The organism is Streptomyces sp. NPDC016845 (assembly GCF_044332585.1).
Taxonomy (GTDB): Bacteria; Actinomycetota; Actinomycetes; order Streptomycetales; family Streptomycetaceae; genus Streptomyces.
The window spans coordinates 339458-395291 of sequence record NZ_JBIRPI010000005.1 but is presented as its reverse complement, the minus strand read 5'-3'; the positions used below and the strand labels follow the sequence as shown (position 1 = coordinate 395291).

Below are 55834 nucleotides of genomic sequence, written 5' to 3'. Positions count from 1 at the left end.
TGGGGAGGCTGATGAGGCGGCCGGTGAGGGGATGGCGCGCCCGAGGGAGGACGGCGGTCGCCGTCGGTGCGGTGCTGTGCGCGGGGTCGTCCGGGGCGTTCGCGCTGCCCGCCACGGCCGCGGCGGCGGGTGAGGCGGATCCGTACGTCTACGCCAAGGATGCTGAGAAAGTTCCTGGCGGGTCGAACAGTACGGACGCGCCGCGGTTGAAGACGGGCGGGACGTACCGCAGCTTGCTCGGCACCGGCACCGGCACCGGCACCAGCGGTACCGCGTACTACCGCGTCGAACTCGACAGAGCCGCCAACGCGTACGTGTCGGTGGTCGCTGTGCCGCCCCTGGGGTCCGACGTGAAGGTGACGTACTCGGACGGCATCGCCGTGGCGCTCCAGGATCGCGACGGCAACCGTTGTGACTCCGAGAGTGCGACCTTCCGCTCCGGTGGCTACCCGCGGCCCGTCGCGGCCACCGCCGAGCGGCTCGTAAGGCCCGGGGCGCTGCGCTGTCAGGCGGCGGGGACGTACTACGTGGTGGTGGAGCGGAAGACGGACGCCGGGTCGACGCAGGAGTCCTGGGGGCTCGAACTGAAGGTCGACACCGAACCCGGCCTGGTGTCCACCGTCCCCACGCAGGGACCGCAGACCTGGCCGTCGGCCTCGGTGCAGCCGCCGACGCAGAAGGCTGTACGTCGGTCGGGCGGGACCGGGTTCAACGATGCGGTGGCCCTGACGGGCGGCGTGTGGAAGGACGGCGTCCGTCCTGGCCAGAGCCATTACTACCGGGTGCCTGTGGACTGGGGACAGCAGCTCTTCGTCGATGCGGAGTTGGGCAGTTCGGCGGGGGACGGGACGCGTCGGGCGATCGTGACCGGGGCGCTCGACATGGAGTTGTACAACCCGGCACGGGCGCCGATCGCGGCGAAGCAGGCGTCGTACGCGGGGGATCCGGCGTCGGCCACATTCGAACCGATACCGCCGGTGGCTTACGAGAACCGGTACCTGATGCGCGACGACCAGGCGGCAATGCGGCTGGCCGGCTGGTACTACCTCAAGGTCACGCTGAATCCGGCGATGGCGTCGAAGTTCGGGGACAAGGCTTCGGGGCTGACGTTGCGGGTCAGCGTGGAGGGGGAGGAGCGGCAGCCGCCGGACTATGTGCGCGATCCGGGAGAGTTTCAGGTGACGGATGAGGACCGGGAGGCCGCTGAGAAAGGGGAGGGCGGCGCGGTCTGGGAGAACTCGGAGGTGAGTGAGGACGGTGGCGCTAGGGGCGACGGGCAGGGCGGTGGTGAACCGTCCGGGGGGACGGGGCCTGGGGGTTCCGCCGACGCGGGGGCGTCTGCCTCCGGGGAGTCAGGGGCGGCTGGTTCGGATGGTGCGTCCGGGTCGGCCGGTTCGTCGTCCGCGTCGGCGTCGGCGGGAAGCGGTGGGATGTTGCTTGTGGGAGTGGCGGGGGTTGGTGTGGGGTGCGCGTTGGTGATGTGGCTGGGGGTGTGGCGGGTGGTGGCGGTGCGGCGGGTGAAGGGGTGAGTTGAGGAGGGTTTGGGTGGTGACGTGGCCAAGGGGCCAAGCGGTGCAGCGGCCAAGCGGCCAAGCGGTGAAGCGGTGCAGCGGCCAAGCGGTGAAGCGGTGAAGCGGTGAAGCGGCAATTGGGTGCAGCGGATTGCGGAGTTTGAGGCTGACTTACGCCTGCGTCAGGGCCCAGATGCCGATGGTGAAGCAGATCAAGGCGATGAACAGGACCGGGATCGCGATTCTCGGGGGCGGTCCTGGTCGGTGCTCGGCGGGTTGCTGCCTGCGGCGTGACGCTTCGCGGCCGCGGTGGGACATCTCTGCGTCACCGTCTGGAACCTCTTGGGCATGAGCGGTGTACAGAGAGTGACGGCCTTCGTCGTGCGTGACCACGGTGGTCACCGGGTGGGCCGGGTGTGTGGAGGGGGAGTCGGTATGCGGAGCGTGGGTGGAGGCGTGCGGTGCGGGGTCAGCGGACGGGCTTGGGGCGGGGATGGCCTGCGGGGTGCGGCTGTCCTGCGAGGAGATGTGTCGGGGGTAGGGCTGTGGAGTGGGCGTCTGTGTCGGGGGTGGGGTCGGCGTGGGTTCCGGAGCCGGCTGGGTGACGGATGGCCGGTGCCGGGGCGGGTCGGGCAGCGGGGCCTCGGTGGTTGGTTGGCCCGCCGGCATCGGGGGGACCGACGGTGGGGGCGGAAGCCTGTCGCCGAGGGAGGGGCCGGTGGGGGCCGGGGGCGGGAGGTGGAAGCTCCCCGTCTCCGACATCGAGGGGAGGGATGGATCCGACGTCGGCTCAGGGCGCGGTGGCGTGGCGGGGTCCGCGGTGGGGGCCGAGATCGACCCGGCCTCGGGCCTGGGCCTGGGCTTGGACCCGGACCCGGACCCGGACCACGATTCCGGTCCCGTTTGATACTGAGAGCTCGGTCCGTGCTCGGGCGTCGGCCCAGGTTCCGGTTGCGGTGTGGGCTCCGACTGCCATCCGAACTCGGATTGCGACCCGGACCTGGACCCGGAATCGGACCCGGACCGCTCCCGCTCAGCCCCGCCAGCACCCTCAATCCCGTGCTCAAGCCCGCGCTCAAGCCCCTGCCCCCGTTCCCACCCCGGCGCAGGCATCACCGGGGTAGGCGATGTGGCGCCGAGGGGGCGGGCTCTGCGGCCTCGGGCTGCGGGGCCGTTCGGGCCGAAGCCGAATGGCAAGGGGCCGAGTTGGTCGAAGACCTCGATCAGCTCGTCGTCGGGGCCCGGCTCCGGCAGGAGCTCCGCGGCGTCGAGAAGCGCCTTGCGCGCCCCCGTGGCGGTACGGAAGCGGGCGTCGGGATCCGGCTGCAGGAGACCGGCCAGGACGCTCCACAGTGGGCCGGGGATGCCCGCAGGAGCGCCGGGCGTGCCGTGGTCGGCGAAGTGCTCGATCAAGGCTCTGGCGTCGGGTTTGGCGCCCTCCAGGAGGTAGAGCGCCACGAGGCCGGCCGCGAAGAGGTCTGCGGGGAAGTCCGGTTCGGCGCCCATCGCTTGTTCGGGCGCGAAATAACCGGGCGTTCCCACCACGTAGTTGGTCTCGGTGAGGCGGGGCTCGCCCTTGCGCATGGCGATGCCGAAGTCGGAGACGCGCAGATGCGGCAGGCCCGTACCGGTGTGCTCCAGGAGGATGTTGGCCGGTTTGATGTCGCGGTGCACCACCCCTTCGGCATGCACCGCGGAGAGACCCGAGAGGAGTTGGTCGAGGAGGATGCAGACGAAATGGGGTGCCAGTGGTCCGTAGTCGGCGACCAGGTGGACGAGGGAGCCGCCGGCGACCAGGTCCATGGTGAAGAGGACCTTGTCGTCGTCCGCGGCCCAGCTCGCCGGGGCCAGCACGTGGGGATGATCGATGCGCAGCGCCTGTTCACGCACGAAGCGCAGCAGCGTATGGGCATCGCTCTGCTGGAGAACCTTGGCCGCGACGTAGCGGCGGCGCCGGTGGTCCCAGGCCCGCCACACCGCGCCCACTCCCCCGCGACCGATCGGGTCGGCCAGTTCGTACCGGCCGGCGAAGACCTCACCCATGGTCGTGCGTCGCTCCCCTCCCGGGCTTGCGGCGTGGAAGACACCCACGGCTTCCAGGGCTCCCACAGCTCCTGCCGTTTCGACTGCTCCCGCCGCTTCGACTGCTCTTGCCGCGTCCACGGCTCCCGCCGTTTCGACGGCTCTTGCCGCTCCCACGACTCCTGCCGCGTCCACCGCATCTGCGGCTTCCCCGGCTCGCAGGGTTTCTACGGCCATCATGTCCGCCGCGGCCGCTGTGGACATCGGGGCCCCCACGAAACGCGCGGACCCCACCCATCGTGCCGCCCCCCCACCACAGAGCAGCTCGACGACCCCGCGAGGCCCCGCCCTTCGGCCCTGCGGAGCAGTTCCTCGGCTCCAGAGCAGCCCACCGGCTACGGCGAACGCCGATCCGGACCGTCAGACCCGCCTTGCACCTATCACTGTCATCGCCAGAGCCAGAGCCAGAGCCAGAGCCAGAGCCACCGCCACCGGCACGGCCACCGGAACCGCCACCGGCACTGTCACCGTAGTCCCAGCCGCCACCGCCATGCCTCCTGCTCTGCCGCTACGGCTACGTCACCGTCCACAGCTTCAGCCACAGCCACAGCCACGGCCGAGCCACTGTCACGGCCGAGCCACTGTCACAGACGCCGACAACGGCGGTGGCCGCCGAGCCGATCGGTGGCCACCGGCCGGTGCTGTGGCCGGGCGGGGGTCAGTTCTGGTGGGCCTGGTAGTGGGCGACCGCGTCGGAGGTGCGGCCCGCGCCGTAGACCCGGAGGAACTCGGCCAGTTCGGGATGGGTGGAGGCGAGGGAGTCCGCCGCCTCGATGATGTCGCCCGCCGCCGAGACGGAGCGCAGCAGCGACTGGATCTCTCGCACCACGCGCTTGACGGTCGGCGCTCCCGAACCGGACGCGGTCTGACCGGTGTTGGTGAGGACGGAGCCGCCCTGCGACTTGCGGACCTCGTCCATGCGCTCGGTGGCCTCGGCCGCGCTGACACTCCCGTCGGCCACCTGGCTCGCGAGATCCTGAAGGAGCTGGACGCGCTGCACGACCGCGGGGTTGCCGATCTTCGCGCGCTGACCGCTCATCAGCTGCGACAGCATGGGTGCGGACAGGCCGAGGACGCCGGCCAGGCGGGCCTGGTTGAGACCGAGGTCCTCGATCAGCCGACGGAAGAGCGCCCCCAGCGGCTCTCCGTACCAGCTCCGCTGGAGCTCCCGGGCTCTTGCGGTAGCTTCCTGCTGTGCGGCGTCCATTGCGTCTCCCCATCGCTTTCCCCAATACGGCGCTTCGCTGCCGCGAAGCACGTGGGGCATCTTACGGAGAGTGGTCGTCCGCCGGGACCCCCAATCCTTTTGCTAGATCCGGGGGGTGACCCGGTACTCTGGTCTGCGGTGCTCGCCCGAGGCGTGGTTCTTGGGTGGGACGCACCGTTTTGCGGGGCCTTAGCTCAGTTGGTAGAGCGCTGTCTTTGCATGGCAGATGTCAGGGGTTCGACTCCCCTAGGCTCCACAGAAGCTGGAGAAGATTCCACGCCGAAGCCCCTCTGGCTGCCAGGTTCGCCTGGCAGCCAGAGGGGCTTCGGCATACGTAGGGCTCAGCGGGGGTCTTCCGGGCTTGCCTCCGCCTCGGCCTGCTTGGCCTGGACCTCCGGGTCGAGGACGTCCTGGGCACTGGTGCCGTCGACCGAGGTCAGCGGGGTGCCGTCGGGGACCTCGGTGGCGGCGGGGGGCTCGACCAGCCAGTCCGGGTTGGCCTGCTTGTCCCACCACTTCCACGCGACGTAGGCACCGCCCGCCACGACGGTCAGCACCAAGAGCCCCTTGGCGAAGCGGCCCGCCCGGGCACGGCGCTCGTGCTTGCGGACGAGCTTCTGGACCTCCTTGGGGGAGACCTGTCCGCGCAGCGCGGCGAGGGCGGCGACGCTGCGGGCCGTCGCCTCCTCGGCCACCGGCTGGGCAGACGCCATGGCTTGCTCGATGCGGGGCTTCGAGTACTCGGCGGCCTGCCTGGCGGCCTGGAGCGTGCGGGTGGCCGCCTCATGTGCGGCATGGTCGACCTTCGGCGGGACATGGGTGCGTGCCTGCTCAAGGCGCGGAGCCAGGTGGGCGCCGTATTGGGCGCGCGCCTGCTGGGCGGCCTGCGAGACCTTGGGGCCGAGAACGACGCGCGCTTCGTGCGCGTACTGCGTCGCACGGTCCTTGGCCGTCCCGGCGTAAGGCGCCACCACGTCCGCGGCGTGCAGCACGCTGTCCTTCGCCGAGCCGGTCGCGGCGCGCACGCTGTCGATGCGGGTCACGGGTTCCTCCTCCTCGGTGGCGTACAGGTATTTCACCTTTCCACCCTTTTGCGGATCATGCCTGCCAGAAGCTCATTGCGGTGGTAAGGCTTGTAAAGGAGCGGTAGGGGCCTGGCGACGACAATGCCACGGATCGTGGCGGGGCGCGCCTCTGCGGTTACGAGTAGACCGGTTTTGGGTGGCTGAAACCTCTGGCTCCCGCCTGCGCCATGGGAGGATCGGCAGGGCACCGAAGACAACGGAAGGCAGACCGTGGCCGAGCAGCTGTACGCCACCCTCAGGACCAACCAGGGCGACATCGAGGTCAGACTCCTGCCGAACCACGCGCCGAAGACGGTCAGGAACTTCGTGGAGCTCGCCAAGGGCGAGCGGGAGTGGACCAATCCGGAGACCGGGGAGAAGTCCACGACGCCGCTCTACGACGGCACCGTGTTCCACCGTGTCCTCAGTGGCTTCATGATCCAGGCGGGCGATCCGCTGGGGAACGGGACGGGCGGCCCCGGCTACCAGTTCGAGGACGAGTTCCACCCGGACCTGGCCTTCACCAAGCCGTACCTGCTCGCCATGGCCAACGCGGGGCCGGGGACGAACGGGTCGCAGTTCTTCATCACCGTCGCCCCGACCGCCTGGCTGACCCGTAAGCACACGATCTTCGGTGAGGTCGTCGACGAGGCGGGCCGGAAGGTCGTGGACAGCATCGCCGCCACCCAGACGAATCCGCGCACCGCCCGTCCGGTGCGGGACGTGGTCATCGAGTCGGTGGTCGTGGAGACCCGCTGACTCCTGCCCTCCTGCCTAGCAGGCCCCTAGGAGGCCGGTCATGGACCAGGCGCCCGACAGCCCGCAGAACCCGCAGGATCCGCAGAACCCGAAGGGTCCGCAGGATTCGCAGGATCCGCGGGACGCCCATGCCGCCCATGACCTGCCCGGTTGTTATCGCCATCCGGACCAGCGGACCGGCATCCGCTGTGTCCGGTGCGAGCGGCCCATCTGTCCCCAGTGCATGATCAGCGCCTCGGTCGGGTTCCAGTGCCCGGAGTGCGTGCGTGGTGGTTCCGGCACCGGGCATGCGCCGGGCGCGAGCCGGCCGCGGACCGTGGCCGGGGGAAGCGTCGCCGCGGACCCGCGGCTGGTGACCAAGATCCTCGTCGTGATCAACCTGGCCGTGTTCATCGCGGTCCACGTGGACGACGCTCTGCTCGACCGGTTCGTCCTGGTCGGCGCCTGGCCGCCCGCGCCTTTCACGCCCGACCGGGGTGTCGCGGCCGGGGAGTGGTACCGCCTGGTCACCTCGATGTTCACGCACAACGAGGTGTGGCACATCGCGTTCAACATGCTCGGCCTGTGGTGGCTCGGCGGCCCCCTGGAGGCGCAGCTGGGCAGAGTCCGCTACCTGGCCCTCTACTTCCTGTCCGGCCTTGCGGGCAGCGCCACCGCGTACGCCTTCGCCGCGCCGGGCGCGGCCACTCTCGGAGCCTCCGGCGCGATCTTCGGACTGCTCGGCGCGACCGCCGTCCTGATGCGGCGGCTCGACTACGACCTGCGCCCCGTCGTCGCCCTGCTCGCGCTGAACCTGCTCTTCACGTTCACGTGGCGGGACATCTCGTGGCAGGCCCACATCGGCGGCCTGGTCGGTGGGCTCGTCATCGGGTACGCCATGGTCCACGCCCCGCACGAGCGCCGCGCGCTGATCCAGTACGGGGTCTGCGCACTGGTCCTCGTGGCCGTGCTCGGCATCGTTCTCGTCAGGACCGCGCAGCTCACCTGAGCCCGCTTCTCCACCGATGGTGACCGCTTGGGAGCGGACGTTGTCCACAGCGCGTGCCGGATCTTGTGCATGCTGTGCGGAACGAGCGCGCCCCTCGCCTCTGAGCTGGGTTTTCCCAGGAGAGGCAAGGGGCGAACAGGTGAACTAGCGTGACCTGACCGGTCACACCGGCGTCAATCTCCCGAGAGTTATCCACAGATCGTCTGACCTTTTCAACACTGTGGAAAAGCCCTGTGGATAACCCCGTGGACAAGCTCGTGAACATGCCCGCGGACGACTCGGGCAAGCGCGGACCGTCGCGCTACTTCCACTGGGTGGAGACGCCGAACCCGGCCGCGATGAAGCCGAAGCCCACGACGATGTTCCAGTTGCCGAGGGCATCGATCGGCAGAGACCCGTCGGTCACGTAGAAGACCACGATCCAGGCGAGTCCGATGAGGAACATCGCGAGCATCACCGGGGCCACCCACCCGCGGTTGGTCAGCTTGATGTTGGCTGCCTGCTTCGACGCCGGCGGCGGCGTGTAGTCGGCCTTCTTGCGGATACGTGACTTCGGCACGAGGGTCTCTCCTGTCGATGCGCTGCGTGGCCGCGCAGGGGACGTGGGCTGGCTCCGGAGCAGCGTACAAGGGGAAGTTCAAAGGAATCCGAGCGCTCCCCCGGGCGTCCGTTAGCGTAGTGCTTCCGCGGCGTCGAAGGAGATAAGGGTACGTTGAGCAATTCTGCCGACCCTGACAAAGGGCCTGTCAACGCCCCTGGCGACCCCGTCGTTCCCGGCAGTGGTTCCGGGCGCGGGCGTTTCCGTCCCGTGCGGCTGCTCACAGTGGGCGTTTTCGCCCTCGCCGGGCTCATCTTCTTCACCAGTTTCAATACGGCCAAGGGCACCAATATCCGCACGGACGCGTCCCTTCTGAAGCTTTCCGACCTCATTCAGGACCGCAGCCGGAAGAACAAGGAGCTGGAGGAGGGCAACAGCGGCGTGCGGGACGACGTCGAATCGCTCGCCGAGCGCGACGACGGCTCGACCAAGGCGGAGGACGAGAAGCTGGACCGTCTGGAGACGGCGTCCGGCACGAAGAAGCTCAAGGGCGAGGCGGTCTCCGTCACGCTCGACGACGCCCCGCCGAACGCGACGGCCAAGCTCCCCGGCTACCCCGAGCCGCAACCGAACGACCTCGTCATCCACCAGCAGGACCTCCAGGCCGTGGTGAACGCGCTCTGGCACGGGGGCGCCGAGGGCATCAAGGTGATGGACCAGCGTCTCATCTCCACCTCCGCCGTCCGCTGCGTGGGCAACACCCTGATCCTCCAGGGGCGGGTCTACTCACCGCCGTACAAGATCACCGCGGTGGGTGACCCCGAAAAGATGAAGCACGCGGTCGCGGCCTCCCCCGAGATCCAGAACTACATGCTCTACGTCAACGCGTACGGGCTCGGCTGGAAAGTCGAGGACGACGGGGCGGTGACTCTTCCCGCGTACTCGGGCACAGTGGATCTCCACTACGCGAAGCCGGTGCAGTAGCAGGCAGTACCTGGGCAGGGCGGGAGGCCGTCGGTGTCGGTGCGGGTCGTCGTCAGGTCGGTGAGCGAACTCTGCATCACCGTCGGCGCCGTGATCGTGCTGTTCGTGGTGTACGTGCTGTTCTGGACCGGTGTGAAGGCCCACGGTGCGATGAACCACCAGATCGACGTCCTGCACGAGCAGTGGGCCAAGCGGCCGGTCGCCACCGCCCCGCCCGCGGGTTCCTCCACGCAGGAGACGCCGCCGAATCCGGCCGCGTACGAGGGCGGCAAACCGTTCGCCGTGATGTACATCCCGCGCCTTGGTTTCACGTGGAACAAGCCCGTGCTCGAGGACACGAGGGTCGGGACCCTGAAGAAGGGGCTCGGTCACTACGCGGGCACCGCGCAGCTCGGGCAGAAGGGGAACTTCGCGGTCGCCGGGCACCGGCGCACGTATGGCGATCCGTTCAAGGATTTCCCCAGGCTGCGGGCGGGGGACGCGGTGGTCCTGACCGACGGGACGACCTGGTTCACGTACCGGATCGACAAGGGTCCGTACCGGACGCTGCCCACCGATGTCGCCGTCATCGATCCGGTGCCGCGCAGGTCCGGGTATCCGGCACCGGGCCGCTATCTGACGCTCACCACCTGTGATCCGGAGTGGGGCCACAGTCACCGGTTGATCGTCTGGGCCCACTTGGATGCCATTCAGCCTGTGGAGGCCGGGAAACCGGAGGCGTTGCGCCGTTAGTCTGGTGGCGTACGGCGACGGCTGAAGCCGTGCGGCGATGGTGTTGAGGGACTGTCGAAGGGGAGCGACCGGCATGTACGGCTGGATCTGGCGGCATCTGCCGGGCAACGCGTGGCTGAGGGCGGCGATCTCGCTGGTGCTCGTCCTCGCCGTGGTCTACGTCCTCTTCCAGTACGTGTTCCCGTGGGCCGAGCCGCTGCTGCCCTTCAACGATGTGACGGTGGACGGCCAGTGAGTACGCGAAAGACCCGCATTCTCGTCGTCGACAACTACGACAGCTTCGTCTTCAACCTCGTCCAGTACCTGTATCAGCTGGGCGCCGAGTGCGAGGTGCTGCGCAACGACGAGGTGAGCACGGCGCACGCGCAGGACGGTTTCGACGGCGTCCTGCTCAGCCCGGGCCCCGGCGCGCCCGAGCAGGCCGGTGTCTGCATCGACATGGTGCGCCACTGCGCGGCGACCGGCGTCCCCGTCTTCGGCGTCTGCCTCGGCATGCAGTCGATGCAGGTGGCGTACGGGGGTGTGGTCGGCCGGGCGCCCGAGCTGCTGCACGGCAAGACCTCGCTCGTGCGCCACGACGGCACGGGCGTCTTCGCGGGGCTGCCCGACCCGTTCACCGCGACCCGGTACCACTCGCTGGCCGCCGAGCCCGGCACCGTACCGGCGGAGTTCGAGGTGACCGCGCGGACCGAGGACGGCATCGTGATGGGGCTGCGCCACCGTGAACTGCGGGTCGAGGGCGTCCAGTTCCACCCGGAGTCCGTCCTGACCGAGCACGGGCACCTGATGCTGGCGAACTGGCTCGCCGAATGCGGTGACAAGGAGGCGGTGGGCCGCTCGGCCGGGCTCGCGCCGGTCGTGGGCAGGGCCTCGGCGTGACCGCGCTGCGCCCCGAGCAGGGCGGCGCCGGTGGGTTCGAGGACGCCGTCAGGGGCCTCGACGACCCCCTGAACGATCCGCTGCCGGGGCAGCATCCGTCGCCCTGGTTCCGGGCGGAGGGCGGACAGCCGGACCCCGCGGAACCGGAGCCCGGCCTGTCGGAGCCCGGCCTGTCGGAGCTCGGCCTGTCGCAGCCCCCGGAACGGCAGGCGGAGCGGCCCGATCCTGAGCCCGAGTGGTACGACCCCGAGGGATACGCCCAGGACTGGTACAGCGGGGCTCAGGCCGCGCCGCAGGCGCCCGTACGGGACGACGAGACCGTGGCGCTGCGTACGGCCGACACACGGCGAATACTGGACCCTCGGCCCGACCCCGATTCCGGGCCGGATGAGCCGGATGAGCGGGAAGAGCCGGGGCCGGGGACCAGGGCTGAGAGTCCTGTCGTCACCGGCGGCCGCGCCGCCCGCAGAAAGGCCGCCAAGAAGGGCGGTGGCGGCAGACGGCGGGCCGGCGGCGAGGCGCAGGAGACGGCGGCGCCCGCCCAGGACGGCGACGGGAAGCCGTTGTCGCGGGTCGAGGCGCGGCGGGCCGCGCGGGCGGCCAAACCCACGGCGGGCGTCCTCGTGAGCCGCGCGCTCGGTGAGGTCTTCATCAGCATCGGCGTCCTGATGCTGCTGTTCGTCACCTACCAGCTGTGGTGGTCGAACATCCGGGCCCACAACCTCGCGGGCAACGCCCGGCACAGCCTCGAGGACGACTGGGCGAACGGCAAGGGCAAGCCGGACTCGTTCCAACCCGGGCAGGGCTTCGCCATCCTCTACATCCCGAAGCTGGACGTCGTGGTGCCGATCGCGGAGGGCATCAGCAAGACGAAGGTGCTCGACAAGGGCATGGTCGGGCACTACGACAAGGACAGCATTCCCACCGCGATGCCCGAGGCGAAGACCGGGAACTTCGCGCTCGCGGGCCACCGCAACACCCACGGCGAGCCGTTCCGGTACGTCAACCGGCTCAAGCCGGGCGATCCCATCGTGGTCGAGACGCAGGACAAGTACTACGTCTACAAGATGTCGAGCCTGCTGCCCTCGACGTCGCCGTCCAACACGGCGGTGATCAATCCGGTCCCCGCGGGGTCCGGGTTCACCGCGCCGGGCCGCTACATCACTCTGACGACGTGCACTCCGGAATTCACCAGTACGTATCGAATGATCGTCTGGGGCAAGATGGTCGAGGAGCGGCCGCGCAGCGAGGGCAAGCCGGACGCGCTCGTCGGCTAGCCGGCGGTGAACAGGGGCATTTCGGCACAGGGACGGGGCACAGGCAGTGGCAGCGACGACCGACCACGAGGAAGAGGCCGAGACGAAAGCCCCCGTGCCGCCGCCCCGTCGTGGACGGATCGCGATGGCCGTGAGCCTCTTCGGTGAGCTGCTCATCACCGGCGGTCTGCTGCTCGGCCTGTTCGTCGTCTACTCGCTGTGGTGGACGAACGTGGTGGCCGACCGTGCCGCGCACAAGCAGGGCGACAAGGTCCGCGACCACTGGTCGCAGGCGACCGGCCCCGGCGCCCTGGACACCAAGGACGGCATCGGGTTCCTGCACGTCCCGGCGATGGGCAAGGGCGAGGTGCTCGTCGAGAAGGGCACGACGTCCAAGATCCTCAACGACGGCGTCGCCGGGTACTACACGGACCCCGTGAAGGCCGTGCTGCCCACCAGCGGCAAGAACGGCAACTTCTCCCTGGCGGCCCACCGGGACGGGCACGGCGCCAAGTTCCACAACATCGACAAGATCAAGAAGGGCGACTCGATCGTCTACGAGTCCCGCGACAAGTGGTACGTCTACAAGGTCTACGACATCCTCCCCGAGACCTCGAAGTACAACGTGGACGTCATCGGCCAGATCCCGAAGGAGTCCGGGAAGAAGAAGGCTGGCCACTACATCACCCTGACGACGTGCACGCCCGTCTACACCTCGCGCTACCGCTACGTGGTCTGGGGCGAGCTGGAGCGGGTCGAGAAGGTCGACAGCGACCGGACGCCGCCGAAGGAACTGCGCTAGCGCCGACGAACGGAGCCCCGCCCCCTCGGAAGGGGGCGGGGCTCCGTCGTGTGCTGCTGCGGTGGAGGGTCAGTCGTCGTCGCCGCGGCCGAAGTTGCCGCCGATGAAGCCGCCGCCGTTGTCGCCGCCGCCGTTGTCGCCGCCGGCCGGCGGCGTCGTGAGCAGGGTGACGGTGTCGCCCTTCTTCACGGTGCTGTTGGGGGCCGGCTGGCTCGTGACGACCGTGGCGTTCTCGTCGGAGGAGCCCGAGACCTGGACCTGGAGGCCCATGCCGGACAGCTGCTGCTGCACGTCCTTGAGCTTCTTGCCCGCGAGGTCTCCGGGTACCTGCAGCTGCTGGGGCGCCTTGGCGAACTTCAGCTGGACCGTGGAGCCCGGGTCGGCCGTGGTGCCCGCGCCGAGGTTCTGGGAGAAGACCTTGCCCTCCTCGACCGTGGCGTTCTCCTCCTCGGTGCAGCTCGCCTTGAGGTTGCTCGCCTGGAGCTGGGCGGTCGCCTGGTCGCAGGTGAGGTTGCCGCCGGAGACGTTGGGGACCGTGGTGGTCGCCTTCTCCGTGGCGACGGTCAGGGTGATCTCGACGCCCTTCTCGACCTTGGCGTCGCCCTTGGGGTCCTGGTCGATGACCTTGCCCGGGGTCCGCTCGGACTCCTCGGTCTCCTTCTTGATGTTGGTGAAGCCCTTGGCGTTGAGCATCTTCTCGGCCTCGTCGAAGGACAGGCCCTGCACGTCAGGGACCACGACCTTCGGCGCGCCCGTCGACATCCGAACGGTGATCGTGTCGCCCTTGGCGACCGAACCGCCGTCCTTCGGGTCCTGCTCGCAGACGCGCTTCGCGGGCTGGTCCTCGCACGGCATGCTGTCACCGCGGACGACCTTCAGGTCGATGTTCTCGGCCTTCTGCTGGGCGCCCTCGAAGGTCTCACCGACCAGGGACGGCACGGTGACGTCGCCGTCGCCGCTGTCGCCGCTCATCACGTACTTGCCGATGAGGATCGCGCCGACCAGGACGAGGACGCCCGCGACGACGAGGAGGATCGTCGAGGTGCGGTTCTTGCCCTGCTTGCGGCGGTCGGGGCGGTCGTCGTAGCCGTAACCGCCGTCGTCGGGGTTGACGGGCGGGAGCATCGAGGTGGGCGCCGCGCCGTTCTGCGGGCGCAGCATCGCCGTCTGCTGGTCGTTCCCGTAGCCGTCGCCCGCGCCGTAGCCGACCGCGCCCATGGCGGCGGTGGCGGCGACGGGCTGGCCGTCGAGGCAGGCCTCGATGTCGGCGCGCATCTCGTCGGCCGACTGGTAGCGGTAGTCCGGGTCCTTGGTGAGCGCCTTGAGGACGATCGCGTCCATCTCGGGCGTGATCTCGCCGTCGAAGACGCTGGGCGGCTGCGGCTCCTCGCGTACGTGCTGGTAGGCGACGGCCACCGGGGAGTCGCCGACGAACGGCGGCCGGACGGTGAGCAGCTCGTAGAGCAGGCAGCCCGTCGAGTACAGGTCGGAGCGGGCGTCGACCTGCTCGCCCTTGGCCTGCTCGGGGGAGAGGTACTGGGCGGTGCCGATGACCGCGGCGGTCTGCGTCATCGTCATGCCGGAGTCGCCCATGGCGCGGGCGATGCCGAAGTCCATGACCTTGACCTGGCCGTTGCGGGTCAGCATCACGTTGGCGGGCTTGATGTCGCGGTGGACGATGCCCGCCCGGTGCGAGTACTCCAGGGCCTGGAGGATGCCGATCGTCATCTCCATGGACCGCTCCGGCAGCAGCTTGCGGCCGCTGTGCAGGAGCTCGCGGAGCGTGGAGCCGTCGACGTACTCCATCACGATGTACGGGATGGAGACCTGGTCGACGTAGTCCTCACCCGTGTCGTACACCGCCACGATCGCGGGATGGTTGAGCGAGGCGGCCGACTGGGCCTCCCGGCGGAACCGGGCCTGGAACGACGGGTCGCGCGCGAGGTCCGCCCGCAGCGTCTTCACCGCCACCGTCCGCCCCAGCCGGGAGTCATGCGCGAGGTAGACCTCGGCCATGCCACCACGGCCGAGCACGTGGCCCAGCTCGTACCGGCCGCCGAGGCGACGCGGCTCTTCCATGGTTACCTACCAGCCCTCTCCGTCGGTCCCGACCGTCCCGTGCGGGGTCGGGCGGTGTGCTGTCCGGGCATACCGTACCCGGCCTGCCCGACGTGACCTGGCCACCAGGGTGACCCGTGACAGGACCGGTACCGCCACGTGCGTCTCTGTGAAATGCGGGTGACCGGGGTCACAGGGAGGCCGTGGCCCCCCGGTGGCCCCTGTCGCTCGGGTCACCCCTTCTTGCCGATGACCGCTTCCATCACGCTCTTCGCGATCGGGGCGGCGAGACCGCCACCGGAGATGTCCTGACGGCTGGCCGCGCTGTCCTCGACCACCACGGCCACGGCGACCGGCGAGCCGGAGCTCGTCTTCGCGTAGGAGACGAACCAGGCGTACGGCTTCTCGCTGTTGTCGACGCCGTGCTGGGCGGTACCGGTCTTGCCGCCGACCGTGACACCGGGGATCTTGGCGTTGGTGCCGGTGCCGTCGTTGACGACCGTCTCCATCATCGACTGGAGCTTCTGCGCGTTCTCCTCGGAGAGCGGCCTGCTCATCTCCTTGGGCTCCGTCTTCTCGATGGTGTCGAGGTTCGGGGCCTTCAGCTCGTCGACCATGTACGGCTGCATGAGCTTGCCGTCGTTGGCGATCGCGGAGGCGACCATGGCCATCTGGAGCGGGGTCGCGGCGGTGTTGTACTGACCGATGGAGGACAGGGCCGTCTGCGACTGGTTCATGTCGTCGTCGAAGTTCGACGCGTTGGAGCGGACCGGGACGAACTGCTGCTTGTTGAAGCCGAACTTCTCGGCTTCCTCGACCATCTTGTCGTTGCCGAGGTCGGAGCCGATCTTGCCGAAGACGGTGTTGCAGGAGACCTTGAGGGCGACTCGCAGCGTCGCGTTCTCGCAGGGGATGTTGCCTTCGTTCGGCAGCGGCGTCGTAGTGCCCGGCATCGTCCACGGCAGCGGCGTCTCGGTCGCCTTGTCCGGGTCGTAGTTGCCGCTCTCCAGCGCGGCCGCGGCCGTGACCAGCTTGAACGTCGAACCCGGCGGGTACGTCTCGCGCAGCGCTCGGTTCAGGAGCGGCTTGTCCTTGTCCTTGTCGAGCTTGCCGAAGGTCTCGCTGTCCTTGGTCGAGTTGCCCGCGAAGACCGAGGGGTCGTACGAGGGCGTGGAGGCCAGCGCGAGGATCTTGCCGGTGGACGGTTCGATGGCGGCGACGGCGCCCTTGCCGCGCGTCTTCAGGCCGTCGTAGGCGGCCTTCTGCGCCTTGGCGTTGAGGGTGGTCGTGACATTGCCGCCCTCCTTCTTCTTGCCGGTGATCATGTCGAGCGTCTGGCGGAAGAAGAGCCGGTCGTCGTTGCCGGTGAGGATGCCGTCCTCGATGGACTCGAGCTGGGTGGCGCCGACGATCTGCGAGGCGTAGCCGGTGACGGGCGACCACATGGGCCCGTTCTTCCAGGTCCGCTTGTACTTCAGGTCGGTGCCGGAGGTCGCCTTGGATCCGGTGACGGGCTCGCCGTCGACGATGATGTTGCCGCGCGGCTGGGCGTAGCGCTCGATCGTGACGCGGCGGTTCTTCTCGTTGGTCTGCAACGAGTCGGCCTGGACGTACTGGATCCAGTTGTCGCGGATCAGGAGCGCGAGAACGAGCAGACCACAGAAGATCGCGATGCGGCGCAGGGGCTTGTTCACGGTCGGACCACCTGGGTCATCTCGGCGTCGGGGTTGGCGGCGGGCGCGGGGGCCGGGCGGCGGGCGGTGTCGCTGATGCGGATCAGGATGCCGACGAGCGCCCAGTTCGCGATGACGGACGAACCACCGTAGGCCAGGAACGGCATGGTCATACCGGTCAGCGGGATGAGACCCATGACGCCGCCCGCGACGACGAACACCTGGATCGCGAAGGCGCCGGACAGGCCGACCGCGAGCAGCTTGCCGAACGGGTCGCGCGCGGCGAGCGCGGTGCGCACGCCCCGCTCCACGATCAGCCCGTAGATGAGCAGGACGGCCATGACGCCGGCCAGGCCCATCTCCTCGCCGTACGTGGCGAGGATGAAGTCGGAGTTGGCGGCGAACCCGATCAGGTCGGAGTTGCCCTGGCCGAGCCCGGTACCGAGAACACCGCCGGAGCCGAACGCCATCAGGGACTGGGCGATCTGGTCGGACCCCGTGGAGGCGATGACCGAGTCGGAGAACGGGTTCAGCCAGGCGTCGACGCGCTCCTGCACGTGCGGTTCGAAGCTGGCGACGCTGACGGCGCCGATGCCGGACATCAGCAGACCGAAGACGATCCAGCTGGTGCGCTCGGTGGCGACGTACAGCATGACGACGAACATGCCGAAGAACAGCAGCGACGTACCGAGGTCGGTCTCGAAGACGAGGATGAGGATCGACATCGCCCAGACGACGATGATCGGACCGAGGTCGCGCCCGCGCGGCAGGTACATCCCCATGAAGCGGCGCGAGGCGAGCGCCAGCGCGTCCCGCTTCACCATCAGGTAGCCGGCGAAGAAGATCGCGATGACGATCTTCGCGAACTCACCGGGCTGGATGGAGAAGCCGCCGATGTGGATCCAGATCTTCGCGCCGAAGATGTTCTGGCCGAGCCCCGGCACCAGCGGCAGCAGCAGCAGGATGATCGCGCCGACCATCGAGATGTAGGTGTAGCGCTGCAGGATGCGGTGGTCCTTGAGCAGCAGCAGTACGGCGACGAACAGCGCGATGCCGATGGCGGAGTACAGCAGCTGCTTGGGCGCGGACGGGCTGAACGCGCCGTAGGCCAGCTTGCCCAGGCGCTGCAGCCGCTCCGACTGGTCCAGACGCCAGATGACGACAAGGCCGAGCCCGTTGAGCAGCGTCGCCAGCGGCAGCAGCAGCGGGTCCGCGTACGCCGCGAACTTGCGTACGACGATGTGGGCGACGCCCGCGAGCAGGCCGAGGCCGAGCCCGTACCCGAGCAGACCGGCGGGGAGCTCCCCGTCGATGGCCAGGCCGACATTGGCGTACGCGAAGACGGGGATGACCACGGCGAACGCGAGGAGCGCCAGCTCGGTGTTGCGCCGGCTGGGCGCGCCGATCGCGCCGATGGTCGACGTATGGGTCGTGGAACTACTACTCATGGCGTGCTGTGGCCCCCAAGGCTTCTACTGCTGCGCGCACGCCTTGGCCAGCTGCTGCTCTTCCTCGGAAAGAGTGGGGCCAGGAGTGGGCGTGGGTGACGGTGACTTCGCCTTGCCGGACGGCGAACGGGACGGGTCGGGCGAGCCAGACGGGTTGGGCGGGTTCGGCGCGGTCGTCTCCTTGTGGAAGGACGCCTTGGAGACGGCATCGGTGCCACCCACGGTCCCGCCGGCTTCGCCCTCGCCGGTCTTCGCGTTGCTCTGGTTCTGAACGGCCTGCTCGCGCTCGGCCTGCTTCTTGCACGCGCCGGCCTGCGCGGACAGCTCGTCGATCTTGTCCTGCGCGGCCGCCAGATCACCTTCGGCGATCGTCGCCTCGACCTGCTTCTTCTGGTACGGCGGCAGGTACTTGAGCTCGACCTCCGGATGGTCCTTCTCCACCTTGGACAGGCTCACCCAGGCGAGATCCTGGTTGATGCCGCGGTAGAGCGCCACGTGGTCGTCGTTCGAGCCGACGAAGTACTGCGTCTGGGTCCAGCGGTAACCGCCGTACAGACCGCCGCCGATGACGGCGAGCGCGAGCACGGTGTAGAGGGATCTCTTGATCCACCTGCGGCCGCGGCGCGGCTTGACGAAGTCCTCGTCCGCGTACGCGCCGAAGTTCCCCTCGGGCGCGTAGCCGTCGCTGTCGCCGCTGCCGGGCGGGCCGAACTCGCCGCCGCCTTGGTGGCCGTGGGCCGGGCGCCCGAGGCTGGAGGCGCGCCCCGCGGGGGTCTCCATGGCACCGCCGTCCTGCAGCTGGTGCTGGTTCTCGGCGACCGCGCCGACGACCACGGGGGCGTCGGACATCTGGCCCGCGAGGGTGTCGCCGCTGTCGATGTCGAGGACGTCGGCGACGATCACCGTCACGTTGTCCGGGCCACCGCCGCGCAGAGCCAGCTGGATCAGGTCCTGGACGGTCTCCTGCGGGCCCTGGTAGCTGGCGAGGGTCTCCTCCATCGTCTGGTGGGAGACGACGCCGGACAGGCCGTCGGAGCAGATCAGATAGCGGTCGCCGGCCCGCACCTCACGGATCGAGAGGTCCGGTTCGACGTGGTCGCCACTGCCGAGCGCGCGCATCAGCAGCGAACGCTGCGGGTGCGTGGTGGCTTCCTCCTCGGTGATGCGGCCCTCGTCGACGAGGCGCTGCACCCACGTGTGGTCCTGCGTGATCTGCGTGAGCACGCCGTCGCGCAGCAGGTACGCGCGCGAGTCGCCGACGTGTACGAGGCCGAGGCGCTGGCCGGTCCACAGCAGGGCGGTGAGGGTGGTCCCCATGCCCTCGAGCTGGGGGTCCTCCTCGACCATCATGCGGAGCTGGTCGTTGGCACGCTGTACGGCGGTGCCGAGCGACGTCAGGATGTCCGAGCCCGGCACGTCGTCGTCGAGCGCGACGATGGTCGAGATCACCTCGGACGAGGCCACCTCACCGGCGGCCTGGCCCCCCATGCCGTCGGCGATCGCGAGCAGCCGGGGACCGGCGTAGCCCGAGTCCTCGTTGCCCTCGCGGATCATGCCCTTGTGCGATCCGGCGGCGAAGCGCAGTGACAGACTCATGCGCACCTGCCCCGCTGGTTCCGACTCCGGGTACATCCGCACGGTGCCCACCCTCCGGTCGGGAGCGGGCCGCTGTCCTGTTCGGGGACCGCCGCGCCGGCTCGCTCGCTCCGCTCGCGCTCATTCATGATGCAGCACTACTTCCGCAGCTCGATGACGGTCTTGCCGATGCGGATCGGTGCGCCCAGCGGGACCGGTGTGGGGGTCGTGAGACGGGTCCGGTCCAGGTACGTGCCGTTGGTGGACCCGAGGTCCTCGACGATCCACTGGCCGTCCCGGTCCGGATAGATCCTGGCGTGCCTGCTGGACGCGTAGTCGTCGTCAAGCACGATCGTGCTGTCGTGTGCGCGGCCGAGCGTGATCGTCTGCCCCTGCAGCGCCACCGTCGTACCCGTGAGGGTTCCTTCGGAGACGACCAGCTTGGTGGGCGCGCCACGGCGCTGCCGGCCGCCGCCCTGCTGCTGGCGCTGGGGCGCCGGCGGCGCGGCGGCCTGCCGGGCGGTCTGCTGGGGTCGCGTGTTGTCACGGCGCGCGCCGCGCTGCGTGACACGCGTCCCGAACAGATCGCTGCGGATGACCTGGACGGCCACGATCACGAACAGCCACAGAACGGCCAGGAAACCCAGCCGCATGACCGTCAGGGTCAGCTCTGACATTGCCCCCGCTTCACCCTTCGGCTTGCCGATAAACGATGGTGGTTTGACCCACGACGATCCGCGAGCCGTCGCGGAGCGTAGCGCGGGTGGTGTGCTGCCCGTCCACCACGATGCCGTTGGTGGACCCGAGATCCTGGATCGTCGAGGGCGTTCCGGTCCGGATCTCGCAGTGCCGGCGCGAGACGCCGGGGTCGTCAATCCGTACGTCTGCTTCGGTGGACCGGCCGAGAACGAGCGTCGGCCGGGAGATCTGGTGGCGGCTGCCGTTGATCTCGATCCAGTGCCGTACGCGCGTGCCGGGCATCGCGCCCGCGCCGGGGCGCTGCGGCGAGGCGGCGGGCGCGTGCGCCGCTGCCGCGGCCGGACGCCCCGGCGGCGGCGCGGCGGGCATGGGCGGTGCGGCGGCCGCGGTCGCCGGCGGGTAGTTGTAGCCGCCGGGCGCCTGGTTCGGCCTCGGCGCGGTGGGGCGGTCGGGCCGGTCGGGCCGGTCCTGACTGGTGGACGAGGCGAGCGTGCGGCTGCGTACCCGGTACAGACCCGTGTCCAGGTCCTCCGCCTTCTCCAGGTGCACCTTGATGGGGCCCATGAAGGAGTAGCGCTGCTGCTTCGCGTAGTCGCGCACCATGCCGGACAGTTCGTCGCCGAGCTGTCCCGAGTAGGGGCTGAGGCGCTCGTAGTCCGGCGCGCTCAGCTCCACGATGAAGTCATTGGGGACGACCGTCCGCTCGCGGTTCCAGATCGTCGCGTTGTTGTCGCACTCGCGTTGGAGGGCGCCCGCGATCTCGACGGGCTGCACCTCGGACTTGAAGACTTTGGCGAAGGTGCCGTTGACCAGACCCTCGAGCCGCTGCTCGAACTTCTTCAGGACTCCCATGGGGCACCTCCTCCTTCGTAGCGCTGCCTTCTCGTGTACTGCCTTGGTACTGCTTACTGATCGTATCCACGCGCCGGGAAAACGGCTGGTTCCCCCTGCCAGCCCGGCCGATGAGTGTCGACGCTCACAACCTGTTTCGACAGCCCTTCTACGGAGGATCGTAGAGGGGGCCTCGGGACAGTGTCCCGTACGCGGCTGTGGAGACGGCGGGGTACGGGCGAGCCGGGCCCGGGAGTGCGGGGGCGGTGCCGTGTGCGGTGCGGGTCCGTGCGGGGTTCCGGTGCGGGGCCGGTGGGCTGTTTCGGTGTGGGTCCGTGCCGGTCCGGTGGGTCGTTTCGGTGTGGGTCCGTGCCGCCCCGGTGGGTGGTTCCGGTGTGGTCCGTGCCGGGTTCCGTGCTGTGTTTCGGGGCGATTCCGTGCCAGGTTCGGTACGAGGTCGGTGCGGTGGCCGGGCCGGGTCCGGGGCGGAGTCCGCTCGAGGTTCCGGCGCGGTACGCACTGTCAGGTGCCCGCCAGGGGGGCGGGGAAACGGATGTGAATCCACCCTCTGCAGCGTGCTAATCTTCTGGATGTCGGAAGGCGCTCACCCCGCAAGGCAGAGACCGGAAGACACACCCAATGCGCGGGTGGCGGAATAGGCAGACGCGCTGGATTCAGGTTCCAGTGCCCGAAAGGGCGTGGGGGTTCAACTCCCCCCTCGCGCACAGCGAAAAGCCCCGCAGGTCTTCGGACCTGCGGGGCTTTTGCTTTGCTCCGCGTGCGGTGGGCCCGGGGCGCGCGAAGGGCGCCGCGGCCGGTCGGTCGCGACGCCCTGTGGTGTATGTCACCTTCAGGCGGCGGCGAGGCGTGAGGCCAGCTCCTTGCCCTTGGCCTCGGCGGACTCGAGCGCCGCGGCGCGGGAGGTCTCGTAGAGCGGGAGCAGCTCGGACATGGCCGGGTTGACCGGGGCCATCGTCAGCTCGGGAACGATGAACTCGAGATCCATGCCGAGCGCGTCGCGCAGGACCGCCTCCAGGTAGTTCTGCACGTACTCCATGCCCGCGCGCGGGGTGCCCGGCGCGTAGGAGCCGCCGCGGCTGGCGACGACGGTGACCGGCTTGCCCTGCGCGGACGGCGTCTCCGTACCCGCGGTGCGCCCCATCAGGATGATGTTGTCCAGCCACGCCTTCAGCGTCGACGGGATCGTGAAGTTGTACATCGGGGCGCCGATGACGACGGCGTCCGCCTGCTCCAGCTCCTCGATGAGCCGCACGCGCGCGGAGAAGGCGGCGCTCTGCCCGGGGGTGTGCGTGGCCGGGTCGATGAAGCCGGCCGTGTGGGAGTCGGCGGTGATGTGAGGCACCGGCTCCGCGCCGAGATCGCGGTAGATGACCGTGCCTTCGGGGTGCTGCTCCTGCCATGCCTTGCGGAACGCGTCCGTGACGGTGTGCGAGGTGGAGGCGGAGCCGGTGAAAACGGAGGAGTCGATGTGCAGCAGCGTGGCCATGGTGTGTCTCCAGGGAGATTCGAGGGTGGCGGTGGCGGTGGCGGTGGCGGTCAGTGCGACGGTGCAATTCGGTACGTCACTAGTAATAGCACAGGGACTTACTTTTTCTCACCCCCTCACGTGAGCGCAGTACCCTGGACCCATGGCGGGCATCGGGGAAGAGACGAACGGGGCGGGCGCGGGCGCCTCCCACCAACCCCAGGGCTGCACCGGGGTCGACGTCGGGATGACGCGTGTCTTCGGGCTGCTCGGAAAGCGGTGGACCGGGCTGATCGTGTCCGTCCTGATGCAGGGGCCGGTGCACTTCGCCGACCTGCGCCGGGCCATCCCCGGGATCAGCGAGCGCATGCTCTCCGACCGGCTGACCGAGCTGGGCACGGCCGGCCTTGTCGTACGCCAGGTCGACGAGGGACCGCCGCTGCGCGTCTCGTACCGGCTGACCACGGCGGGCTCGGCGCTGGAGCCGTCGCTGTCCGAGCTGGGCGCGTGGGCGGAGAAGTATCTGGCGGCCGAGGGCGGGACGTGTCCGAAGGAGTTCCGGACGTAGGTGTGGGTGTGGGTGTGGGTGTGGGTGTGGGTGTGGGCGCAGGCGCAGGCGCAGGCGGCGGGTCCGCCAGGGGTTGCCAGGGGGCGCCGGGGTCGTCAGGGGCGCCGGGCGCCGGGGTCGTCAGGGGCGTCATGGGAGGCCGGGGTCGCCTGTCGTGAACGGGCGGGTTGTCCACAGCAGACAGGTTGTCCACAGGCTCTGACGAGGTTTTCCGCGCGGCGGTACGGTCGTGACCGGTTCGGAGACGTGGGCGGACGGGTCCGTACGAATGCCCTGCGGGTGCGTACGGCTCGGCGTCGGGGGAGGTGGCTGACATGGCGGTGCGGCGGTTGTCCCAAGTGGCCGGGTTCGCGAGGCGGGCCGGGCGCGGGGCGGACGGTGTGGAGGAGTCGCCGAAGGCGGCCGGCAAGGCGCTGCGGCAGCGGGTGCCGAGGTCCTCGCACGCCGGGTTCGAGGTGAGCGCGGACCGGCCGGACGCGGTGCGGGCCGTCGAGGAGTCCAACCGGGGCCGGATCGCCGCGCTGACGCCGATGCGCGTGGGGCGGATGGCCGCGTCGCCCTTCGCCTTCCTGCGGGGCTCCGCCGGGCTGATGGCGCACGACTTGGTGCACACCCCGCTGACCGGCGTCGGCGCTCAGATATGCGGCGACGCCCACGCCGGAAACTTCGGGCTGTACGGGGACGCGCGCGGCGGCCTCGTCATCGACCTCAACGACTCCGACGAGACCGTGCACGGCCCCTGGGAGTGGGACGTCAAGCGGCTCGCCGCCTCGCTCGTGCTCGCCGGACGGGAGGCGGGCGCGGACGAGGACATGTGCCGCAGGGCCGCCCACGACGCGGCGGGCGCCTACCGGCGCACGGTGCGGCTGCTCGCGAAGCTGCCCGCGCTCGACGCGTGGAACGCCATCGCGGACGAGCGGCTCGTCTCGCACGCCCACGCGCAGGATCTGGTCGGCACCCTGCGGCGGGTCGCCGAGAAGGCGCGGCACAACACCAGCGGGCGCTTCGCGGCCAGGTCCACGGAGGCGGACGACGAGGGCGGGCACCGGTTCGTCGACGCGCCGCCGGTGCTGCGCGGGATACCCGACGCCGAGGCGGAGGCGGTCGCGGCCTCGCTCGGCGGATACCTGGAGACCGTGTCGCCGGACCGGCTGCCGTTGCTCGCGCGGTACGCCGTCCACGACGTGGCGTTCCGCGTCGTCGGCACCGGTAGCGTGGGGACCCGGTCGTATGTGGTGCTGCTCCTGGACCACCGGGGCGAGCCGCTCGTGCTGCAGGTGAAGGAGGCGCGGCCGTCCGCGCTGCTCCCGCATCTGCCGGCGGTCGGCTTCAAAGCGGCCGCCGTCGAGCACGAGGGCCGGCGCGTGGTGCTCGGGCAGAAGCGGATGCAGGTGGTCAGCGACATTCTGCTCGGCTGGACCACCGTGGGCGGGCTCCCGTTCCAGGTGCGGCAGTTCAGGAACCGCAAGGGCAGCGTTGACCCGGCCGAACTCGCCGCCGACCAGATCGACGACTACGCGCGCATGACCGGCGCCCTCCTGGCCCGCGCCCACGCCCACAGCGCCGACCCGCGGCAGATCGCCGGGTACTGCGGCAAGAGCGAGCAGCTGGACGAGGCGGTGGCGTCTTTTGCCGTGACGTACGCGGACCGGACCGAGGCGGATCACGCGGAGCTGGTGCGGGCGGTTCGGGGTGGGCGGGTCGCGGCGGAGAGCGGGGTTTGAAGGGTTCAGGGGTTCGAGGGGTTTGAGGGGTTTGAGGGGTCTTCGCCAGGGATGGCTCGGTGTGCGGTAGCGGAAGGTGTCGGGCTTGGCGCGGCGCGTGGTTCTGGAGGGGGCCGGTTCGTTGCGGGGCGGCGACCGTGGAGGGGGGCTGGGTTCGTTGCGGGGCGTGGTTGGGAGGGCTGGGTTCCCTGCGGGGCGTGGTTGGGAGGGGCTGGGTTCGTTGAGAGGCCGGTCGCCGACGAGGGAGCGTGGTGAGTGTGGGGCGTGGCCGGGGTGGGCGTGTGGTGAGTGTGGGGCGCGGCCGGGGTGGGTGGGTGCCCTAGGCTGGGTGGGTGACGAGCCCGGAGAGCGATGTGGCGGAGCAACCGGAGGAGCAGGCCCGGCAGAGGCCCGAGGAGCGCCTCGAGCGGGCGGTGCGCGCTGCCGAGCAGGCCCTGATCGAGTTCGAGATCGCGGTGGAGACGTTCCGGGTCGAGGTGGAGAACTTCTCCCGGCTCCACCACCAGAAGCTCGGGCCGATGTACACGCGCCTCGACGAGCTGGAGGCGCTGATCGCGGAGGCGACGGCGGCGCTCACCGGCGACCCGGAGGATGCGCGCAAGGCCGATGAGGCCCGGGCGCGGGTCATGCCGATGCCCGGTGTCGAGGAGCTCTTCCACGGGTGGATGGACGGGGACGGGCTGTCCCCCGAGGCCGCCGCGATGCTGACGGAGCAGTCGGTGCGGCCCCCTCAGCGGGTGCGGCCCAGCGACGAGGCCCGCAAGCTCTACCGCGAGCTGGTGCGCAAGGCCCACCCGGACCTCGCCCAGGACGAGAAGGAGCGGGGCCGGCGGGACGAGTTCATCGCGCGGGTGAACGCGGCGTACGGGCGCGGTGACGTGCCCCTGTTGCACGAACTGGCCGACGAATGGGCGGCGGGCCCAGTGCCGCCGGAGCGGGAGCCGACGCCCAGCGAGGAGCTGTACGCCCGCCTGGAGTGGCTGGCGCAGCGCAAGGAGCTGCTGGCCACGGTGGCGCGGGAGCTTGAGGAGAGCGCGATCGGCGCGATGCTGCGGATGGCGCCGGAGGACCCGGACGCGCTGCTCGACGAGATCGCGGAGCAGTTGCTCGCGCAGGTCGCCGAGCGCGAGGCCGAACTGGGGCGGCTGACCGCTTCCTGAAGTGCCGGGCGTTAGGCGCGTGGCTGCTTCGTGAGGTGGGGGCCGGGTGCGGGGCGCGTGGCCGACACCTGAGACGTCTGGTGCACGGGGACGAACGGCTGCATCGTGCGGCGTCGGCCGAGCGCGGGGCGATGAATGTCTTCTGAGGCATTGGCCGGGGGCTGTCTTCTGGGGCGCCGGGTGGGCTGCCTTCTGGGGTGGTGGCCGGGCGGGCTGCCTTTTTTGGGGTGGTGGCCGGGCGGGTGTGGGCCTGGGCGTGGGTGCGGGGGCCGGTCGGGTAGCGTCGGGTGCATGGTTTTCGGTTCTGGTGTGCCCACGGTCGGTGTCGACGAGCTCAAGGCGGACGACTTCCTCCTCGACGTCCGTGAGGACGACGAGTGGCAGGCAGGTCACGCCGCGGGCGCGCTGCACATCCCGATGAGCGATTTCGTCGCGCGCTACGGCGAGTTGACCCAGGCGGCGCCGCAGGACGGCCGGGTCCACGTACTGTGCCGGGTCGGCGGACGCTCTGCCCAGGTGACGCAGTACCTGGTGCAGCAGGGCGTCGACGCGGTGAACGTGGACGGCGGCATGCAGGCGTGGGAGGCGGCCGGTCGCCCCGTCGTGGACGACAACGGGCAGCCGGGCTCGGTCGTCTGACCCCTCAGCCCAGAGGGTGGGCGGCGAGAAGGTCGCCGAGTATCTCCTCGTGGGCGGCGGCGGGGCCGAGCGCGAGCTCCAGCTGCTTGGCCCAGGCGTGGTAGCGGTGCAGCGGATAGTCCGTGTCCGCGCCGAAGCCGCCGTGCAAATGCTGTGCGGTCTGCACGATGCGTCGTACGCCGTCGGACGCCCAGGTCTTGGCGACCGCCACGTCCCCGGCGAGCGGCAACTGGCCCGGGGCGCCGCTGCTCAGTCTCCAGGCGGCCTGCCACAGCGTGACCTCCATCGCGCGCAGGTCGATGTAGCGGTCGGCGGCCTGCACGGCGACCGCCTGGAACGTGGCGATCGGGTGTCCGAACTGTTCACGCTTGCTTGCGTAGTCGCTGGTCATGGCGAGGACGCGCTCCCCTAGGCCCAGGGCGAGCGCGCAGGTTCCGGTGGTCAGCAGAGCGTGCAGCAGGGGCCACGCGGCCGGGTCCTGGATGACGTCGTGGGACGCGACGCGGGCGCCGTCCAGGCGGAGTTCGGCCAGGCGCTCGCCGGTCGTCGAGAACTGCTCGGCGAGGCTGCGGCCCTTCACCTCGGTGGCCGGTCCCGGCAGCAGCGCGAGCACGGTCGCGCCTTCGGCGGTGTGGGCGGGGACGACGATCCGGTCCGCGTTCCACGCCCACGGGACGGCCGTCTGGACCCCGTCGAGCACCCAGCCGTCGCCGTCGCCATCGCCGCCGTTCGCGTCCGGTGCGCGGCGAGCGGTGACCGCGAGGCCGGCCGCATCGTGCCCGGTGCGTCCGGCCGAGGCGACGGTCAGCACGGTCTCGCCGCGCCCGGCGCCGGTGAGGAGCTCCTGCCGAAGCTCCGGGCGCCCATGGGCCTGTACGGTCGCCGCTGCCGCGCTGTGCTCCAGCAGGGGGACCCGGGCCAGAACTTTTCCCGCCTCCCGCAGTACGAGGCACAGCGCGATGGCGTCGAGGCCCGTGCCGCCGAACTCCGGCGCGATCAGCAGGCTCAGCAGATCGGACTCGGCCGCCTTGGCCCACAGGGCACGGTCGAAGTCGTCGGCAACGGCCCCGGGTATGAGCGCGGGACTGGGCACCCCGTCGGCCACGACCGGCCCGAACACCGCCCGCGCCGCCTCGACGACCGCCTGCTGCTCCTCGGAGAAGGTGAAGTCCACCGGGCGTCCTCCCGTTCTGTGCCGTGCCGCGCCTGAAACTGACGGGGCGTCAAGATAGAACGGGTTCTACAAGAAGGGAACAGACAGGACAGGCCGGGGACAGACAGGTCAGGCCGGGGACAGACAGCTCCGTGGTCCGTACTTCGGCGGCTCGGCGGCTCGGCGATTTGGCCGTTCGGCGGCTCAGCGGTCGAAGTCCACCTCCACCTCTTCCGTGGCCGGGTGTGACTGGCAGGCCAGTACGTACCCCGCTTCGGTCTCCTCCGGCTCCAGCGCGAAGTTGCGCTCCATCCGTACGGAGCCCGAGACGAGGAACGCGCGGCAGGTTCCGCAGACGCCGCCCTTGCAGGCGTAGGGCGCGTCCGGGCGGTTGCGCAGGACCGCGTCCAGGAGGGATTCGCCGTCCCCGACGGGCCAGGTGCCGGCGCGGCCGTCGAGCAGGGCGGTCACGGTGCTGTGCGCAGGCGTCGCGGTTCTCGTCGGGCGGGCCGGCGCGGGTCCGTCGTCCACGTGGAAGATCTCCTCGTGGATGCGGCCCCGCCGCACGCGCAGGCCGCGCAGCGCGCGCTCGGCGCCCTGCACCAGACCGTACGGACCGCACAGGAACCAGCCCGCCACCGTGTCCACCGGAAGCAGCGCGGGCAGCAGCGCCGCGATGCGTGCCTGGTCGAGCCGGCCCGACGTCAGGCCCGCCTGCTGCTCCTCCCGGGAGAGGACGGTGACGAGCTGGAACCGGTCCGGGTAGCGGTCCTTCAGGTCGGCGACCTCCTCCAGGAACATCGTCGAGGCGGCGGTGCGGTCGCTGCGGATCAGGCAGAACCGGGCCTGCGCCACCCGCTCCAGAAGCGTCGCGGCGATCGACAGGACCGGGGTGATGCCGCTGCCGCCGACGACCGCCGCGTAGTGGCCGGGCGCCGGGTCGAGGGTGAAGCGCCCGGCCGGGGTCATCACCTCGACCTCGTCACCGACGCCGATCTCCTTGTGCGCGTACGTCGAGAACGCGCCGCCGTCGACGAGGCGCACCCCCACCCGCAGCGTCCGCGGCGTCTCGTCGGCGGGGACCGGTGAGCAGATCGAGTACGTGCGCCGGATCTCCGCGCCGTCGGCCGTGCGGCGCAGGGCGAGGTGCTGCCCCGGTGCGTGGCGGTAGGACTCGCGCAGCTCCGTGGGCACGGTGAAGGTGAGCGCCACGGCGTCGTCGGTGAGCCGGTCGACCGCGGCGACGCGCAGCCGGTGAAAACGGGCCCTGCCCGCCCCGTCGGCCATCACAGCTCCTTGAAGTGGTCGAAGGGTTCACGGCAGGACAGGCAGCGGCGCAGCGCCTTGCAGGCGGTGGAGGAGAAGCGGCTGAGCAGCTCGGTGTCGATGGCACCGCAGTGCGGGCACGCGACGGGTGCTGCCGCCGCCTGGTCCGGCCCCGGTGTGTGCCGGGTGGGGCCGAGGGCGACGGTGACCGGGCCGGCGGCTGCGCGCGTGGTGCGGGGCGGCGCTATGCCGAACTCGCCGAGCTTGCGGCGGCCCTCGGGCGTGATGTCGTCGGTGGACCAGGCGGGCGTCAGCACGGTGCGGACGGTGACGTCCGGGACGCCGTGCTCGTGCAGGGCCTGCTCGATGTCGCAGGCCATCGCCTCGATCGCCGGGCACCCGGTGTACGTGGGGCTCAGCTCGACCTCGACGCGGCCGGGACCTCGCGCGTGTACGGCGCGCAGTACGCCCAGCTCCTCCAGGGTCAGTACGGGCAGCTCGGGGTCGGGCACGGATCCGGCGACCCTGCGCAGCTCGGCTTCGAGCGGTGTCTCCCGCTCGCGGGCGAGGGTCACCATGACGCCCCCGGGTGGCTGCGGTGCAGGTGCTGCATCTCGGCGAGCATCCGGCCGAACGACTCGGTGTGCAGGCCCTGGCGCCCGGCTCCGGCGCGCCAGGCTCCCGTCTGCGGGCCCTCCGGGACGGTGAGGGTGGCCCGGCGCAGGGTGTCGGTCACCGTCGCCGTCCAAGCGGTCCGCAGCTCCGCCCCGTCGATGGCCAGGCCGGGGACGGGCTGGAACATCTCGCCGGTGAAGCGCCACAGGGCGTCGACCGCGCGCTGCATCCGCGTGTGGCTCTCCCCGGTGCCGTCGCCGAGCCGCAGGGTCCACTGCTGGGCGTGGTCCTGGTGGTAGGCGACCTCCTTGACGGCCTTCGCGGCGAGCGGGGCGAACACGCTGTCGCCGGAGGCGAGTTCCGCGTACAGAAGCTGCTGGTAGGCGGAGAAGTAGAGCTGGCGGGCGATGGTGTGGGCGAAGTCGCCGTTCGGCTGCTCGACCAGCTGGAGGTTGCGGAAGGCGCGCTCCTCGCGCAGGTACGCCAGCTCGTCCTCGTCGCCGACCATGCCGAGCAGGATGCGGGCCTGGCCGAGGAGGTCGAGGGCGATGTTGGCCAGGGCGACCTCCTCCTCCAGGACCGGGGCGTGTCCTGCCCACTCGCCGAGGCGGTGCGAGAGCACGAGGGCGTCGTCGCCGAGGGCCAGCGCGGCCGTCGCGAGATCGGTGCCGGTGCCGGTGGACACGGGTGTTGTCACAGGTGCTTCACCCCGTCCGGGATCTCGTAGAACGTCGGGTGCCGGTACGGCTTGTCGGCGGCCGGTTCGAAGAACGGGTCCTTTTCGTCGGGGGACGAGGCGGTGATCGCGGTGGACGGCACGACCCACAGGGAGACGCCTTCGCCGCGGCGTGTGTACAGATCCCGCGCGTTGCGCAGCGCCAGCTCCGCGTCCGGGGCGTGCAGGCTGCCGGCGTGGGTGTGGGCCAGGCCGCGCCGGGAGCGGACGAAGACCTCCCACAGGGGCCAGTCGCCGCCCCCTGTCGTGGGGGTGGTGGGGGTCTCGCTCATGCCGCCCTGCCTTCCGCAGTCGCCGTCGTGGCGTGCTTGGCCGCGTGCGCCGCGGCGGCCTCGCGCACCCAGGCGCCCTCGTCGTGGGCGCGCCTGCGCTGGGTGATCCGCTGCTCGTTGCACGGGCCGTTGCCCTTGAGGACCTCGCGGAACTCCGCCCAGTCGATCGGGCCGAAGTCGTGCTGTTCGCGCTCCTCGTTCCACCTCAGCTCCGGGTCGGGGAGCGTCAGTCCGAGGGACTCGGCCTGGGGGACGCAGATGTCGACGAAGCGCTGGCGCAGTTCGTCGTTGGAGTGGCGCTTGATCTTCCACTCCATGGACTGCGCGGAGTGCGCCGACTCGTCGTCGGGCGGGCCGAACATCATCAGAGACGGCCACCACCAGCGGTCCACCGCGTCCTGTGCCATCGCGTGCTGGGCCTCGGTGCCCCGGCTGAGGGCGAGCAGCAGCTCGTACCCCTGGCGCTGGTGGAAGGACTCCTCCTTGCAGACGCGGACCATGGCGCGCGCGTACGGGCCGTACGAGCAGCGGCACAGCGGCACCTGGTTGGTGATCGCCGCGCCGTCCACCAGCCAGCCGATCGCGCCCACGTCGGCCCAGGTCAGCGTCGGGTAGTTGAAGATCGAGGAGTACTTCTGGCGGCCGCTGTGCAGCTTGTCGAGCAGTTCGTCGCGGCCGGTGCCGAGGGTTTCGGCGGCGCTGTAGAGGTACAGGCCGTGCCCCGCCTCGTCCTGGACCTTCGCCATCAGGATCGCTTTGCGGCGCAAGGAGGGGGCGCGCGTGATCCAGTTCGCCTCCGGCTGCATTCCGATGATCTCGGAGTGGGCGTGCTGGGCGATCTGGCGCACCAGCGTCGCGCGGTAGGCGTCGGGCATCCAGTCGCGGGGCTCGATGCGCTCGTCCGCCGCCACCGCGGCGTCGAACGCGGCCTGGAACCCGGCGGCGCGGTCCGCGTCTGCGGCTGTCCCTGCTTCCTGGTGGTGCGGGGCTGCTGTCGCCATTCCCGGTCCCCTTCGGCCTCGGCCCCTCGGCCTCGGCTGCTCGGATCGCGGCCGGGCCTACATCGCTCCCGACCGATCGTTCGGTTCGTCGGATTCAATGGTGGGACGTGGCGCCGTAGGGTGTCAACCCTGAGCCGCCGAGCCTGTGGATAACCTCGGGCAGCTGTGCCGGGCGGCCTCTCCCCAGTACCGTGCCGGTGCGCCGCACCCGCTGAGCCGTACGGCGCGGGATCGGTTCGCCGCCGGTTCGCCGCCGAGCGGCCGGGCGCGACAGACCAGGGGAACCAGAAGAGCCGGGGAACGGGGAGCACCGATGGACACGGAAGCAGGCGCCGCGGACGAGGCCGCCCGGCGCAGGCCGCAAGAGGCGACCCCCGCCCCACCGGACGCGGCGGACACCCAGCTGGACGGCTCCGCCGAGCCCCTCGACCAGGGCCTGCCGGCCGACGCCGACCCGGTCGCCCCCGCTGACCGCCGTGGCATCCTCGCCCTCTCCCCCGGCTACCGGCTCACCGCCGCCCTGGCGCTGGTGGGGATCGGCGCCGTCGCCTGCTTCCACGTCCTCATGGTCTTCCTGCACGTCGCCCCGGCGAACACCGTGTCCAAGCAGCACGCGCCCCTGGTCGACGCCTGGATCTACCCGGAGTTCGAACAGAACTGGAAGCTGTTCGCGCCGAACCCGCTGCAGCAGAACATCGCGGTCCAGGCGCGGGCCGAGGTGCGCGGGTCGGACGGCGAGCTGCGGACCACCGCCTGGCACGACCTGTCCGCGCAGGACGGCGCGGCGATCGACGGGAACCTGATGCCGAGCCACACCCAGCAGAACGAACTGCGCCGCGCGTGGGACATCTACACGTCCACGCACGACCTGCAGAACCGGGCTACGAACCTGCGCGGCGTGCTCTCCGAGCAGTACCTCCGGCGCGTCCTCGTCCTGCGTCTCGACCGGAACGGCGTGGCCGGCAAGGGCGACATCGTCGAGCGCGTCCAGGTCCGTTCGCGGTCGACCGTGATCAAGCCGCCGAAATGGAGCGCCGAGAAGGTGGACCAGAAGCCGGTCTACCGGCAAGTGCCCTGGTGGTCGGTGACAGCGCGGGACGCGTCGCTCGACAGCGGTACGCATCTGCGGGTCAAGGCCGCGTCGGGCGGTGCCCGATGAACCCTGTCGTGGAGCAGTCGCGCCGCCTGGAGAAGGCGGTACGCACCGGCCTTCAGACGATCACCGCGGCGCCGCTCGGCCGCTACCAGAGCGCCGTGATCCGTATCGGGTTCGCCGCGACCTGGCTGCTGTTCCTGCTGCGTGAGTTCCCGCACCGCCAGGAGCTGTACGGGCCGGACGGGCCGTGGAGCTGGAGCCTCGCGCAGCAGCTCGTCGCGGACAACCACGCGTTCACCGCGTTGCTGTGGTCCGACAGCCAGGCGTGGTTCGAGCTCGTCTACGTGGTGGCCGTCCTGGCCTCCGTTCTGCTGATGCTGGGCTGGCACACCCGTGCCACCTCCGTGCTTTTCATGATCGGTGTGTTGTCGCTGCAGAACCGCAGCGTCTTCGTGGGCGACGGCGGCGACAACGTCATCCACCTCATGTCCATCTACCTGGTCTTCACCCGCTGCGGGCAGGTGTGGTCGCTGGACGCCCGGCGCGCGGCACGCGCGCGTGGACCGCGGCAGTCGGCCGAGGGACCGGCGCCCGCGGACCGCGGCGGAGTGGTCCTGTGGTGGGTCGTGGGCCTCGCGCTCGCGGCCGTCACGTTCACGGGCGACGTGGGCGGCGGCTGGCTGACGATCTTCTGGGGGCTGTGGCTAGCCCAGGGTGTGTGGTGGTTCGTCAACCGACGTGCCGAGCCCCGTGACCCGCGCCTGCTGTGCGACGTCATCGCCAATGTCGCGCACAACGCGGCCCTGCTGGTGATCATGGTCGAGGCGTGTCTGATCTACGCGACCGCCGGCTGGTACAAGATCCAGGGCACTCGCTGGCAGGACGGCACGGCGGTCTACTACCCGCTGCACCTGGACTACTTCTCGCCGTGGCCCGCCCTCGGCGACCTGCTCACGGCGTTCGGCCCGATGGTGCTCCTGGTGACGTACGGGACGGTCGCGGTCCAGGTCGCGTTCCCGTTCACCGTCTTCAACCGGCGGGTCAAGAACATCCTGCTCGTGTTCATGATGCTGGAGCACGCGGTGATCGCCATCGTCCTCGGGCTGCCCTTCTTCTCGCTCGCGATGATCGCCGCCGACGCGGTGTTCCTGCCGACGTCCTTCCTGCGCCGGGTCGGCGGATGGGCGGCACGCGCGCGTGCACGGGTTTTCTCCGGCACACGGAACGCGGAGGTACCCGCCCCGCGTACGGAACGGGAGCCCGAACCGGTGGCCGCACGGACGCCCACGGCCCGCACGTAGGCTTCCTGCCATGAGCGGGACGAGCAGCACGGACAGCGGCGGCGACAGCGGGGCGGACGGCGGGCCCGAGAGCGCCGTACGGGCCTGGCGGCGCCGGGCCGACGCGGCCGTGCTGCTCGACGGTTTCCACGCGCTGAAGCACGCTCTGCGGTTCGGCGCCGACGTGCCCGTCGCGCTCGCCGCCGACCGTGCGGCGGCGCTCGCCCTCGCCGCCGACCTCGCCCCTGACGTGGTGGCACCCCTGGACGCGCTCCTGGTGGAGGTCGAGGAGGACGTGCTGCGGGGCCTCGTGCCGCGACTGCACCCGACCGGCGTCGCCGCCCTCGCCGCACGCCCCACTCGCGCCGACAACCTCGTCGCGCTGCGAGGTGAGCGTCGTACCGCACCGGTCGTCGTCCTCGACAACCCGCGCAACCTCGGCAACGCGGGTGCTGTGATCCGCCTCGCCGCCGGATACGGCGCCACCGGCGTCATCACCACCGGCGACCTCGACCCCTGGCACCCCACGGTCGTACGGGGCGGGGCCGGGCTGCACTTCGCGACCGCGGTGGAGCGGCTGGCGGTCGACGAACTCCCCGCGGGGCCGCTGTACGCGCTCGACCCCGAGGGGGCGGACATCCGTGGCCTGAAGCTGCCCGACGACGCGCTGCTCGCCTTCGGGTCCGAGCGCAGCGGACTCTCGGCCGCACTGCGGCAGCGCGCCGACCAGTTGGTCTCCCTGCCGATGCGGCCCCAGGTCTCCAGCTACAACCTGGCGACCAGCGTCGGCATGACGCTCTTCCACTGGAGCGCGCACAGCACGTACGCGCCCTAGTGGGACGTCAGACGGCTCAGACGGCTCCTCGGCGGACCTCCACGACGCGGAAGCGGTTCGCCACGAAGGCGGCGTCGCACAGGGCCGCGTTCGCCGCCGGGTTGCCGCCGGAGCCGTGGAAATCGGAGAACGCCGCGGTCTGGTTCACGTAGACCCCGCCCGTGAGATTGAGCGAGAGCTGGGCGCACTCGTCCAGGCAGACCTCCTCGACGGCGCCCGCCACCGCGTCGGAGGTGGTGTACGCGCCGACGGTCATGGCGCCCTTCTCGCGCACCGTGCGCCGCAGCAGGTCCACCGCGTCCTGGGTGGAGTCGACGGCGACGGCGAAGGAGACGGGGCCGAAGCACTCGGCCATGTAGGCGGCCTCGGCGTCGGCGTCCTCCCAGAACTTGCGGGCGCCGTCCGCCTTCACGATCACCGGGGTGCGCACGACGGCGTCCGGGAAGTCCGGGTTGGTGACCTCCCGCGAGGGCAGGGCGACCTCGCCGAGCCCGGGGGCCGCCTCCAGACGGGACCGCACGTCCGGGTTGACCAGGGCGCCCAGCAGCCCGTTCGCCCGCGCGTCGTCGCCGAGCAGACCGCCGACCGAGCGTGCGAGATCCGCGACGACCTCGTCGTAGGACTTCTCACCCTGGTCGGTGGTGATGCCCGCACGCGGCACCAGCAGGTTCTGCGGGGTCGTGCACATCTGGCCGCTGTAGAGCGACAGGGAGAAGGCGAGGTTCGCCAGCATGCCCTTGTAGTCGTCCGTCCCGTCGATCACGACGGTGTTGACGCCGGCCTTCTCCGTGTAGACCTGCGCCTGGCGCGCGTGGGTCTCCAGCCAGTCGCCGAAGGCGGTCGAGCCGGTGTAGTCGATGATCTTGATCTCGGGGTGGACGGCCAGGGTCTTGGCGATGCCCTCGCCGGGCCGCTCGGCCGCCAGCGCCACCAGGTCGGGGGCGAAGCCCGCCTCGGCCAGGACGTCGCGGGCCACCTGCACGGTGAGCGCGAGGGGCAGCACCGCGCGCGGGTGGGGCTTCACCAGGACCGGGTTGCCGGTGGCCAGGGAGGCGAACAGGCCCGGGTACCCGTTCCACGTCGGGAACGTGTTGCAGCCGATCAGCAGCGCGATCCCGCGGCCGACCGGGGTGAACTCCTTGTCCAGGACGAGCGGGTCGCGCTTGCCCTGCGGCTTGTTCCACCGCGTCGCGTCCGGCGTGCGCGTCTGCTCCTGGTAGGCGTACGCCACCGCTTCGAGGCCGCGGTCCTGCGCGTGCGGGCCGCCCGCCTGGAACGCCATCATGAACGCCTGGCCGCTGGTGTGCATGACCGCGTGGGCGAACTCGTGCGTGCGCGCGCTGATCCGGGCCAGGATCTCCAGGCACACGGCGGCCCGCGCCTCGGCGCCCGCCTCGCGCCACGCGCGCATGCCCGCGCGCATGGCAGGCAGCAGCGTGTCGATGTCGGCGTGCGGATAGGTGATCCCCAGCTCGATCCCGTACGGCGAGACCTCACCGCCGACGAAGTCGTCCGTGCCCGGCTGGCCCAGGTCGAGGCGGGTGCCGAGCAGCGCGTCGAAGGCGGCCTTGCCCTCGGCGGCGCTCAGGCTCCCGTGCTCGCCGTAGGCCTTGGGGTGCTCGGGGTGCGGGGACCAGTACGCGCGCGTGCGGATCGTCTCCAGCGCCTGGTCGAGCGTCGGCCGGTGCTTGGTGATCAGGTCGTGCGCGGTGCGTTCGGCGGCGGCCATGGCGGACCAACTCCTCCTATGGGCAGGACTGGGCTGGGCTGGGCAGGAACGAACAGTGAGAGTTAGAGTAACCGAACGATCGGTCGGTACAAGAGGGTGCGTGGAACCTGTGGAAAACCGACCCGACGGGCCCCGGCGCCCGCAAACCGGGCTGCATGCGGAAGGATCGCGCGCATGACAGCACATGACCGCCTTGGCCGCCTCGTAGGAGTGGTCGGCACCGGCACCATGGGCCAGGGCATCGCCCAGGTCGCCCTGGTCGCGGGACACCCCGTCCGGCTGTACGACACCGTGCACGGCCGGGCACGGGCCGCCGCCGAGTCGATCGCCGCCCGCCTTGACCGGCTCGTCGAGAAGGGGCGCATGAGCACGGAGGAGCGCGCGGCGGCCGTCGCGCGCCTGGAGCCCGCGCAGACGCTCGACGAGCTGGCGGACGCCGCCCTCGTCATCGAGGCCGTCCTGGAGCGCCTGGACGTGAAGCAGCAGCTGTTCCGCGACCTGGAGGAGATCGTCGCGGAGGACTGCCTGCTCGCCACCAACACCTCGTCCCTGTCCGTGACGGCGATCGGCGGGGCGCTGCGCCTTCCCGGCCGCTTCGTGGGCCTGCACTTCTTCAACCCCGCGCCGCTGCTGCCCTTGGTGGAGGTCGTCTCCGGCTCCGCGACCGACGTCACCGCGGCCACGCGCGCGTACGAGACCGCCCGCGCCTGGGGCAAGACCCCGGTCGCCTGCGCGGACACCCCGGGCTTCCTGGTCAACCGCATCGCGCGCCCCTTCTACGCCGAGGCGTTCGCGGTCTACGAGGACCAGGGCGCGGACCCGGCGACCATCGACGCCGTGCTGCGCGAGAGCGGCGGCTTCCGGATGGGCGCCTTCGAACTGACCGACCTCATCGGCCAGGACGTCAACGAGGCGGTGACGCGCTCCGTCTGGGAGGGCTTCTCCCAGGACGTGAAGTTCCGGCCGTCCCTCGCGCAGCGCCGCCTGGTCGAGGCCGGGCACCTGGGCCGCAAGGCGGGCCAGGGCTGGTACGCGTACGGGGAGGGCGAGGAACGGGCGGAACCGCACACCGCGCCGCCAGCCGACAAGCCCGCGTACGTCGTCGCGGAGGGCGACCTGGGCCCCGCGCGCGAACTGCTCGCCCTCATCCGTGAGGCGGGCATCGAGGTGCGCGAGGAGGACGAGGACAACGGCACCCGCCTGGTGCTGCCCGGCGGCGGCCAGCTCGCTCTCGCGGACGGGCAGACGTCCATCGAGTACCGGGACGTCGTCTACTTCGACCTGGCGCTCGATTACCGCAAGGCGACCCGTGTCGCGCTCGCCACCGCCCAGGACGCCAACCAGCGCACCGTGGGCGAGGCCGTCGGACTCTTCCAGGCGCTCGGCAAGGACGTCAGCGTCATCGGGGACGTCCCCGGCATGATCGTCGCCCGCACGGTTGCGCGCCTCATCGACCTGGCGCACGACGCCGTCGCCAAGGGCGTGGCCACCGAGGAGGACGTCGACACCGCCATGCGGCTCGGGGTCAACTACCCGCTCGGGCCCATCGAATGGAGCCGCAAGCTCGGCAAGAACTGGGCGTACGCCCTCCTCGACGACCTGCACCTGCGCGACCCCTCGGGCCGCTACGCGCCGTCCTTGGCGCTCTACCGCCATTCGTACGCCCCGGAGAAGCGGGAGGCCGCCTCATGACCACCGCACGACGCGACACCGGCACAGGACGCGACACCGGCGCACGACGGGGCCCCGGCACGCGGCGCGACACCTACACGCCAGACAGCCTGCTCGCGGTCGCCGTCATGATCTTCAACGAGCGTGGCTACGACGGCACGTCCATGGAGCACCTCTCCAAGGCGGCGGGCATCTCCAAGTCCTCGATCTACCACCACGTGACGGGCAAGGAGGAGCTGCTGCGCCGCGCCGTGAGCCGCGCGCTCGACGGTCTCTTCGGGATTCTCGGCGAGGAACCCGCGCGCACGGGGCGTGCCGTGGAGCGCCTGGAGTACGTCACGCGGCGCATGGTCGAGGTGCTGACCGGCGAACTCCCGTACGTGACGCTCTTGTTGCGTGTACGCGGGAACACCGACACCGAGCGGTGGGCCATGGAGCGGCGCAGGGAGTTCGACCACCAGGTCGCCGAGCTGCTCAAGGCGGCCGCCGCCGACGGGGACGTGCGCGCGGACATACCCGTGCGGCTCGCCACCCGCCTCGTCTTCGGGATGATCAATTCGGTCGCGGAGTGGTACCGGCCCGACGGCGGCGGGCTGCGCGACCGCGAGGTGGCCGACGCGGTCGTGGAGCTCGTCTTCGGGGGCCTGCGCAAGGAGGGCTGAGCACACCGTCCCTAAGGGTGTTCCGGGCCCAGGTCCTCCTCCTCGAAGACCAGCAGTGTGCGGGTGCTCAGCACCTCGGGGATGGCCTGGAGCTTGGTGAGGACCAGCTCGCGCAGCGCCCTGTTGTCCTCGGTGTGCACCAGGATCAGGACGTCGAAATCGCCGCTGACCAGCGCGATGTGCGAGGCCTCCGGCATCCGGCGCAACTGGTCGCGGACCGTGCGCCAGGAGTTCTGCACGATCTTGAGCGTGACGTACGCGGACGCCCCCTGGCCGGCTCTCTCGTGGTTGACGCGGGCGCCGAAACCGCGGATCACTCCGTCGTCGATGAGGCGGTTGATGCGGGCGTAGGCGTTCGCCCGGGAGACGTGGACGCGCTCGGCGACGGAGCGTATCGACGCCCTGCCGTCCTTCTGCAGCATGTGCAGGATGTCGCGGTCGATGGCGTCCAGCGGTCGGGCCATGGGGTCGTTCCCGCCGGAATCGCGCCCGCCGGAGCCGTCGGCCATTTGTTCAGATGCCATCTGCCCCCGCCTCCCTACCATGGACGTACTGCGTTCATCACAGGCTGTGGAGAACCGTTTGTCCACAGGCTGGAGGTGCCTGTAGCCAAAATGTGCCGACGACCGAACAATCGGTAGGTGAGGCGCATCACACCCGAGGCGCCCTCGAAGCCGCTCCCACGAGGAGGTGCCGTCATGACGGTCACGGAGCAGCGGGGCGCCCACCGCGCCGGCGCGCCCACGCCGCCGCCCGCCTGGCAGCCCCGCACGGACCCCGCGCCGCTGCTGCCCGACGCGGAGCCCTACCGGGTCCTGGGCACCGGCGCCGCCGACCGCGCAGAGCCCGCGCTGCTGCGCCGCCTGTACGCCGAGGTGGTGCGCGGGCGCCGGTACAACGCGCAGGCGACCGCCCTGACCAAGCAGGGCCGCCTCGCCGTCTACCCGTCGACGACCGGCCAGGAGGCCACGGAGGTCGCCGCCGCGCTCGTCCTGGAGGAGCGCGACTGGCTCTTCCCCAGCTACCGCGACACCCTCGCCGCCGTGGCCCGCGGCCTCGACCCGGTCGAGGCTCTGACGTTGCTGCGCGGCGACCGGCACACCGGGTACGACCCGCGCGAGCGCCGCATCGCGCCCCTGTGCACGCCCCTCGCGACCCAGTTGCCGCACGCGGTGGGCCTCGCGCACGCCGCGCGCCTCAAGGGCGACGACGTGGTGGCGCTCGCCATGGTCGGCGACGGCGGCACGAGCGAGGGCGACTTCCACGAGGCGCTGAACTTCGCGGCCGTGTGGCAGGCGCCCGTCGTCTTCCTCGTCCAGAACAACGGCTACGCCATCTCCGTGCCGCTGGCCAAGCAGACCGCGGCTCCTTCCCTGGCCCACAAGGCCGTCGGATACGGGATGCCGGGCCGCCTGGTCGACGGGAACGACGCGGTCGCGATGCACGAGGTCCTCTCCGACGCGGTGGCACGCGCGCGTGGGGGCGGCGGTCCGACCCTGATCGAGGCCATCACGTACCGGATGGACGCCCACACGAACGCCGACGACGCGACCCGCTACCGCGGCGACGCCGAGGTGGAGGCGTGGCGCGGACACGACCCCGTACTGCTTCTCGAACACGAGCTGACGCGGCGCGAGCTGATCGACGAGGACGGCATTCAGGCGGTGCGCGACGACGCGGAGACGATGGCGGCCGCCCTGCGCGAGCGCATGAACCAGGACCCGGCCCTCGACCCGATGGACCTGTTCACGCACGTGTACGCCGAACAGACCGGCCAGTTGCGCGAGCAGGCGGCGCAGTTGCGGGCCGAGCTCGAGGCCGAGGCGGAGGCGTCCGGCGCGGACCGGTCGCCCGAAGGGGGACGGGCATGACCACGGTCGCCGACAAGCCGGCCACGCCGGCCACGAAACCGGCCACCATGGCGCAGGCGCTCGGGCGCGCGCTGCGCGACGCCATGGCCGAGGACCCGGCCGTGCACGTCATGGGCGAGGACGTGGGCACCCTCGGCGGCGTCTTCCGCGTCACCGACGGCCTCGCCGAGGAGTTCGGCGAGGACCGCTGCACGGACACGCCGCTGGCGGAGGCCGGCATCCTCGGCACCGCCGTCGGCATGGCCATGTACGGGCTGCGGCCGGTCGTGGAGATGCAGTTCGACGCGTTCGCGTACCCGGCGTTCGAACAGCTGGTCTCGCACGTGGCGCGGATGCGCAACCGCACGGGCGGCGCCATGCCACTGCCGATCACCGTGCGCATCCCCTACGGGGGCGGCATCGGCGGAGTCGAGCACCACAGTGACTCCTCCGAGGCGTACTACATGGCGACGCCGGGCCTTACCGTCGTCACGCCCGCCACCGTCGCGGACGCGTACGGGCTGCTGCGGCAGTCCATCGCCTCCGACGACCCCGTGGTCTTCCTGGAGCCCAAGCGGCTGTACTGGGCCAAGGACGCATGGAACCCCGGGAGTCCGGCGGACGTCGAGCCCATGGGCACGGCAGTGGTCCGCCGCCCCGGGACCAGTGCCACGCTCATCACGTACGGACCGTCCGTGCCCGTCTGCCTGGAGGCCGCCGAGGCGGCCCGCGCGGAGGGCTGGGACCTCGAAGTGGTCGACCTGCGCTCGCTCGTGCCCTTCGACGACGCGACCGTCGCCGCGTCCGTTCGCCGAACGGGCCGTGCGGTCGTCGTGCACGAGTCGGGCGGCTTCGGCGGGCCCGGTGGGGAGATCGCCGCGCGCGTGAGCGAGCGCTGCTTCCACCATCTGGAGGCGCCCGTGCTGCGCGTCGCCGGGTTCGACATCCCGTACCCGCCGCCCATGCTGGAGCGGCACCATCTGCCCGGCGTCGACCGCGTCCTCGACGCGGTCGCGCGGCTCCAATGGGATCAGTGAGGGGGACGGGCTGATGGCACAGGTGCTTGAGTTCAAGCTGCCCGACCTCGGTGAGGGGCTCACCGAGGCGGAGATCGTGCGGTGGCTGGTGTCGGTCGGTGACGTGGTCGCCGTCGACCAGCCCGTCGTCGAGGTGGAGACCGCCAAGGCGATGGTCGAGGTGCCCTGCCCCTACGGAGGCGTGGTCACCGCCCGCTTCGGCGAGGAGGGCGTCGAGATGCCGGTCGGCGCGCCCTTGCTGACGGTCGCGGTCGGCGAGCCGGACCCGGCCGAGGACGGGGGCTCCGCCGGGTCCGGCTCGGAGGGCTCCGGGAACGTCCTGGTCGGGTACGGGACGGCTGCGCCGGCGGCCCGGCGCAGAAGGGTGCGGCCCACCGGGGCAGGCGGAACGGGGTTCAGCGGGGCTGACGAATCCGGCGGGGAGTTCCACGGCGATGCGCCTCGGGGGCAGGCCGCGGCATCCGCTGGAGGCTTGGCACGGACCCCTGCGGCGCCCTTGAGCCCGGGATCGAGTCGTGGCACCGAAGCGGGCCGTGCGGGGGCCGGCAGCTCAGCGCGGGGCGCTGGTGTATCCGTGTCGGAGGCACCTATAACGACGTCATCTCCCGGCACCGCGGCCGTGCTCGGATCCGTACCTGTCATTTCGCCCATCGTGCGCAAGCTCGCGCGCGATCGGGGGCTCGATCTGCGGGAGGTGCGGGGGACCGGGCCCGAGGGGCTCATTCTCAGGGGGGACGTCGAGCGTGCCCTTGCGGCGCTCGTCGTCGAACCGGCCGCCCAGGCCGCCCGGGCTCCCGCCCCGGAGGGGCATCGGACTCCTCTGCGTGGCGTGCGCGGGGCTGTCGCCGACAAGCTTTCGCGCAGTCGGCGTGAGATACCCGACGCGACCTGCTGGGTGGACGCCGACGCCACGGAGCTCATGCACGCGCGCGAGACGATGAATGCCGCGACGGGCCCGTCCGCCGGGCCGAAGATCTCCGTGCTGGCACTGCTCGCCCGCATCTGCACGGCCGCACTCGCCCGTCACCCGGAGCTCAACGCCACCGTCGACATGGAGCGCCGCGAGATCGTGCGCCTCGACGAGGTGCACCTCGGGTTCGCCGCGCAGGCCCCGCGCGGCCTCGTCGTGCCCGTCGTCCGGGACGCCCACGCGCGCGGGGCCGAGTCGCTGAGCGCGGAGTTCGCCCGGCTCACCGAGGCGGCACGGGCCGGGACGCTGACGCCCGGGGAACTCACGGGCGGGACCTTCACGTTGAACAACTACGGCGTGTTCGGGGTCGACGGGTCCACGCCGATCATCAACCACCCCGAGGCCGCCATGCTCGGCGTCGGCCGGATCACCCCGAAACCATGGGTGCACCAAGGGGGGTTGGCCGTGCGCCAAGTGGTCCAGCTCTCGCTCACCTTCGACCACCGGGTGTGCGACGGAGGGACCGCCGGCGGCTTCCTGCGGTACGTCGCGGACTGCGTGGAGCAGCCGGCCGTTCTGTTGCGGTCACTTTGAACCACATCTGATCCGCTCCGAACACGCATACTCGGTCCATGACCGAAGCCGCCGGGCCCGTCCACGGCACACCCGCGTACGACGCCGTCGTTCTCGCCGGGGGTGCCGCGCGGCGGCTCGGCGGCGCGGACAAGCCCGGGGTACGGGTCGGCGGCCGGGCGCTGCTCGACCGGGTGCTCGCCGCGTGCGCCGGGGCCCGTAGCACCGTCGTGGTCGCCGAACCGAGGCCGACCGCGCGCCCCGTCCGCTGGACGCGCGAGGAACCGGCGGGCAGCGGCCCGCTCGCCGCGCTGGACGCGGGGCTGCACGCCCTGAACAGCCCGCTGAGCCGGGCCGGGAGCGTCGTCGTGCTCTCCGCCGACCTGCCGTTCCTGCGGGAGCGCACCGTCCGCCTCCTGACCGAGACACTCGAGACGAACAAGGCGCCCGACGCGCCCGGTGCGCCCGGTGCGCGGCGTGACGGCGTGCTGCTCGTCGACGGTGACGGGCGCGACCAGCCGCTCGTCGCCGCGTACCGGAAATCCGCCCTGCACCGGGTCCTCGCCGCGCTGCGCGCCGAGCACGGGGCGCTCACCGGTCTGCCCCTGCGGCTGCTCGTCCGGGGCCTGGAGCCGGTCCGCATCACCGACCCCGTCGCGTCATTCGACTGCGACACCTGGGACGACATCGCCGCCGCCCGGTCACGGATCAGGGAGCATGGTCACGTGTTGGATGAATGGATCTCCGCAGCCAAGGACGAACTGGGCATCGACCTGGACGTCGACACCGGCGTCCTGCTCGATCTCGCCCGCGACGCGGCCCACGGGGTCGCCCGCCCCGCGGCGCCCCTGACGACGTTCCTCGTCGGGTACGCGGCGGCGCGGGCGGGCGGTGGCCCCGAGGCGGTCTCCGCCGCCGCGGTGAAGGCCGCCGCGCTCGCCAACAGGTGGGCCCGGGAAGCCGAGTCCGCGCCGGAACCGGGCCTCGCCGCGCCGGAGCCGGGCCTCGCCGCGCCGGAACCCGGCCCTGCCGCGCCGGAACCGGGCGCTCCTGCGCCGGACGCGGGACGAGACGCGCAATGAGCGGCTCCGACGGTCGAGCGGCACCGGCCGAACCGTTGGCCAGCGAGGCCAGCGAGGCCAGCGAGGCCAGCGAGGCCAGCGGGGCCACCGGGGACGCCGGGGACGCTAGAAGCGCCAGAAACGCCAGGGTCACCAGGAACCCCCGGGACACCAGGGACGCTGGAAACATCGGCAACCCCGTGGATGCCGGTGATCCCCTGGACGCCTACGTGGACGAGGTCATCGCCCTCGCCAACAGCACCCGCAGCGCCCGTAGCGCCCGCAGCACCCGAAGCGCCCACGGCACCGCCGGGCCCGGCACCGGCGACCACGGCCCCGCCGGCCCAGGCCCCGGCCACCCCGGCACCCCACCCCCGGGCCCGCGGACCGGCCACGGCGCCCCGGCCTCCGCCGAACCCCTCAGCACCCAGGCCCGCACGGACACCAGTACGGGCCCCGCCAACCCCCCACCCCCCGCACCGCACCCCCGCACAACCCCCTGGCCCGCCGCCCGTCGAATCGCCCACGAGGCGGGCCGCCACGCCGCGCGGCAGCACCCCCGTACGGAGACGCCGACCGACTCGGCCACATCCGCGTCCGCCACCCTCCGCGGAGCGACCTCCACCTCCCGCGGAGCGACCCGTACCCCCCTCGACCGCGCCCTCGGCCTCGTCCTCGCCGCTCCGCTGACCGCCCTCACCGACCTGCCCTCCTTCGACACGTCGGCGATGGACGGCTGGGTCGTGGCCGGGCCGGGGCCGTGGGACGTACGGGACGAGGGGATCCTCGCCGGGCACGCGCTCCCCGGATCGCTGGCGGACGGCGAGGCGGCGACCGTCGCGACCGGGGCGCGCATCCCCGCGGACACCACCGCCGTGATCCGCAGCGAGCACGGGCGCATCGACGACAAGGGCCGGCTGCATCCGCTGCGCCACGTCACGCAGGGGCAGGACATCCGGCCGCGCGGCCAGGAGTGCCGCAACGGCGAGCTCCTGCTGCCCGCGGGCGGCCTCGTCACCCCCGCCGTGCTCGGTCTCGCGGCGGCGGCCGGCTATGACGAGCTGGTCACGTTCCCGCGACCACGGGCCGAAGTCCTCGTCCTGGGGGACGAGTTGCTGACCTCGGGGCTGCCCCGCGACGGACTCATCCGCGACGCGCTCGGCCCGATGCTGCCGCACTGGCTGCGTGCGCTCGGCGTCGAGGTCACCGCCGTACGCAGGATCGGCGACGACGCGAAAGCCCTGCTCAAGGCGGTACGGGGGGCCAAGGCGGACCTAGTCGTGACGACCGGCGGGACCGCGTCGGGGCCGGTCGACCACGTCCACCCCACGCTGCGCGCACTCGACGCCGACCTGCTCGTGGACGGGGTCGCGGTCCGCCCGGGGCATCCGATGCTGCTTGCCCGCCTGGGAGACGGGCGCCACCTCGTCGGCCTGCCCGGCAATCCGCTGGCCGCCGTCTCCGGGCTGCTCACACTCGCCGAGCCGCTGGTGCGGGCGCTCGCGGGCCGGGCCGAGGACGAGATCCCGTACGGCGCTCCCCTGCACAGCGCGGTCCAGGGGCACCCGCACGACACCCGGCTCGTCCCCGTCGTCCTGCGCCAGGACCGCGGCAGCGGGCACGACTGGGCGGTGCCGCTGCACTACAACGGACCGGCGATGCTGCGCGGTATCGCCGCCGCCGACGGGCTCGCCGTCGTGGCGCCGGGCGGTGCCCACGAGGGCCAGGAGGTGGAGATCCTCGACCTGCCCTGGTCATGGGGTTCGGCTGCCGGGGGCCCCCTGCCCGCGCAGCCTCCGACGCGACACGCCACCATGGACCCCGCACCACGGCACGGCAGCACCAGCAGTACCGGCAGCAACAGCAGCGACGGCAGCAACCCTCGGGCAGGGAAGGGCGTTTCACGTGAAACTGGCCGGCCATGACGCCATGGCGCGCCAAGCGGACGAGAAGACGACGACGTACCGGGTGAAGCTGCCCCGGCGGATCGTCGAGCGTCCGCTGCGCCAGGTCGCCCGCCGAGTCCTGATGGCTCTGGCCGTGCTCGTCCTCACCGCGGTACTCGTCTGGCTGGACCGCGACGGATACAACGACAACTCCGACGGCAGGCTCGATCTCCTCGACGCCTTCTACTACGCGACCGTCACCCTCTCCACCACGGGCTACGGCGACATCACGCCGGTCAGCGACGGAGCGCGGCTCACCAACATCTTCCTCATCACGCCGCTGCGTGTGCTGTTCCTGATCATCCTGGTCGGCACCACGCTCGAAGTCCTCACCGAACGGACCCGGGAGGAATGGCGCCTGAACCGCTGGAGGTCCAACTTGCGTGACCACACTGTCGTCATCGGCTTCGGCACCAAGGGCCGCAGCGCGGTGGAGACCGTCTGCGCGACCGGTCTGAAGCCCGAACAGGTCGTGGTGGTCGACCCGAGCAGCAAGGTCATCGAGGCGGCGACCGGTCTCGGATACGCCGGTGTCATAGGGGACGCGACCCGAAGCGACGTGCTGTGGCGGGCCGAGGTGCAGCGCGCCCGGAAGATCATCATCGCCACCCAGCGGGACGACACGGCCGTCCTGGTGACCCTCACCGCACGGCAGTTGAACCGCAGCGCGAAGATCGTCGCCGCCGTGCGCGAGGAGGAGAACGCGCAGCTCCTTCGCCAGTCCGGCGCCGACGCCGTGATCACCAGCGCCAGTGCGGCGGGCCGGCTGCTCGGCCTGTCGGTGCTGAGCCCGCACGCGGGCATGGTGATGGAGGACCTCATCCAGAAGGGCAGCGGCCTCGATCTGATCGAGCGCCCGGTGATAAAGGCCGAGGTCGGTCTGGTGCCGAAGGAGGTGGACGACCTGGTCGTCAGCGTCGTACGAGGCCATCGCGTGCTCGGTTACGACGACAAGGCCATCGGCGGGCTCCAGCTGACCGACCGGCTCATCACCATCGTCCGAGTCACGCCGACGACGCAGGTCGCCCCGAACACGAAGCCGCTGCCGCGGGGCTGACAGCCTGGCGTCGGCTCGGCTGTCGTGGGGCTGGCACTCTGGCGTCGGACCGGGCGCCGCGGGGCTGGCACTCTGGCGTCGGGTCGGCTGTCGTGGGGCTGTCACCTTGGCGTCGGATCGGCTGTCGTGGGGCTGTCACTCTGGCGTCGGACCGGGCGCCGCAGGGCTGACACCCCGGCGTCGAACCGGGCGCCGCGGGGCTGTCACTCTGGCTTCGGCTCGGCTGCCGCAGGGCTGACACCCCGGCGTCGGACCGGGCGCCGCGCGGGTACGGGACGGGTACCGGAGTAGCCTCGCCGCCATGTATGCGATCACGATTCCGGAACCCGGCGGACCCGAGGCGCTCGTCTGGGCGGAGGTCCCCGACCCCGTACCCGGCGAGGGCGAAGTCCTGGTCGAGGTGGTCTCCAGCGCCGTCAACCGTGCCGATCTGCTGCAGCGCCAGGGCTTCTACACCCCGCCGCCCGGCAGCTCGCCCTACCCCGGCCTGGAGTGCGCGGGCCGGATCGCCGCGGTCGGCCCGGGGGTGTCGGGCTGGTCCGAGGGCGACGAGGTGTGCGCGCTGCTCGTGGGCGGCGGATACGCCGAGAAGGTCGTCGTCCCGGCCGGTCAGCTGCTGCCGGTCCCGAAGGGGCTCGACCCGGTGAAGGCGGCCGCGCTGCCCGAGGTGACCTGCACCGTCTGGTCCAACGTCTTCATGATCGCCCACCTGCGGCCGGCCGAGACGTTCCTCGTGCACGGCGGCTCCAGCGGCATCGGCACCATGGCGATCCAGCTCGCGAAGTCGGTCGGCGCCAAGGTCGCCGTCACGGCGGGCAGCAAGGAGAAGCTCGACTACTGCGCGAGTCTCGGCGCGGACATCCTGATCAACTACCGCGAGCAGGACTTCGTCGAGGAGATCAAGGCGGCCACGGACGGCGCCGGAGCCGACGTCATCCTCGACAACATGGGCGCCAAGTACCTGAACCGCAATGTCGACGCGCTCGCCGTCAACGGCCGCCTCGCCATCATCGGCATGCAGGGCGGCGTCAAGGGCGAGCTGAACATCGGTACGTTGCTGGGCAAGCGCGGCGCCATCACCGCGACCACGCTGCGGGCCCGTCCGCTCGCGGAGAAGGCGGCGGTCGTCGCCGCGGTGCGCGAACACGTCTGGCCGCTGATCGAGGGCGGCCACGTGCGGCCCATCGTGGACCAGGAGCTGCCGATGAGCGAGGCCGCGCAGGGCCACCGGGTCTTGGAGGAGAGCGGCCACATCGGCAAGGTCCTGCTCACCCGGCAGTAACGGCCCCGCGTCTCATCGACGCAGCCGCAGCGCCAGGAACCCGATGCCGAGCCCGGTGAGCAGCAGCCCGGCCCCCAGCGGCACCACGTTGACCAGCGGAGCCTCCGCCCCTGTTCCGCGTGTGGCGGTGGGCCGCTCGGCGTCGGGCCGCTCGGGCGGCGCGCTCGGCGGCGTGGAGACGGACGGCTCGGCCTCGGGAGGCGGAAGGGCGGCCGCGTCCTCGCCGTCAGGGTCGGGCAGGAGCCGCCCGGGAGGGGTCCGTCCCACGCCCGCCCGGCTGCCGGCGAGCGAGTCGCGCGGGGAGGGCTCGGTGGCGTAGGCCGTGCCGACCGGGCCGAGGACGCGTACCGCGGCGGGCCCGCCGGACGTGGCCGGGCCGCCGAGGACGAGCAGCGCGGCGGCGGCCACCAGCGAGAGGACGCACGCCCTTACCGCTGTGCGGGGCGTCCACCGGATCCGCGATATGCCCGTCCCCTGCATGGTCGTCCCCTCGCCTTCCGCGTACGCCGGACGCCTCCGACAAGCCTCACATATGCTATGGAAACGGGCACGCTGGACCTCGGGTCCGTCCTGGGGTGGTGGATCAGCCCGTAACGGGGGCACCACCGAGGAGTCAACGCTGGGTGCGAGAGAATGGCTGCATGGAGATGCCGAGGAACGAACGGTCGCCGGAGAACCCGCAGATCCTGGTCGTGGGCCAGGACGGAATGGCTCTGGGCGGCGGCGGAGACGACGATTCCCGCGAGGTCCCGGTGACGGAGATGGTGGAACAGCCCGCCAAGGTGATGCGCATCGGCAGCATGATCAAGCAGCTGCTCGAAGAAGTGCGCGCGGCTCCCCTGGACGAGGCGAGCCGGCAGCGGCTCAGGGAGATCCACGCCAGCTCGGTCAAGGAGCTCGAGGACGGGCTCGCGCCCGAGCTCGTGGAGGAGCTGGAGCGGATCTCGCTGCCCTTCACCGACGACACGACGCCCAGCGACGCGGAGCTGCGGATCGCGCAGGCCCAGTTGGTGGGATGGCTCGAGGGCCTGTTCCACGGGATCCAGACGACGCTGTTCGCCCAGCAGATGGCGGCCCGCGCCCAGCTGGAGCAGATGCGCCGCGCGCTGCCGCCGGGTGTCGGCGGCGGTGACGACGAGGGCGGCGAGGACCCGCGCACGCTGGGCCGCTCGGGTGGCCCGTACTTGTAAGCGACCCGTGCTTGTAAGCGACCCGTACGTGTAACCGACCCGTACTTGTAACCGGTACCTGTAACCCACAAGCCCCGACAGCCGAAAAGGGCCCGGTCCGCGCGGACCGGGCCCTTTCACGTGCCTGCGCCGGTCAGGACGGCGGACGGCGGGGGTCAGGACGGCGGGTTGCCCGTCGAGACGTTCAGGGTGATGGTGACCTTCTCCGGGTCGACCTCGGTGCCCGCGGCGGGAAACTGGTCCATGACCGAGCCCTCGCCGTAGGTGTTCTCGTCGTACTCCTTGATGCTCTTGTTCCACCCCGCGGCCCGCAGACAGGCCTTCACCGAGTCGATGTTCTTGAGGTAGAAGTCCGGAACCTTGATCATGTTCTCGTCGTTGCTGCCGATGGTCGGCTCGGTGCACTGGTCCGTCGCGATGGTCTTCGTGAGGTCGGGCCCCTTGTGCCCGGCGACCGCCGACTGGGACGGCTTGTCGGTGCTGCTGCCGCCACCACTCGGGTCGTCGCCCTTGTTGTTCAGCGTCAGAGCCGTGATCAGGCCGCCGACCGCGACGAGCGCGACGACGATGGAGGCCATGATCACTGCCTTGTTGCGGCCGCCGCCGCCCGACCCCTGCGTGCTCGTCGTGGCCGGCTGGTGGCCGATGGTGTACGGCGGCGGGGTGTGCTGCTGCCCCTGCGGCGCGTACGGGGACGCGGGCGGCGGCGTCTGGTAACCACCCTGCATGCCCTGCATGCCCTGCATGCCCTGCAAGTTCTGCTGCGGATAGCCGTACCCGGCCTGCGGCTGCGGCGTCGGCGTGCCGTAGGGGTGCGGCTGGTACGGCTGCTGCACCGGACCCGGCGCGGGCGCCGCGCTCTGGTCGACCGGCGGGAAGACGGCCGAGCCCACGCCCGCACCGCTCGACGTCCGGGCGCCCGGCACGATGCTCGGCGCCACGGACGCGCCCCCGGCGAGCGACTGGGCGACCCGCAGGCACTCGTCCCGCATCGCCTCCGCGCTCGGGAACCGTTCGTTCGGATTCTTCTTCAGCGCGCGGGCCACGAGCGCGTCGATGGCGGGTGGCAGCGACCGGTTGATCGAGGAGGGCGCGACCGGCTCCTCCTGGACGTGCGCGTACGCGATGGCCAGCGGCGAGTCCGCCTCGAACGGCAGGCGGCCGGTGACCAGTTGGAAGAGCATGATGCCGACCGAGTACAGGTCGGAGCGGGCGTCCACGCCGCGGCCGAGCGCCTGCTCGGGCGAGAGGTACTGCGGGGTGCCGACGACCATGCCGGTCTGCGTCATCGAGGTCACGCCGGACTGCATGGCGCGGGCGATGCCGAAGTCCATGACCTTCACGACATTGCGCTTCGTCATCATCACGTTGCCGGGCTTGATGTCGCGGTGGACCAGGCCCATCTCGTGGCTGATCTCCAGCGCCGCCAGGACGTCGGCGGTGATCTTCAGCGCCTTGTCGGAGGGCATGGCCCCGTACTGGCGCACGTCCTGGTCGAGCACGGAGCCGAGCGGGAGCCCCTCCACGTACTCCATGACGATGTACGGGGTGATCGTCCCGTCGAGGTCGTCCTCGCCGGAGTCGTAGACCGAGACGATGTTGGTGTGCGTGAGCTTGGCCACGGACATGGCCTCGCGCTGGAAGCGCTGACGGAAGGAGTCCTCGCGGCCGAGTTCCGTGTGCAAAGTCTTGATGGCGACGGCCCGGTCGAGCCGGGTGTCGTGCGCGAGGTGCACGGATGCCATGCCGCCCTGGCCGAGCAGGTCACGCAGCTGATAGCGGCCGCCCGCAACGGAACGTCCCGCGTACCGGCCGCCGGCGCCGCCGTCTTGGCTCATCTCTTACGTCCCCCATAGCGCCCCGCGTCGGCGCGGCCGGTGATCGAATTCAGCTATTCCCGGCCAAGTCTGCCCGAGGGCACGGGCACGTCAAGCTCGATGCCCGATCCGTGACCGTACGGGCGGGAAGCGTCGCGCAAGCGTTACAGGTCCATGACCACCGGCCGAGCCACGGAACGGTCATGGAACGGACGTCGAACGGGTGCGGAAATTGCGCGCACGATTTGCAAGGCGTGCACGGCAACGGGTTTGATGTCCGGTCCATCTCGGAACGGAGCCGCCTCCGAAGCCTGTAGCGTGGCCCGACGGAGACCGTATTTCACAACCGCGCGTACTCCGACGAGTGGTCCGGCGGCAACGGCGGCACGGACAGACACGGACAGATACGACGGCGAGGACTGATGGCACAGCAGCAGCGCGCTCAGGGCCCGTCCGACCCCGAGGCGACTGGCGGCGGTATGTCAGATGCGCCGGAGATGTGGGGTAACGGCGGGCTCGTCGGGGACGGCCGGTACCGGCTCACGCACAGACTCGGCCGGGGCGGCATGGCCGAGGTGTTCGCGGCCGAGGACGTGCGCCTCGGGCGCACCGTCGCCGTCAAGCTGCTCCGCTCCGACCTCGCGGAGGACCCGGTCTCCAAGGCCCGCTTCACGCGCGAGGCGCAGTCGGTCGCGGGCCTGAACCACCACGCCGTCGTGGCGGTCTACGACTCCGGCGAGGACCACGTGAACGGCTCGACCGTTCCGTACATCGTCATGGAGCTCGTGGAGGGCAACACCATCCGCGACCTGCTCCTCAACGCCGAGGCGCCGGGCCCCGAGCAGGCACTGATCATCGTGTCGGGCGTGCTCGAAGCGCTCGCGTACTCGCACCAGCACGGCATCGTGCACCGTGACATCAAGCCCGCCAACGTGATCATCACCAACACCGGCGCGGTGAAGGTGATGGACTTCGGCATCGCCCGCGCCCTGCACGGCGCGCAGTCCACGATGACGCAGACCGGCATGGTCATGGGCACCCCGCAGTACCTGTCGCCCGAACAGGCGCTCGGCAAGGCCGTCGACCACCGCTCCGACCTGTACGCGACCGGCTGCCTGCTCTACGAGCTGCTCGCGCTGCGGCCCCCGTTCACCGGTGAGACGCCGCTGTCCGTCGTCTACCAGCACGTCCAGGACATCCCGGTGCCGCCGTCCCAGGTCTCGGACGCGACGCCGCCGGAGCTGGACGGCCTCGTCATGCGCTCGCTCGCCAAGGACCCTGACGACCGGTTCCAGACGGCCGAGGAGATGCGCGGCCTCGTCCAGTACGGCCTGTCGATGCTGTACGAGCAGGGCGGTCACACCGGCACCTGGAACACCGGCCCGGTCGCCGCCGCGCACGAGGGCGGCTCCACCGCGGCGATGGGCCTGGCCGGCACGACCGCGCTGCCGCACCCGGGCGACCACGGCACGGCCGCGCAGCCGATGCTGCGCCCGCCGGGCGACGACGGCGGCTTCGACGGCCGGGCGAACCGGGGCGGCGGTGGCCGCGGCAAGCTGTGGATCGTCGCCGCGCTCGCGGTGATCGCGATCGCGGTGGGCGTCGCCCTGGCGCTCAACGCGGGCAAGGACGACGGCGGCGGTGGCGGGACCAAGCAGTCCCCGTCGGCGACCGAGTCGCAGAAGACGAAAGAGCCGAGCAAGTCGGCCGACGACGACGCGACCAAGGACGAGTCGCAGGACCCGGACGAGGACACGGGCGGCCAGAGCGACTACACGCCGCCCTCCCAGCCGGACACGGGCGGGAACGGGAACTGGACGCCGTCGCAGTCGGCGTCGAACCAGCCGCCGCAGCAGACCGGGCAGCCCTCGGCGCCGGAGACCCCGACGGAGACGGAGCCGGAGTCGCCGCCCGCGACGTCCGACACGACCACCGGTGGCAGCGGTGGCGGCAATGACGCGGGCGGGGGCGCCGGAGGTACCGACACGGGCGGCGAGACCGGGGGCAACGCCGGGACCGCGGCCGGTACCGACGTCGGCGGCCTCACCGGCTGAGCCCGCCGCCTCACCGGCTCCGGCTGAGCCCGCCGCCTCACCGGCTCCGGCTGAGCCCGCTCCGAAGCGCCCGGGACAGGCTTCAAGGTCGCCGCACGCGCGCGTGGGGCGACCGGCGCTCCGCCGAGCCGCCCCGCAGTTCGTGCACGGTCACGAACTGCGGGTCCACGCGCAGATAGACCGGGTCGAACAGCTCGTCGTCCGCGAAGTGCGGGGCCGGCCCGAACAGCTCCAGGTCGGCGGTGGTGGGCTCGACCTGCGCGCACGTGCCGACGCACTGCACGGACCACTGGGAACCGGAATCGCCGGGGCCCAGGTTGTCCGCGCCGTACGCCACCACGCCGCCGACGCAGGCCAGGTGGTAGCCGTAGCCGCGGTGCAGGCGGAGCAGCAGCCGTCCGCCCGCCACGATGTGGCGGGCGGCGGCGAGGAACGGCAGGGCGCGCATGCTGGTGGCCACGCGGCCGTGGTTCACCCGCGCGAGCAGCTCGAAGCCGCGCTCGGGGTCGTGCGGCCGCGTCGTCTCGGGAGGCATGGCACCACTGTGCGACGCGGACGGAGCGCGGCAGAAGGGTCGGCAGCCCCCCGCCGCACAGGGCGTAGGTCCCTAAACGGACAAAGGCCCTGGCCCCCACGGGCCGGGGGTCAGTGCTGCTTCTGGGCCTGCATGCGCGCCACGTAGGCCGCCGCCTGCGAACGGCGCTCCATGCCGAGCTTGGACAGGAGGCTGGAGACATAGTTCTTGATCGTCTTCTCGGCTAGGTGAAGGCGCTCGCCGATCGCGCGGTTGGTCATGCCCTCGCCGATCAGATCGAGGATCTTGCGCTCCTGCTCGGTGAGGTTCTCGAGCCGGTCGTCGCCCTTGGCGCGGCCGCCGTCGCGCAGCCGCTCCAGGACGCGGGCGGTGGCCACCGGGTCGAGCAGCGAGCGGCCAGCGGCCACGTCGCGGACGGCCGTGAGCAGCTCATTGCCGCGGATAGCCTTCAGTACGTAGCCGGACGCGCCGGCCATGATGGCGTCGAAGAGGGCCTCGTCGTCGGCGAACGAGGTCAGCATCAGGCACCGGATCGACTCGTCCTGGGAGCGGATCTCGCGGCAGACCTCGACGCCGCTGCCGTCCGGCAGGCGCACGTCGAGCACGGCGACGTCGGGCCGCGTCGCGGGGATGCGCACCAGGGCGTCGGCGGCGGTGCCGGCCTCGCCGACGACCTCGATGTCCTCCTCCATGGCGAGCAGCTCGTGGACGCCGCGGCGCACCACTTCATGGTCATCGAGGAGAAATACCGTGATTTTTCCGTCTTCGCGCACGATGGCAGTCTCACACATCAGCCCTTCCCGCGCGCTGGGTGACCGGGATAACGTGCCGGTGTTCCGGCCCCCTGCCAGGCTGAGACCAGGGCACAGTCCACACGCTGTGACCTGCGACGCTCCACCGGCTCGGCGAGTACTAGGGGTTCCAAGCATCCAATTACTTGGAAATCCAAGCAAAATCGCAGGTCAGGTGGGGTTTCGCAGATGTGTGGCGCACTGGGTAACGTGCTGGGTGAAGGGTGCTTGCCGGAGCACAGGTTCTGTTCGTTTTTCCTAGTCACGCCTGAACCCGGCTCCACCGCACCCACCCCGTGCGTGGACGGATCAGGCGAGCCGAGCCGACTGGCCATCCGGCAATCCCGGGGGCCGGACCGACGGAGGAGCACACGTGACCGTAGACAGTGCTGACAGCACTGCCGCCGCGCAGAAGGCGCAGCCGCCGCGCAAGCGGGCCGCCGCGAAGAAGTCCCCGAGGAAGAGCGCGGCCAAGACCGCCGCGGCTCAGGGGCCTGAGCTGGTCCAGCTGCTGACCCCCGAGGGGAAGCGGGTCAGGACGGCGCAGACCGCGGTGTACGACGCGTACGTCGACGCGATCACCGACGACGAGCTGCGCGGGCTGTACCGCGACATGGTCCTCACGCGCCGCTTCGACGCCGAGGCCACCGCTCTGCAGCGCCAGGGCGAGCTGGGCCTGTGGGCGTCGCTGCTCGGCCAGGAGGCCGCGCAGATCGGCTCCGGGCGGGCCACCCGCGAGGACGACTACGTCT

At 71.2% G+C, this 55834-nt stretch carries 51 protein-coding genes and 2 tRNA genes (1 of these 53 only partly in view); 30 read left to right on the top strand and 23 right to left on the bottom strand.

Features of this window, described 5'->3' with window-relative positions; translation table 11 throughout:
- The first annotated feature begins 23 nt into the window (after positions 1-23).
- Positions 24-1529 (top strand): hypothetical protein, encoded by a 1506-nt coding sequence (locus ACH4RC_RS17685; RefSeq protein WP_398201368.1) that lies wholly within the window; start codon positions 24-26, stop codon positions 1527-1529.
- Between the two features lie 153 nt (positions 1530-1682).
- Here ACH4RC_RS17685 and ACH4RC_RS17680 read toward each other — a convergent pair whose 3' ends face one another.
- Complete coding sequence (locus ACH4RC_RS17680) at positions 1683-3554, bottom strand: protein kinase (RefSeq protein ID WP_398201366.1); 1872 nt, start codon at positions 3552-3554, stop codon at positions 1683-1685.
- Positions 3555-4251: 697 nt separating this feature from the next.
- Positions 4252-4800, bottom strand: coding sequence for a helix-turn-helix domain-containing protein (locus ACH4RC_RS17675; protein ID WP_398201363.1), 549 nt, complete (start codon positions 4798-4800; stop codon positions 4252-4254).
- A 183-nt stretch (positions 4801-4983) separates the two neighbouring features.
- Between ACH4RC_RS17675 and ACH4RC_RS17670 the strand changes: the two genes are divergently transcribed.
- Positions 4984-5056, top strand: a tRNA-Ala gene (locus ACH4RC_RS17670).
- Positions 5057-5141: 85 nt separating this feature from the next.
- Here ACH4RC_RS17670 and ACH4RC_RS17665 read toward each other — a convergent pair.
- On the bottom strand, positions 5142-5843 hold the full coding sequence (locus ACH4RC_RS17665; protein WP_398201605.1) for a DUF5324 family protein: 702 nt from the start codon (positions 5841-5843) through the stop codon (positions 5142-5144).
- Between the two features lie 252 nt (positions 5844-6095).
- On the opposite strand from ACH4RC_RS17665, the gene ACH4RC_RS17660 reads away from it, so the two are divergent.
- Complete coding sequence (locus tag ACH4RC_RS17660; RefSeq protein WP_398201361.1) at positions 6096-6623, top strand: peptidylprolyl isomerase; 528 nt, start codon at positions 6096-6098, stop codon at positions 6621-6623.
- A gap of 40 nt (positions 6624-6663) precedes the next feature.
- A complete protein-coding gene (locus tag ACH4RC_RS17655) occupies positions 6664-7611 on the top strand; it encodes a rhomboid family intramembrane serine protease (RefSeq protein WP_398201358.1) in 948 nt (315 codons plus the stop codon).
- Between the two features lie 301 nt (positions 7612-7912).
- On the opposite strand, the gene crgA is transcribed toward ACH4RC_RS17655, so the two are convergent.
- Positions 7913-8170 (bottom strand): cell division protein CrgA, encoded by a 258-nt coding sequence (crgA, locus tag ACH4RC_RS17650; RefSeq protein WP_356489939.1) that lies wholly within the window; start codon positions 8168-8170, stop codon positions 7913-7915.
- Between the two features lie 153 nt (positions 8171-8323).
- Between crgA and ACH4RC_RS17645 the strand changes: the two genes are divergently transcribed.
- The 6 genes from ACH4RC_RS17645 (at position 8324) to ACH4RC_RS17620 (ending at position 12802) form a co-directional block, all read left to right on the top strand.
- Positions 8324-9133 (top strand): DUF881 domain-containing protein, encoded by an 810-nt coding sequence (locus tag ACH4RC_RS17645; protein WP_398201355.1) that lies wholly within the window; start codon positions 8324-8326, stop codon positions 9131-9133.
- 39 nt (positions 9134-9172) lie between these two features.
- Complete coding sequence (locus ACH4RC_RS17640; RefSeq protein ID WP_398201602.1) at positions 9173-9865, top strand: class E sortase; 693 nt, start codon at positions 9173-9175, stop codon at positions 9863-9865.
- 73 nt (positions 9866-9938) lie between these two features.
- Positions 9939-10100 (top strand): hypothetical protein, encoded by a 162-nt coding sequence (locus ACH4RC_RS17635; protein WP_361079357.1) that lies wholly within the window; start codon positions 9939-9941, stop codon positions 10098-10100.
- Positions 10097-10744 carry an aminodeoxychorismate/anthranilate synthase component II gene (locus tag ACH4RC_RS17630; protein ID WP_398201352.1) on the top strand — a complete coding sequence of 216 codons (648 nt, stop codon included), beginning with the start codon at positions 10097-10099 and terminating at the stop codon, positions 10742-10744. The genes ACH4RC_RS17635 and ACH4RC_RS17630 overlap by 4 nt, the downstream gene beginning before the upstream one ends.
- The gene (locus ACH4RC_RS17625; RefSeq protein ID WP_398201349.1) at positions 10741-12021 is read left to right on the top strand and encodes a class E sortase; all 1281 of its coding nucleotides are present in this window, start codon (positions 10741-10743) and stop codon (positions 12019-12021) included. The genes ACH4RC_RS17630 and ACH4RC_RS17625 overlap by 4 nt, the downstream gene beginning before the upstream one ends.
- Before the next feature lie 46 nt (positions 12022-12067).
- Positions 12068-12802: a class E sortase gene (locus tag ACH4RC_RS17620; protein WP_398201346.1), complete on the top strand. Its 735-nt coding sequence runs from the start codon at positions 12068-12070 to the stop codon at positions 12800-12802.
- Between the two features lie 69 nt (positions 12803-12871).
- On the opposite strand, the gene pknB is transcribed toward ACH4RC_RS17620, so the two are convergent.
- The 6 genes from pknB to ACH4RC_RS17590 form a co-directional block, all read right to left on the bottom strand.
- Entirely contained in the window at positions 12872-14881 is a 2010-nt protein-coding gene (gene pknB, locus ACH4RC_RS17615) for a Stk1 family PASTA domain-containing Ser/Thr kinase (protein ID WP_398201344.1), read from the bottom strand.
- A gap of 212 nt (positions 14882-15093) precedes the next feature.
- Complete coding sequence (locus ACH4RC_RS17610; RefSeq protein WP_398201341.1) at positions 15094-16554, bottom strand: peptidoglycan D,D-transpeptidase FtsI family protein; 1461 nt, start codon at positions 16552-16554, stop codon at positions 15094-15096.
- Positions 16551-17981 (bottom strand): FtsW/RodA/SpoVE family cell cycle protein, encoded by a 1431-nt coding sequence (locus tag ACH4RC_RS17605; protein WP_398201338.1) that lies wholly within the window; start codon positions 17979-17981, stop codon positions 16551-16553. The genes ACH4RC_RS17610 and ACH4RC_RS17605 overlap by 4 nt, the downstream gene beginning before the upstream one ends.
- Before the next feature lie 24 nt (positions 17982-18005).
- The gene (locus ACH4RC_RS17600; protein ID WP_398201336.1) at positions 18006-19577 is read right to left on the bottom strand and encodes a Stp1/IreP family PP2C-type Ser/Thr phosphatase; all 1572 of its coding nucleotides are present in this window, start codon (positions 19575-19577) and stop codon (positions 18006-18008) included.
- 137 nt (positions 19578-19714) lie between these two features.
- The gene (locus ACH4RC_RS17595; RefSeq protein ID WP_398201333.1) at positions 19715-20233 is read right to left on the bottom strand and encodes an FHA domain-containing protein; all 519 of its coding nucleotides are present in this window, start codon (positions 20231-20233) and stop codon (positions 19715-19717) included.
- Positions 20234-20243: 10 nt separating this feature from the next.
- Positions 20244-21107 carry an FhaA domain-containing protein gene (locus ACH4RC_RS17590; RefSeq protein ID WP_398201331.1) on the bottom strand — a complete coding sequence of 288 codons (864 nt, stop codon included), beginning with the start codon at positions 21105-21107 and terminating at the stop codon, positions 20244-20246.
- A gap of 620 nt (positions 21108-21727) precedes the next feature.
- On the opposite strand from ACH4RC_RS17590, the gene ACH4RC_RS17585 reads away from it, so the two are divergent.
- Positions 21728-21811 (top strand) — tRNA-Leu (locus ACH4RC_RS17585).
- A 125-nt stretch (positions 21812-21936) separates the two neighbouring features.
- Here the strand turns inward: ACH4RC_RS17585 and ACH4RC_RS17580 are convergent.
- Positions 21937-22593, bottom strand: a complete 657-nt coding sequence (locus ACH4RC_RS17580; RefSeq protein WP_398201329.1) for an FMN-dependent NADH-azoreductase — start codon at positions 22591-22593, stop codon at positions 21937-21939.
- Positions 22594-22819: 226 nt separating this feature from the next.
- Here ACH4RC_RS17580 and ACH4RC_RS17575 point away from each other — a divergent pair, with 226 nt between their 5' ends.
- The 4 genes from ACH4RC_RS17575 to ACH4RC_RS17560 all read left to right on the top strand — a co-directional run bounded on the left by ACH4RC_RS17575 (position 22820) and on the right by ACH4RC_RS17560 (position 26663).
- The gene (locus ACH4RC_RS17575; protein ID WP_398201600.1) at positions 22820-23140 is read left to right on the top strand and encodes a winged helix-turn-helix transcriptional regulator; all 321 of its coding nucleotides are present in this window, start codon (positions 22820-22822) and stop codon (positions 23138-23140) included.
- Positions 23141-23454: 314 nt separating this feature from the next.
- Positions 23455-24864: a DUF2252 domain-containing protein gene (locus tag ACH4RC_RS17570; RefSeq protein WP_398201327.1), complete on the top strand. Its 1410-nt coding sequence runs from the start codon at positions 23455-23457 to the stop codon at positions 24862-24864.
- A 332-nt stretch (positions 24865-25196) separates the two neighbouring features.
- Complete coding sequence (locus tag ACH4RC_RS17565; RefSeq protein WP_398201325.1) at positions 25197-26024, top strand: hypothetical protein; 828 nt, start codon at positions 25197-25199, stop codon at positions 26022-26024.
- Positions 26025-26315: 291 nt separating this feature from the next.
- Positions 26316-26663: a rhodanese-like domain-containing protein gene (locus tag ACH4RC_RS17560; protein ID WP_398201323.1), complete on the top strand. Its 348-nt coding sequence runs from the start codon at positions 26316-26318 to the stop codon at positions 26661-26663.
- Positions 26664-26667: 4 nt separating this feature from the next.
- On the opposite strand, the gene ACH4RC_RS17555 is transcribed toward ACH4RC_RS17560, so the two are convergent.
- The 6 genes from ACH4RC_RS17555 to paaA form a co-directional block, all read right to left on the bottom strand.
- Positions 26668-27837: an acyl-CoA dehydrogenase family protein gene (locus ACH4RC_RS17555; protein WP_398201321.1), complete on the bottom strand. Its 1170-nt coding sequence runs from the start codon at positions 27835-27837 to the stop codon at positions 26668-26670.
- 183 nt (positions 27838-28020) lie between these two features.
- On the bottom strand, positions 28021-29103 hold the full coding sequence (paaE, locus tag ACH4RC_RS17550) for a 1,2-phenylacetyl-CoA epoxidase subunit PaaE (RefSeq protein WP_398201319.1): 1083 nt from the start codon (positions 29101-29103) through the stop codon (positions 28021-28023).
- Positions 29103-29660 (bottom strand): 1,2-phenylacetyl-CoA epoxidase subunit PaaD, encoded by a 558-nt coding sequence (gene paaD, locus ACH4RC_RS17545; protein WP_398201316.1) that lies wholly within the window; start codon positions 29658-29660, stop codon positions 29103-29105. The genes paaE and paaD overlap by 1 nt, the downstream gene beginning before the upstream one ends.
- Complete coding sequence (paaC, locus tag ACH4RC_RS17540) at positions 29654-30394, bottom strand: 1,2-phenylacetyl-CoA epoxidase subunit PaaC (protein WP_398201312.1); 741 nt, start codon at positions 30392-30394, stop codon at positions 29654-29656. Before paaC ends, paaD begins: the two co-directional genes overlap by 7 nt.
- On the bottom strand, positions 30391-30705 hold the full coding sequence (gene paaB, locus ACH4RC_RS17535; protein ID WP_398201309.1) for a 1,2-phenylacetyl-CoA epoxidase subunit PaaB: 315 nt from the start codon (positions 30703-30705) through the stop codon (positions 30391-30393). Before paaB ends, paaC begins: the two co-directional genes overlap by 4 nt.
- Positions 30702-31706 (bottom strand): 1,2-phenylacetyl-CoA epoxidase subunit PaaA, encoded by a 1005-nt coding sequence (paaA, locus tag ACH4RC_RS17530; protein ID WP_398201307.1) that lies wholly within the window; start codon positions 31704-31706, stop codon positions 30702-30704. The genes paaB and paaA overlap by 4 nt, the downstream gene beginning before the upstream one ends.
- Before the next feature lie 313 nt (positions 31707-32019).
- Between paaA and ACH4RC_RS17525 the strand changes: the two genes are divergently transcribed.
- From ACH4RC_RS17525 to ACH4RC_RS17515, 3 genes are read left to right on the top strand one after another with little or no spacing between them, the layout of a single operon-like run.
- Positions 32020-32865 carry a DUF5819 family protein gene (locus tag ACH4RC_RS17525; protein ID WP_398201303.1) on the top strand — a complete coding sequence of 282 codons (846 nt, stop codon included), beginning with the start codon at positions 32020-32022 and terminating at the stop codon, positions 32863-32865.
- The gene (locus ACH4RC_RS17520; protein WP_398201300.1) at positions 32862-34103 is read left to right on the top strand and encodes an HTTM domain-containing protein; all 1242 of its coding nucleotides are present in this window, start codon (positions 32862-32864) and stop codon (positions 34101-34103) included. Before ACH4RC_RS17525 ends, ACH4RC_RS17520 begins: the two co-directional genes overlap by 4 nt.
- 10 nt (positions 34104-34113) lie before the next feature.
- Positions 34114-34917, top strand: coding sequence for a TrmH family RNA methyltransferase (locus ACH4RC_RS17515; protein WP_398201297.1), 804 nt, complete (start codon positions 34114-34116; stop codon positions 34915-34917).
- 16 nt (positions 34918-34933) lie between these two features.
- On the opposite strand, the gene paaN is transcribed toward ACH4RC_RS17515, so the two are convergent.
- Positions 34934-36646, bottom strand: a complete 1713-nt coding sequence (paaN, locus tag ACH4RC_RS17510) for a phenylacetic acid degradation protein PaaN (RefSeq protein WP_398201295.1) — start codon at positions 36644-36646, stop codon at positions 34934-34936.
- A gap of 174 nt (positions 36647-36820) precedes the next feature.
- On the opposite strand from paaN, the gene ACH4RC_RS17505 reads away from it, so the two are divergent.
- Both ACH4RC_RS17505 and ACH4RC_RS17500 read left to right on the top strand, forming a co-directional pair.
- Positions 36821-38338: a 3-hydroxyacyl-CoA dehydrogenase gene (locus ACH4RC_RS17505; protein WP_398201292.1), complete on the top strand. Its 1518-nt coding sequence runs from the start codon at positions 36821-36823 to the stop codon at positions 38336-38338.
- A complete protein-coding gene (locus ACH4RC_RS17500) occupies positions 38335-38979 on the top strand; it encodes a TetR/AcrR family transcriptional regulator (RefSeq protein ID WP_398201289.1) in 645 nt (214 codons plus the stop codon). The genes ACH4RC_RS17505 and ACH4RC_RS17500 overlap by 4 nt, the downstream gene beginning before the upstream one ends.
- Positions 38980-38990: 11 nt before the next feature.
- Here the strand turns inward: ACH4RC_RS17500 and ACH4RC_RS17495 are convergent, their stop codons facing one another.
- Positions 38991-39503 (bottom strand): Lrp/AsnC family transcriptional regulator, encoded by a 513-nt coding sequence (locus ACH4RC_RS17495; RefSeq protein ID WP_398201286.1) that lies wholly within the window; start codon positions 39501-39503, stop codon positions 38991-38993.
- Between the two features lie 174 nt (positions 39504-39677).
- Between ACH4RC_RS17495 and pdhA (ACH4RC_RS17490) the strand changes: the two genes are divergently transcribed.
- The 7 genes from pdhA (ACH4RC_RS17490) to ACH4RC_RS17460 all read left to right on the top strand — a co-directional run bounded on the left by pdhA (ACH4RC_RS17490) (position 39678) and on the right by ACH4RC_RS17460 (position 48695).
- Complete coding sequence (gene pdhA / locus ACH4RC_RS17490) at positions 39678-40850, top strand: pyruvate dehydrogenase (acetyl-transferring) E1 component subunit alpha (protein WP_398201283.1); 1173 nt, start codon at positions 39678-39680, stop codon at positions 40848-40850.
- On the top strand, positions 40847-41866 hold the full coding sequence (locus ACH4RC_RS17485) for an alpha-ketoacid dehydrogenase subunit beta (RefSeq protein WP_398201280.1): 1020 nt from the start codon (positions 40847-40849) through the stop codon (positions 41864-41866). The genes pdhA (ACH4RC_RS17490) and ACH4RC_RS17485 overlap by 4 nt, the downstream gene beginning before the upstream one ends.
- Positions 41867-41879: 13 nt before the next feature.
- The gene (locus tag ACH4RC_RS17480; RefSeq protein ID WP_398201277.1) at positions 41880-43370 is read left to right on the top strand and encodes a dihydrolipoamide acetyltransferase family protein; all 1491 of its coding nucleotides are present in this window, start codon (positions 41880-41882) and stop codon (positions 43368-43370) included.
- Positions 43371-43408: 38 nt separating this feature from the next.
- Positions 43409-44431: a DUF6457 domain-containing protein gene (locus ACH4RC_RS17475; RefSeq protein ID WP_398201274.1), complete on the top strand. Its 1023-nt coding sequence runs from the start codon at positions 43409-43411 to the stop codon at positions 44429-44431.
- A gap of 179 nt (positions 44432-44610) precedes the next feature.
- The gene (locus tag ACH4RC_RS17470; protein ID WP_398201271.1) at positions 44611-46335 is read left to right on the top strand and encodes a molybdopterin molybdotransferase MoeA; all 1725 of its coding nucleotides are present in this window, start codon (positions 44611-44613) and stop codon (positions 46333-46335) included.
- Positions 46336-46339: 4 nt separating this feature from the next.
- Complete coding sequence (locus tag ACH4RC_RS17465) at positions 46340-47413, top strand: potassium channel family protein (RefSeq protein WP_398201268.1); 1074 nt, start codon at positions 46340-46342, stop codon at positions 47411-47413.
- A gap of 301 nt (positions 47414-47714) precedes the next feature.
- Positions 47715-48695 (top strand): NAD(P)H-quinone oxidoreductase, encoded by a 981-nt coding sequence (locus ACH4RC_RS17460; RefSeq protein WP_398201265.1) that lies wholly within the window; start codon positions 47715-47717, stop codon positions 48693-48695.
- A 12-nt stretch (positions 48696-48707) separates the two neighbouring features.
- On the opposite strand, the gene ACH4RC_RS17455 is transcribed toward ACH4RC_RS17460, so the two are convergent.
- Positions 48708-49175, bottom strand: coding sequence for a hypothetical protein (locus ACH4RC_RS17455; protein WP_398201262.1), 468 nt, complete (start codon positions 49173-49175; stop codon positions 48708-48710).
- Between the two features lie 161 nt (positions 49176-49336).
- Here ACH4RC_RS17455 and ACH4RC_RS17450 point away from each other — a divergent pair, with 161 nt between their 5' ends.
- Complete coding sequence (locus ACH4RC_RS17450) at positions 49337-49885, top strand: bacterial proteasome activator family protein (protein WP_398201259.1); 549 nt, start codon at positions 49337-49339, stop codon at positions 49883-49885.
- A gap of 155 nt (positions 49886-50040) precedes the next feature.
- Here the strand turns inward: ACH4RC_RS17450 and ACH4RC_RS17445 are convergent, their stop codons facing one another.
- Positions 50041-51723, bottom strand: a complete 1683-nt coding sequence (locus ACH4RC_RS17445) for a protein kinase (protein WP_398201256.1) — start codon at positions 51721-51723, stop codon at positions 50041-50043.
- 401 nt (positions 51724-52124) lie between these two features.
- On the opposite strand from ACH4RC_RS17445, the gene ACH4RC_RS17440 reads away from it, so the two are divergent.
- Positions 52125-53756, top strand: a complete 1632-nt coding sequence (locus ACH4RC_RS17440; protein WP_398201253.1) for a protein kinase — start codon at positions 52125-52127, stop codon at positions 53754-53756.
- 82 nt (positions 53757-53838) lie between these two features.
- On the opposite strand, the gene ACH4RC_RS17435 is transcribed toward ACH4RC_RS17440, so the two are convergent.
- Positions 53839-54291, bottom strand: coding sequence for a pyridoxamine 5'-phosphate oxidase family protein (locus ACH4RC_RS17435; RefSeq protein ID WP_398201250.1), 453 nt, complete (start codon positions 54289-54291; stop codon positions 53839-53841).
- A gap of 110 nt (positions 54292-54401) precedes the next feature.
- Entirely contained in the window at positions 54402-55064 is a 663-nt protein-coding gene (locus ACH4RC_RS17430; protein WP_398201247.1) for a response regulator, read from the bottom strand.
- Positions 55065-55455: 391 nt separating this feature from the next.
- Here ACH4RC_RS17430 and pdhA (ACH4RC_RS17425) point away from each other — a divergent pair, with 391 nt between their 5' ends.
- Positions 55456-55834, top strand: partial view of a pyruvate dehydrogenase (acetyl-transferring) E1 component subunit alpha gene (pdhA, locus tag ACH4RC_RS17425; RefSeq protein WP_398201244.1) — the 5' end (the start) only. Its footprint extends 833 nt past the window's final position; only the first 379 of its 1212 coding nucleotides appear in the window; it begins with the start codon at positions 55456-55458; the stop codon falls past the right edge of the window.

Bases quoted from the DNA above. Each gene is read 5' to 3' on its own strand.
- ACH4RC_RS17485 (WP_398201280.1), top strand. From the start codon at position 40,847: ATGACCACGGTCGCCGACAAGCCGGCCACGCCGGCCACGAAACCGGCC.
- ACH4RC_RS17450 (WP_398201259.1), top strand. From the start codon at position 49,337: ATGGAGATGCCGAGGAACGAACGGTCGCCGGAGAACCCGCAGATCCTG.
- ACH4RC_RS17600 (WP_398201336.1), bottom strand. From the start codon at position 19,577: ATGAGTCTGTCACTGCGCTTCGCCGCCGGATCGCACAAGGGCATGATC.
- ACH4RC_RS17465 (WP_398201268.1), top strand. From the start codon at position 46,340: ATGGCGCGCCAAGCGGACGAGAAGACGACGACGTACCGGGTGAAGCTG.
- paaB (WP_398201309.1), bottom strand. From the start codon at position 30,705: ATGAGCGAGACCCCCACCACCCCCACGACAGGGGGCGGCGACTGGCCC.
- ACH4RC_RS17440 (WP_398201253.1), top strand. From the start codon at position 52,125: ATGGCACAGCAGCAGCGCGCTCAGGGCCCGTCCGACCCCGAGGCGACT.
- paaD (WP_398201316.1), bottom strand. From the start codon at position 29,660: ATGGTGACCCTCGCCCGCGAGCGGGAGACACCGCTCGAAGCCGAGCTG.
- ACH4RC_RS17580 (WP_398201329.1), bottom strand. From the start codon at position 22,593: ATGGCCACGCTGCTGCACATCGACTCCTCCGTTTTCACCGGCTCCGCC.
- ACH4RC_RS17525 (WP_398201303.1), top strand. From the start codon at position 32,020: ATGGACACGGAAGCAGGCGCCGCGGACGAGGCCGCCCGGCGCAGGCCG.
- ACH4RC_RS17500 (WP_398201289.1), top strand. From the start codon at position 38,335: ATGACCACCGCACGACGCGACACCGGCACAGGACGCGACACCGGCGCA.
- ACH4RC_RS17595 (WP_398201333.1), bottom strand. From the start codon at position 20,233: ATGTCAGAGCTGACCCTGACGGTCATGCGGCTGGGTTTCCTGGCCGTT.
- ACH4RC_RS17605 (WP_398201338.1), bottom strand. From the start codon at position 17,981: ATGAGTAGTAGTTCCACGACCCATACGTCGACCATCGGCGCGATCGGC.
- paaA (WP_398201307.1), bottom strand. From the start codon at position 31,706: ATGGCGACAGCAGCCCCGCACCACCAGGAAGCAGGGACAGCCGCAGAC.
- ACH4RC_RS17460 (WP_398201265.1), top strand. From the start codon at position 47,715: ATGTATGCGATCACGATTCCGGAACCCGGCGGACCCGAGGCGCTCGTC.
- ACH4RC_RS17560 (WP_398201323.1), top strand. From the start codon at position 26,316: ATGGTTTTCGGTTCTGGTGTGCCCACGGTCGGTGTCGACGAGCTCAAG.
- pdhA (WP_398201283.1), top strand. From the start codon at position 39,678: ATGACGGTCACGGAGCAGCGGGGCGCCCACCGCGCCGGCGCGCCCACG.
- paaE (WP_398201319.1), bottom strand. From the start codon at position 29,103: ATGGCCGACGGGGCGGGCAGGGCCCGTTTTCACCGGCTGCGCGTCGCC.
- ACH4RC_RS17445 (WP_398201256.1), bottom strand. From the start codon at position 51,723: ATGAGCCAAGACGGCGGCGCCGGCGGCCGGTACGCGGGACGTTCCGTT.
- ACH4RC_RS17435 (WP_398201250.1), bottom strand. From the start codon at position 54,291: ATGCCTCCCGAGACGACGCGGCCGCACGACCCCGAGCGCGGCTTCGAG.
- ACH4RC_RS17475 (WP_398201274.1), top strand. From the start codon at position 43,409: ATGACCGAAGCCGCCGGGCCCGTCCACGGCACACCCGCGTACGACGCC.
- ACH4RC_RS17520 (WP_398201300.1), top strand. From the start codon at position 32,862: ATGAACCCTGTCGTGGAGCAGTCGCGCCGCCTGGAGAAGGCGGTACGC.
- ACH4RC_RS17680 (WP_398201366.1), bottom strand. From the start codon at position 3,554: ATGGGTGAGGTCTTCGCCGGCCGGTACGAACTGGCCGACCCGATCGGT.
- ACH4RC_RS17515 (WP_398201297.1), top strand. From the start codon at position 34,114: ATGAGCGGGACGAGCAGCACGGACAGCGGCGGCGACAGCGGGGCGGAC.
- ACH4RC_RS17575 (WP_398201600.1), top strand. From the start codon at position 22,820: ATGACGCGTGTCTTCGGGCTGCTCGGAAAGCGGTGGACCGGGCTGATC.
- ACH4RC_RS17655 (WP_398201358.1), top strand. From the start codon at position 6,664: ATGGACCAGGCGCCCGACAGCCCGCAGAACCCGCAGGATCCGCAGAAC.
- ACH4RC_RS17455 (WP_398201262.1), bottom strand. From the start codon at position 49,175: ATGCAGGGGACGGGCATATCGCGGATCCGGTGGACGCCCCGCACAGCG.
- ACH4RC_RS17675 (WP_398201363.1), bottom strand. From the start codon at position 4,800: ATGGACGCCGCACAGCAGGAAGCTACCGCAAGAGCCCGGGAGCTCCAG.
- ACH4RC_RS17590 (WP_398201331.1), bottom strand. From the start codon at position 21,107: ATGGGAGTCCTGAAGAAGTTCGAGCAGCGGCTCGAGGGTCTGGTCAAC.
- pknB (WP_398201344.1), bottom strand. From the start codon at position 14,881: ATGGAAGAGCCGCGTCGCCTCGGCGGCCGGTACGAGCTGGGCCACGTG.
- ACH4RC_RS17635 (WP_361079357.1), top strand. From the start codon at position 9,939: ATGTACGGCTGGATCTGGCGGCATCTGCCGGGCAACGCGTGGCTGAGG.
- paaN (WP_398201295.1), bottom strand. From the start codon at position 36,646: ATGGCCGCCGCCGAACGCACCGCGCACGACCTGATCACCAAGCACCGG.
- ACH4RC_RS17570 (WP_398201327.1), top strand. From the start codon at position 23,455: ATGGCGGTGCGGCGGTTGTCCCAAGTGGCCGGGTTCGCGAGGCGGGCC.
- ACH4RC_RS17480 (WP_398201277.1), top strand. From the start codon at position 41,880: ATGGCACAGGTGCTTGAGTTCAAGCTGCCCGACCTCGGTGAGGGGCTC.
- ACH4RC_RS17505 (WP_398201292.1), top strand. From the start codon at position 36,821: ATGACAGCACATGACCGCCTTGGCCGCCTCGTAGGAGTGGTCGGCACC.
- ACH4RC_RS17495 (WP_398201286.1), bottom strand. From the start codon at position 39,503: ATGGCATCTGAACAAATGGCCGACGGCTCCGGCGGGCGCGATTCCGGC.